This is a genomic window from Bradyrhizobium sp. AUGA SZCCT0222 (genome assembly GCF_018130205.1).
GTDB lineage: Bacteria > Pseudomonadota > Alphaproteobacteria > Rhizobiales > Xanthobacteraceae > Bradyrhizobium.
The window spans coordinates 57,503-112,310 of the sequence record NZ_JAFCLX010000024.1; the positions used below are offsets into that span (position 1 = coordinate 57,503).

Consider the following 54,808-nt stretch of genomic DNA (forward strand, 5'->3'; position numbering starts at 1 on the left):
CGCTGCAAACAAAGCGCCTCGCCTGGTCGCTGGCGCATGCCTACGACAACGTCTCACACTACAAGAAGGCCTTCGACAAGGCCGGCGTGCACCCCGGCGATTTCAAGCAGCTTTCCGATCTCGCCAAATTTCCGTTCACGGTCAAAACCGACCTGCGCGACAACTACCCGTTCAACATGTTCGCGGTGCCGCGCGAGAAAATGGTCCGCGTCCATGCGTCTTCCGGCACGACGGGAAAACCGATCGTGGTCGGCTACACCCAGGCCGATATCGACGTGTGGTCGGAGGTGATGGCGCGTTCGATCCGCGCCGCCGGCGGCCGCACCGGCATGATCATGCATAACGCCTATGGCTACGGCCTGTTCACCGGCGGGTTAGGCGCGCATTACGGCGCCGAGAAACTCGGCTGCACCGTGGTGCCGGTGTCCGGCGGCATGACCGAGCGGCAGGTGCAGCTGATCAATGACTTCAAGCCCGACATCATCACGGTGACGCCGAGCTACATGCTGGCGATCCTGGACGAGTTCAGGAAGCAGAAGCTCGACCCTCGCGCATCCTCGCTCAAGTTCGGCATCTTCGGCGCCGAGCCCTGGACCAACGCGATGCGCGTCGAGATCGAACAGGCCTTCGACATGGACGCGACCGATATTTACGGGCTCTCGGAAGTGATCGGCCCCGGCGTTGCGCAGGAATGCGTGGAAACCAAGGACGGCCTGCATATCTGGGAGGATCATTTCTACCCCGAAGTGATCGACCCCGAGACCGGCGCAGTGCTGCCGGACGGCGAAAAGGGCGAATTGGTGTTCACCTCGCTGACCAAGGAAGCCTTTCCGATCATCCGCTACCGCACCCGCGACCTGACGCGGCTGCTGCCGGGCACGGCGCGGCCGGGCATGCGGCGGATGGAGAAGGTCACGGGTCGTTCCGACGACATGATCATCCTGCGCGGGGTCAATGTGTTCCCGACCCAGATCGAGGAAGCTTTGCTCGCGACCGACTGGTGCGGCGGACATTTCATCATCGAACTGACGCGCGAAGGGCGCATGGACGAAATGACCGTGCTGGCGGAAGCCCGTCCCGAACATTGGGACGGCAGCGGTCTGCCCACGCACACGGAAAAAGTCGCCACCTTCATCAAGAACACCATCGGCATCACCGCCCGCATCAGGGCCGTCGCCCCCGAGACCCTGGAGCGATCGCTGGGAAAGGCCAAACGCGTGTTCGACAAGCGGCCGAAGGGGTGACATCAGATAGCTGAAAATGTGTTCATGCCCGATCCGTCGTGCCGTGATATCTGAAGTCGTCGGCCGGCATTGTGGCCGGCGCTTCCTTCTCCCGGAGATGTGAGTTCCGCCATGGCTGATTCCAACCCGACCACCGCCGCCGACATCGTCGCCGCTGTCAGGGACAAGAAGATCAGGGCTGTCGATGTGACCAAGGCCGCGATCGCGCGCGCCGAACAGGTCAAGGATCTGAACGCGCTGATTGTTCTGAACAAGGATCCGGCCATCGCAGCGGCGGCGGAAATCGACGAGGGCTCACGCGGCGCACTCCCGCTTGCCGGGCTTCCGATCGTCGTCAAGGACAACATCAACACGACAGACATGCCGACATCGGCTGGCACGCCGGCGCTGCGGAACGCGCGGACGAGCCGCAATGCGCCGTCGTGGGACCGTCTCTTGAAGGCCGGCGCCATCATGATCGGCAAGGCCAACATGCACGAGCTGGCGTTCGGCATCACCAGCACCAACCTCGCGTCTTTTGCAGGGCCGGTGAAGAATCCCTATGACAAGACGCGGATCCCGGGCGGCTCCTCAGGTGGAACAGCCGCGGCGATTGCCGCCGGTATCGTCAGCTGCGGATTGGGATCCGATACCGGTGGTTCGACCCGCGTGCCGGCAGCGCTTTGTGGCATTGTCGGACTGCGACCGTCGGTCGGCAATGGCGGCGCACAGCGCCGCTACGACGACGCCAATCTGGTGGTTCCGATCAGCCACACCCGCGACACCGTGGGCCCGATGGGCCGTACGGTCGCGGATGTGGCGCTGCTCGATTCCGTCATCACCGCCACGCCGATGGCAAAGATCGAGCCGTTGCGCGGCAAGCGGTTCGGCATCCCGGCGGCGTTCTGGAGCGGGCTCGACCGTGACCTCGAAACCGTGACCAGGGCTGCGCGTGCAAAACTTGCCGACGCCGGCGTCGTTCTGGTTGATGTCGATATGCCCGGCCTGTTCGAGCTGGATGCAAAGGTGTCGTTCCCGGTGGCGCTGCACGAACCGATCGCCGACATCCCCGCTTATCTCGAGGCGAGCGGCATCACGGACGTCACGCTGGCCGACATCGTGGCCGGGATCGCCAGTCCCGATGTCAAGGGCGTGTTTGGCGCCATCACCACCGACGCCTTCGGTGCCGCCTATCAGGATGCCATCACGGTGCATCGGCCCGCGCTGCAGAAAATGTACGAGGCGTACTTCCGCGACAATCATCTCGACTGCATTCTGTTTCCGACCACCATCGCACCGGCGCCTTTGATCGATGCCGCCAAGGGGTCCGGCGAGATGTCGATCAATGGCGGCGCGCCGGTGCCGACATTCGACACCATGATCCGCAATACCGATCCCGGCAGCAATGCCGGCCTTCCCGGCCTGTCGCTCTATGCCGGAATGACGCCGGGGGGACTGCCGGTCGGACTCGAGATCGATGGTCCCGTCGGCAGCGATACAAAATTGCTTGGGCTCGGTCTTGCGATCGAAGCCATTCTGGGTTCGGCGCCGCCGCCGAAGATCTAGCCGGCTTCCTTCACCAAGCCCCTTGAACTCAGCGGGCAGTCCGCTAGTCATGGGGCGAAGCCGCGACGGTGTAACGATCCCTGCGGGCGTCAAATCGCGCTGGAAGCCCACATCACAGGGAATATCGATGAAGCCGGTCTCCACACCACCTGGTCAGACAGTTGAAGCCCGCTGCGTCCGGCTGACGGCGAAGGCGGAGAACCCGGCTTCGCTTGCGCCCGTGGTCGAGACGCGGGCGCTGTCGCGTGCCGAAAACGAGCTGCTGATCGAGGTCAAGGCGGCGGCGGTCAATCCGTCGGACGTCAAGGCCGCGACCGGCCTGATGTCCTATGCGGTGTTTCCGCGCACGCCGGGCCGCGACTATGCGGGCGTCGTGATCGACGGCCCGGTGGGATCGATCGGGCGTGAAGTGTTCGGCTCGTCCGGCGATCTCGGCATTCGCCGCGACGGCACCCATGCCACCCATCTCGTGGTCGAAGCCGATGCGGTGGTGGAGAAACCCAAAAGCATTTCGTGGGAGGAGGCCGCCGGCATCGGCGTTCCCTTTGTGACCGCGATGGAAGGGCTGCGCCGCGCCGGCATTCCCAAGGCCGGCGAGACTGTGCTTGTGATGGGCGTCAACGGCAAGGTCGGTCAGGCGGCGGTGCAGATCGCGAGCTGGCACGGCGCGCGCGTGATCGGCGTGGTGCGCAAGGACGAACTTTATGAAGGCCACGCCAATTCGAAGGTCGAAATCATCAATGCTTCCGTGACTGATGTCGCGGCGCGTGTGCGCGAACTCACCGACGGCAAGGGTGCCGACATCGTCTTCAACACCGTCGGCGATCCCTATTTCCAGGCGGCGCACAAATCGCTGGCGTTGCGCGGGCGGCAGATCCTGATCGCCGCGGTCGACCGCATCGTGCAGTTCGACATTCTGGAGTTCTATCGCGGCCAGCACACCTATGTCGGCATCGATACGCTCGGCCTGTCGTCGGTCGCAACCGGCGCGGTGCTCAGGGAATTGGGCCCGGGCTTTGCGAGCGGCCACCTGAAGCCGTTCCCGATCAAGCCGGCCGCGATCTATCCGCTGGAACAGGCCAAGGCCGCCTTCATCGCTGTTGCGGGTTCGTCGCGCGACCGCGTGATCCTGCGGCCGGCGTAAATCCTCTCGGACAGAACTTTTTCCTCGTTGCAGCGGGAATGAAACCAGTCGTATTCCGGTTGGGATCGATTGTTTTATTCTCCCGTCGTCCCGCTGCGCGCAAGCTTCATTCTTTGTTCTCCCCTGCCGTGGACGCCCCCATGCATGCGCCGCTATAGCAGGGCGAAATCTGTAGCATATTTATGCTGTCGCGGCTGATATCGCCGAACGCGTGAGGAAAATGCCGTGGAAGGCCCTGCGAATATCATTGTGCTGAGCGGACTGCTGATCGGCCTCGTTTACGGCGCGGTCGGCCTGTTGAGCGGCTTCTGCATGCTCTCCAGCCTGCGCGGCTGGTGGGCGGAAGGTGACGGCCGTCTGGTCCGCACCTACGCGCTCGCGATCGGCGTCGCGGTGGCTTCGACGCAATTGCTGGCGGCGGCCGGCCTCGTCGATCTCGGCAAGTCGATTTACCTGCAACCATCATTTTCGGTGCCGCTGATGTTCTTCGGTGGCTTGCTGTTCGGCTATGGCATGGTGATGTCGAACGGCTGCGGCTCGCGCGCGCTGGTGCTGCTCGGGCGCGGCAATCTTCGCTCCTTTGTGGTGGTGATCGTTCTCGGCATTTTTGCGATGATGACGCTGAAGGGCCTGATCGCGCCGGCGCGCATCGCGATGGTGCAGGCCTCGCAGACCACGACGACGGTGAACTCGGTGCCGGCGCTGCTGTCGGCGTTCGGCCTTAGTGAAATCACGGCGCGCATGCTGGCGGCCTCCGCCGTCAGCGCTGCGCTGATCATCTTCGCCTTCGCGCATGCGCCGTTTCGGAAGTCACCGGGCCAGATCGCCGCCGGTCTTGTGGTCGGTCTTCTGGTGGCGGGGGGCTGGTTTGCCAGCGGCTATCTCGGTGCCGACGATTTCAACCCGACGCCGGTGGTGTCGCTGACCTTTATCGCGCCGATCGCGGATGCCTTGCAATACGTCATGCTGTCGACGGGATCGACGCTGAATTTCGGCATTGCCACCGTTGGCGGCGTGCTCGCCGGCAGCCTCATCACGGCGCTGGCGACCGGGCGTTTCCACCTGGAAGGTTATCAGTCGCCGCGCCACATGCTGCGCTCGGCCGGCGGTGCGGCGCTGATGGGCGCCGGCGGCGTGATGGCGTTCGGCTGCTCGATCGGGCAGGGCCTGTCAGGCTTTTCAACCCTGGCGCTCGCCTCGCTGATCGCGGTTGCCGGCATCATGGCCGGTACGGCCATCGGTCTGCGCGGCGCGCTTCGCGTTCGTCCGCTGGCAACGGCCTAGCTTCTTCTCCCTCGCCCCGCTCTTGCGGGGAGAGGGTTGGGGTGAGGGGCTCCTTCCGCACAATTGGTGTGAGTTGATAGACCTGTACCCCCTCACCCAGATTGCTTCGCAATCCGACCTCTCCCCGCAAGCGGGGCGAGGTTAAAGCAAGATCACTCCGCAGCCTTGGTCACGATCCGGATTTCCGACGTCAGCGTCCGGTGTACCGGGCACTTGTCGGCAATCTCCATCAAGCGCTGGCGCTGATCGGCGTCGAGCGAGCCCTCGATCGAGATCACGCGATCGATCTGGTCGAGCATGCCGACGCGGGTTTCGCATTCGGCGCAATCTTCCGCATGGATCTTCTTGTGCTGCAGCGTGACCGTGACGCGATCGAGCGGCAGCGATTTGCGGTCGGCATACATCCGCATCGTCATTGAGGTGCAGGCGCCAAGGCCCGCCAGCACGAAGTCATACGGCCCGGGCCCACTGTCTTGGCCGCCGGCGGCAACGGGTTCGTCGGCCAGCATCTGGTGCGGCCCTGACGTGACGGTCTGCTGGAATTTGCCGGCGCGGGTCTCGCGCACCACCACATTACGCGGTACCTCGCCGAGTTCGGCGGCTGGTTGAGCCGGAAGCGGTTCGACATAGCGTTCGGCCCAGGCGGCGATGACGTCGGCGACATAGACGGTGTCGCGCTTGTTGCTGAGCAGATGATCGGCGCCGGACAGCGACACGAAACTCTTCGGATGCTTTGCAGCGACAAAAAGATTGGTCGCGTTGTCGATCCCGACGGTGTCGTCGGTCGGCGAATGCATGATCAACAGCGCCTTGTGCAGTTTGGCGACATGCGCCATCAGGCCGTGTTCGGCGATATCGTCGAGGAATTCACGTTTGATGTGAAAGGGGCGTCCTGCGAGCTGAACCTCGACCTTGCCTTGGGTGCGAATGTCCTCGATGCGATCCCTGAACAAATGCGTGACATGGCCGGGATCGGAGGGGGCGGCGATGGTGACGACCGCCCTGGCATCGGGGACTTGCCCGGCCGCGGCGAGGATCGCGGCACCGCCGAGGCTGTGGCCAATCAGGATCGTGGGTGCCTGCCGAGTGTCGCGCAGATGATCCGCGGCGTGGACGAGGTCGGCGACATTCGACGTAAAGGTCGAGTTGGCGAAATCGCCTTCGCTGGAGCCTAAGCCCGTGAAGTCGAACCGCAGCACCGCGATGCCGCGAGCGGTTAGCGCGGTCGCGATGCGTTTGGCCGCCAGCACATCCTTGCCGCAGGTGAAACAATGGGCGAACAACGCATAGGCCTGGATTGCGCCGTCGGGCTTGTCCAGCGCCGCGGCAAGCTGATGGCCGCCCTCACCGGTGAATTGAAAGCGTTCGGTCGGCACGGGCGTTCTCCCTTGGCTCAGTAAGGCGTCAGTCGCTGTAACGCTGCTCCGCCCACGGGTCGCCGCGGTTATGATAGCCGCGGACTTCCCAATAGCCCGGCGCGTCCTTATCGAGGAATTCGATGCTCTGCAGCCATTTGGCGCTCTTCCAGAAATAGAGATGCGGCACCACCAGCCGCACCGGGCCGCCATGGTCCTGCTCCAGCGGCTGGCCGGACCAGCTGTGGGCGAGCAGGGCATCTTCGGCGGCAAAATCCTCCAGCGCAAGGTTGGTGGTGTAGCCGTCATGCGAATGCAGCACCACGAACGCTGCCTCGTCACGCGGCCGGCAGGCCGCCAACAGGTCGCGGGTCGAAAGACCCTCCCATTGATTGTCGTAGCGCGACCAGGTGGTGACGCAATGAATGTCGGACAGGAATTGCGTCTGCGGTTGCGCGCTGAACTCGGCAAAGTTCCAGAAGATCGGGTTTTCGACAGCGCCGTAGACGTCGAGCCGCCAGCGCTCGCGCGAAATGTTCGGCGTCAGGCCGAGGTCGAGCACCGGCCAGTCGCGCGTCAGATGCTGGCCCGGCGGCAAGCGCTGGTCATCGGGACGGGTAACTTTGCCGGTGAGGAATTTTCCCTCGCGCGCCCAGCGCTCCTTGCTGCGCGTCAGCTTGCTCTCCGGCGGCGGCTCCTGGTCTTCGGTCATATCGGAACCTCATTCGTGACGATGCATCGACGATTTGAGGAGAGGCGCGTTACTTCGGCGCGCGCGGCTCGATCGGTGTGGTGCCGCGTACGCCCAGAATGTCTTCCAGCAGCTTGGCGCCGGCGAGAAGTTTTGCCTCGCCGCGCGGCGGGGCCACCATCTGCAGTCCGACCGGCAGGCCCGAGGCCGTAAAACCGCACGGCAGCGACAACGCGGGGCAACACACCAGCGTGATCGCATAGACGATGCCGAGCCACTCGACATAATTGTCGAACTTCTTGCCATCGCATTCGGCGACGTAACGGTTCTCGACCGGAAACGGCGCCACGATGGTGGCGGGCGCCAGCAGCAGGTCGTATTTGTCGAAGAATTCCAGCGTGCGTGCGGTCATCGCGACGCGCTGTGCCTCGGCGCGCTCGAGCTGCTCGACGGTCAGCTTGAGGCCTTCCTCGATGTTCCAGATCACTTCGGGCTTGAGCTGGTCGCGCTTGGTGCGCAGCAGCTGCGCCTTGCTCAGTGCAAAGTCGAACGCGCGCAGCACGTGGAAACATTCATGGGCTTCGCGGAGGTCCGGATGGGCTTCCTCGACGATGACCCCGAGCTCGGCAAAACGCTGCGCCGCCTTGCGGGTGACGGCCGCAACCTCGGGATCGACAGGCGTGATACCGAGATCGGGCGAATAGGCGATGCGCTTCGGCTTGCCGCCGGCGCGCACGGCGGACAGGAACGAATTCGGCAGCACCGGCAGCGACAAGGGATCGCCGGGATGTTCGCCGCTCATCGCGTCGAGCAGCAAGGCGACGTCCTCGACATTGCGCGCCATCGGGCCCTGGACGCCGAGGTTGCGGTCGATCGCGGCCGCGAGCGTGTGCGCGACGCGGCCGATGCTCGGCCGCAGGCCGACGATGCCGCAGAAGCTTGCGGGGTTGCGCAAGCTACCGCCCATGTCGGAGCCGTGGGCGAGCCAGGCTGTTCCGGTGGCGAGCGCCACCGCCGCACCGCCCGAGGAGCCGGCGGCGGAGCGGGAGGTGTCCCAGGGATTGCGCGTCGCGCCGAACACTTCGTTGAAGGTATTGGCGCCGGCGCCGAATTCCGGCGTGTTCGACTTGGCGTAGATCACGCCGCCATTGTTTTCGAGATGCTCGACCAGAATGTCCGATTTCGCCGGGATGTTATCCTTGTAGATCGGCGAGCCCTGCGTGGTCAGCACACCCTCGACCGCTGTGAGGTCCTTGATCGGGATCGGCAGGCCTGCGAGCAGGCCGCGCTCGCCGACCGGCTTTTTCATCAGCGCCCTGGCGCGGTCGCGGGCGCGGTCGAAGCACAGCGTCGGCAGCGCGTTGACGGGGCCGTCGACTTCGGCGATCCGCTTTTCCAGCACGTCGAGCAGATCGAGTGGCGTGACTTCACCCGCTCTCAGTTTGCCAACGATGGCACACGCCGTCTCTCGCACCAGCCCCTGATCAGTCACTTTTCTCTCCGCGGTTTCTTGGTCGTGAATGGTGCTGTAGAACATTTTTTGGCAAAGTGGAAACGCGCCGACGTCGTGGCTGCACTGGAGATTTGGAATGCCGGCATTGTTTTCTGCGCTGGACTGGCGCGCGATGAGCCAGCAGGATCGCGACCTCGGCTTCAATAATGGCGTGGCCGTGCCCGGCGCCGTCGAGCTGGTCGCGGGCTGGGAGCAGCGCTCCGCCGACATGCGCAAGCGCTTCCCCGGCCAACTCGACCTCCGCTATGGCCCGCGCGAGCGCAACCGGATCGACTTCCTGAAAGCGGCCGACAAGGCGCCGACGCTGCTGTTCATCCATGGCGGCTATTGGCAGACGCGCGCCAAGGAGGCCTTTACGGTGTTCGCCGAAGGCTCGATGGCGCACGGCATCAACGTGGCGCTGATCGGCTACACGCTGGCGCCGGATGCGACGCTCGACGAGATCGTCGCCGAAATCCATTCCGGCATTGATTATCTCACCGGACAATTGCCGGCGCTCGGTGCGGCTGGTGACGACATCGTGGTGTCCGGCTGGTCCGCCGGTGGCCATCTCACATCGATGGCGTTGTCGCATCCCAGGGTGCGGGGCGGGATGGCGATATCAGGCATCTTTGACCTCGAGCCGATCAGGCACAGCTATCTCAATGAGAAACTGAAGGCTGATGAGGCGACGTCGCACCGCAACTCGCCGATGATGATGACAGGCGGTCCGCTCAAGCCGCTGTCGCTGGTGGCCGGCAGCGCCGAACTGCCGCTGCTGCGCAAGCAAATCGCCGACTTCGCCGGCCACCGCGCCAAATATGGATTGCCGGTGACCTATGAGGAAATTCCCGGCGCCGACCATTTTTCGATCATGCACGAGATGATGGCGCCGACGGGGAGGATCACGACGCTGATAAGGCAGTTGTTTGAAAGGACGGCGGGTTGATGTGCCCGTCATTCCGGGGCGATGCGAAGCATCGAACCCGGAATCTCGAGATTCCGGGTCTGGGGCTAGCGCTGCTATCCCGGAATGACGAACTTAACTTCACTCGCAATGACGGCGGTTGATCGCGCTACCCCCACCCCGCACTGATCCCGCCATCCACCGTGTAAATCACGCCCGACGTGTACCCCGAACGGTCCGACGCCAAAAACGCCATCAGGTCGCCGATCTCGCGCGCGTGGGCGGGGCGGCCGTGCGGCAGGCCCTTCTGGAATTCCTTGTAGCGGTTCTCGTCGCCGAACTGGTTCTTGGCGCGGGTCTTCAGCAGCGTGACGTGGCGGTCGGTGCCGACGGGGCCGGGATTTATGCCGACCACGCGGATATTGTCGGCGAGGCTCTTGCCGCCTAGTGCACGCGTGAACGCCATCAAAGCCGCATTGCCCGCGCTGCCGCAGATATAATTCGCGTCGAATTTTTCACCGGCCGCGCCGATGTCGTTGACGATGACGCCATGGCCGCGCGCCTTCATCTGCGCGTAGACCGCACGGGTGAGGTTGATGTAGCCGAACACTTTCAGTTCCCAGGCGTGACGCCATGTCGCCTCGTCGATCTTGTCGATCGAGCCGCCTGGGATATCGCCGGCATTGTTGACGAGGATGTCGATATCAGACGTATCCTTCACCAGTTTCTCGATGTCGGCCGGGTTGCGCAGATCGACGACATGCACCGAGGCGTCGATCTGGTGGGCCGAGCGCAACCGGTCGGCCAGCGCTTTCAATTGCTCGCCGTTGCGGGCGGCCAGCCTGATGTCGCAGCCTTCCTCGGCGAAAGCTTCGGCCGCGGCGGCGCCAATGCCCTTGGAGGCGCCGGTGATCAGGACGCGCTTGCCGCGCAAATGCAGATCCATGGGAATTCTCGCTTCATGAGGGGTATCGGGGGAGTGGTCGGCGAAATTGGTAGGCGGTCGGCCCGTCAGCGGTCAACATTGCACTGCAGCGTTGCACCCGCGCGCCGTTTGGTCCATTGCAAGGCCATCAACAGGCCGTGTCTGGTGCATGGCGCACGACCCAAAGAGCAAGCCACCCAAGGATTTCAAGGATGAGCAAAAAAACCTATCGGATCGCGGTTATTCCCGGCGACGGCATCGGCAAGGAAGTGGTGCCGGAGGGCTTGCGCGTTCTTGAGGCGGCCGCGAAAAAGCACGGCGTGGCCGTGCATTTCGATCATTTCGACTTCGCCTCCTGGGACTATTACGAAAAGCACGGTGAGATGATGCCGGAGGACTGGAAGGCCAAGATCGGCAAGCACGACGCGATCTACTTCGGCGCGGTGGGCTGGCCTGCCAAAATCCCCGATCACATTTCCTTGTGGGGCTCGCTGATCAAATTCCGCCGGGAGTTCGACCAGTACGTCAATCTGCGCCCGGTGCGGCTGATGCCCGGCGTGCCGTCGCCGCTCGCCAACCGCAAGCCCGGCGATATCGATTTCTGGGTGGTGCGCGAAAACACCGAAGGCGAGTATTCCTCCGTCGGCGGACGGATGTTCCCGGATACCGACCGCGAATTCGTCACCCAGCAGACCGTGATGACCCGCGTCGGCGTCGATCGCATTCTCAAATTCGCATTCGATCTTGCGGCGTCACGCCCGAAGCAGCATCTAACCTCGGCGACCAAGTCCAACGGCATCTCGATCACGATGCCCTATTGGGACGAGCGCGTGGAGGCGATGGCGAAGAACTATCCCAAGGTCAAGTGGGACAAGTACCACATCGATATTCTCACCGCGAATTTCGTGCTGCATCCGGACTGGTTCGACGTCGTGGTCGGCTCCAATCTGTTCGGCGATATTCTTTCCGATCTCGGCCCGGCCTGCACCGGCACCATCGGCATCGCGCCGTCGGGCAATATCAATCCGGAAGGCAATTTCCCCTCGGTGTTCGAGCCGGTGCACGGCTCGGCGCCCGACATTGCCGGGCAGGGCATCGCCAACCCGATCGGCATGATCTGGTCGGGCGCGATGATGCTGGAGCATCTCGGCGAGAAGGAAGCGGCGGCCTCGATCGTCGGCGCCATCGAGCGCACGCTCGGCGAACGCACGCTGCGCACCCGCGATCTCGGCGGCAACGCCGACACGACCGCCTGCGGCAAGGCGGTCGCGGATATGGTGGAGTAGGGAGCGATTACAGACTCGATCGTCGTCCCGGCGAACGCCGGGACCCATACGCCGCGGCGATCGTTATTGTAGCAGGTGTCGACCACCTTGCCTTAGCGGATAGCACAACGCGGTATGGGTCCCGGCGTTCGCCGGGACGACGGGGATAAATCCTATTTCCCCTTCGCGATCCGCCGGCAGTGCTCCAGCGCCGCCCCGATCAGATTCTCGCTTGCCTCCGGCGTGCGGAACGCAGAATGCGCCGACAGCGTGACGTTGGGCAGCTTGGTCAGTGGATGATCCGCCGGCAGCGGCTCGATGTTGAAGACGTCGAGGCCGGCATGGCGGATCTGGCCTGATTTCAGGGCCTCGATCATCGCTTCCTCGTCGACGATGGCGCCGCGCGCGGTGTTGACGAGGATGACGCCGAGCTTCATCGCCTCGATACAGGCACGCGAAACCATCCCGCGCGTCTCGTCGTTGAGCAGCAGGTGGATCGAGATGACGTCGCTCTCGCTCAGCAGCTCATCGAGTTCGACGAACTCGACCTTCGGGTGCTTCTTGGGTGACCGGTTCCAGGCGATCACGCGCATGCCGCTGCCGAGCGCGATCCGCGCGACTTCGGCGGCGATGCCGCCGTAGCCAATCAGCCCCAGCGTCTTGCCGGTCAGTTGCATGGCGTCATCGCGCAGCCAGTTGCCGGCGCGGATTCCGCGATCCATGCTGGCGAGGCCGCGCGCGCCTTCCCACATCAGCGCGATGGCGCATTCGGCCACGGCCGTGTCGCCATAGCCCTTGATCAGGTGCACCTCGATGCCGAGTTCGGCGAGCTCTTCCGGATTCATGTAGCTGCGCGCGCCGGTGCCGAGGAACACCACGTGCTTCAGCCCGGTGCACTTTTTCGCAATCTCGGTCGGCAGCGCGGTGTGATCGACGACGGCGATTTCAGCGCCGTCGAGCAAGGCCGGATACTGATCCGAGGTGATGTCGGGATCCCTGTTGATACGGACCTTGGGGTCACCGGGTTGTTCCAGCCGCTCGAAGATCACGGCCAGCGAATCATTGGCATCGACAAAAACACCGCGCACGGCAGTCCCTCCGGTTTTGATTATTTTATGACGCCACGCCGGCAAGCGCCAGCACGGTATGCATCAGGACGTTGGCGCCGGCGGTGCAATCGGCCTGCGTGGCGTCTTCCAGCTCGTTGTGGCTGATACCGTCCTTGCAGGGCACGAACACCATCGCCGCCGGCATTACCGTATTGAGGTTGCAGGCGTCGTGGCCGGCACCGGAGGTGATGCGGCGATGCGAATAGCCCAGCGCGGTGGCGGCGTTCTCGACGGCGTCGACGAGTTTCGGATCGAAATGGGTCGGCGGCTTGCGCCAGACCAAATCGAGCTTGACGTCGACCTTGCGCCGGACCGCGATCTCCGCAATCGCCGCGCGCAAATCCCTGTCCAGCGCGTCCATGATCGCGGCGTCCGCGCTGCGGCAATCCATCGTAAAGGCGATTTCGCCGGGAATGACGTTGCGCGAGGGATTGGCGATCACGGCCTCGCCGATGGTACCGACCGCCTTCGGGCCGTGCTTCCTGGCGGTTGCTTCCATCGCCAGCACGATTTCCGACAGCGTCGCCAGTGCGTCGCGCCGCAACGGCATCGGCGTCGAGCCGGCATGGCTTTCAAATCCGGTGATCTTGCCGTCGTACCACAGCACGCCCTGGCCGGAATCGACCACGCCGATGGTCTTGTTCTCGGCTTCGAGGATCGGGCCTTGCTCGATATGCAGTTCGACGAAGCTGGAGAATCTCTGCCGGCCGACCGGGCTCTCGCCGCGATAGCCGATGCTGTCGAGCGCCTCCGCCACCGTGACGCCTTCGGCATCCTTGCGCGACAGAATGTCGTCGGTGGTGAAATCGCCGACATAGGCTGCCGACGCCATCATCGCCGGCGCAAAACGCGAGCCTTCCTCATTGGTCCAGTTGCAGATGCAGATCGGCGTCTCGGTCTCGATACCGGCATCGTTGAGGGTGCGAACCACTTCAAGCGCGGCGAGCGTGCCGAGTATGCCGTCGAACTTGCCGCCGGTCGGCTGGGTGTCGAGGTGGGAACCGACCCCGATCGGCGCCTTCGACATGTCGCGCCCCTTGCGCAGGCCGAACATCGAGCCGAGCGCATCGACGTGACACTCGAGGCCGGCGGCTTCGCAGGCTTTCCGGAACCAGTCGCGGACCTGCTTGTCCTCAGGTCCGAGCGTCAGCCGCCGCACGCCGCCTTTCGGCGTTGCGCCGAATTTGGCGGTTTCATGAATGGTGTCCCACAGCCGGGCGGAATCGATTTGCAGGTTGGATGCGATCTTGGTCATTCAGCCATTCCGGTCTTGATTGATGCTCACCCGATCCGCTTCAATGACGCGCCTGCAGCGGCGCGTCAACAACGACGCCGCCTTGCGCGAGCGAGGCCGCCAATTCGGCCACCCGTTCGACCGCGATGGTGTCCGGAGAAGCCAGCCAGCTCGCCGAAAACGTCAACAGCGGCATCTGCAGGTTGGTCGACAGCAATTGCAGCCTGCCATCCGCGATTTCGCTTTCGACGATCGCCGTTGGAATCACCGCAATGCCGAGGCCTTCGATCGCCATGTGTTTGACCGTTCCGAGCGAGGCGCTGGCGTGCAGGCGCATCGGTGGCAGGTCGGGCCGGTTGAACAGCGAACGCACGATTTCGTAAGGCGGCGTCTTGCGCGGAAAGGTGATGATGGGAAATTTGGCGAGGTCATGCACCGACAGCCGTTCCTTGCCGAGCCCGAGCGAAGGACTGGCAAGGAATCCGACCGAATAGTCGCACAGCACCCGGTTGCTGATGGTCGGCCCCGTCACCGGTCCGAGCAGGAACGCCAGTTCGATCTCCTGCGCCAGCAGCCGGTTGCGCAAATTCGAGGTGATGTCGACTTCGATCTCGAGCGAGAGGTTGGGATAGGTGTGATTGACGCTCTTGATCAGCTGCGTCAGGAAGGTGTGGACGATGGTCTCGGCGACGCCGAGCCGTAGCACGCCGCGCATCGCCGAGTGGTCGCCGACCACGGCGAGCATTTCCGAGCGCAGCCCGATCAGTTTCTCGGCATAGACCAGCAATTGCCGGCCGCTCGGTGTCGGCATCACCATGCGGCGCTCGCGCTGTAGCAATCTCACGCCCACCTCGCGTTCGAGCTGGGCGATCCGCTGCGAGATGGCGGGCTGCGTGGTGTTGAGCTTCTGCGCAGCACCACGAAAGCTGCCGAGCGTCACCACCCACATGAAGGTCTCGATTGCCTTGAAATCAACCATGCACCCTCTGCCCGCATGTCGATAAATTTATTTTATCGATCTTGATTAAAAATCACGATTAGACATTATCATAGCCATATGCGGGAGTAGATGTCGACCTGATTGGAGCTGTTGCAACGATGACCAGCTTGGCAAAGACGGAACGACCCGGCCTCGATACGGCGAATTTATCGCCCAGCGTCGCCGCCCGGCACGCCTGCCGGACCGGCATGGCCACCACCACGGCCGGTGTCGCCAACGGCTTCGTGCAGGGCAATCTGGTGATCCTGCCGGAAAAGCTCGCGGCGTCGTTTCACCGGTTCTGCCAGCTCAATCCCAAACCGTGCCCGATCATCGGCATGTCCGATGTCGGTGATTTCAGAATTCCCTCGCTCGGCCTCGACCTCGACATCCGCACCGACCTGCCGCGCTATCGCGTCTGGCGCGACGGCGAAGTGGTGGAAGAGCCGACCGACATTACCGCGCACTGGCGCGACGACCTGGTGGCGTTCGTGATCGGATGCTCCTATTCATTCGAGGAAGCGTTGCTGGCAGACGGCCTGCCGATCCGCCACATCGAGCGCAAGCTGCGCGTGCCGATGTACCGCACCAGCATCGCCTGCGGCGCGGCGGGCCCGTTCGCAGGTCCCATGGTGGTGTCGATGCGGCCGTTCAAGCCGGCGGATGCGATCCGCTCGGTGCAGATCACCTCGCGCTTTCCTTCAGTGCACGGTGCGCCGGTTCATCTCGGTCATCCGCATTCGATCGGGATCGCCGATATCAACAAGCCCGACTACGGCGATGCGGTGCCGGTCGGGGACGACGAGATTCCGGTGTTCTGGGCCTGCGGTGTGACGCCGCAATCGGTCATTGCGGCGGCCAAACTGCCGTTTGCGATCACGCACGCGCCCGGACTGATGCTGGTGACCGATTTGCAGAACAAGGCGCTTGCCGTGCTTTGATGCAACTCGTGCCGATCATTGAGGCTTTACCGTAACCGCCAACCGCTTCATCGATGTCAGCCGTTCAAAAGGGGATTTGCAATGACGATCACGCGCCGCAATGTATTGCTTGGAGCCACCGCTGCCGCCGCTCTCGCGCCGATCGCGGCCCGCGCGCAGACTTCCGAAGTGGTGATCGGCGTCACCTATCCGATGTCCGGCGCCAATGCCCAGATCGGCGTCGACGCGCAGCACGCCTATGTCACCGCCACCGACATCATCAACAACAAGCATGATTTCGATCTGCCGCTAGCCAAGGATGTCGGGCTGCCCGGGCTCGGCGGCGCCAAGATTCGCCTCGTGTTCGCCGACCATCAGGGCGATCCCCAGAAGGGCCGTGCCGAAGCCGAGCGCCTGATCACGCAGGAGAAAGTCTGCGCCATCATCGGCAGCTACCAGAGCTCGGTGGCGGTCACCATCAGCCAGATCTGCGAGCGCTATCAGACCCCGTTTGTCTCGGCTGACAACTCGTCGCCGAGCCTGCATACCCGCGGCCTGAAATTCTTCTTCCGCGCCGCGCCCCACGACGAAATGTTCACCAAGGCGATGTTCGACTTCTACGACGCCTTGAAGAAGAAGGGCACCAAGATCGAGACGCTGGCCCTGTTCCACGAGGACACGATCTTCGGAACCGACTCCGCGAACGCGCAGATCAAGCTTGCGAATGAGCGCGGATACAAGATCGTTGCCGACATCAAGTACCGTTCCAATTCGCCGTCGCTGTCGGCAGAGGTCCAGCAGCTCAAGTCGGCGAATGCCGACGTGCTGATGCCCTCGAGCTACACCACCGACGGCATCATGCTGGTCAAGACCATGGCCGAACTCGGCTACAAGCCGAAGGCCATCGTGGCGCAGGCCGCGGGCTTCTCCGAGAAGGCGCTGTACGACGCGGTTGGCGACAAGCTCGAAGGCGTCATCACCCGCGGCAGCTTCTCGCTCGATCTCGCCGCCAAGCGGCCGATGGTCGGCAAGATCAACGAATTGTTCAAGGCGAAGTCGGGCAAGGACCTGAACGACAACACCTCGCGCGAGTTCATGGGCCTGATCGTGCTGGCGGACGCCATCAACCGCGCCAAGTCGACCGACGGTGAAAAGATCCGCGCGGCGCTGGCCGCGACCGAAATCCCGGGCGAGCAGACCATCATGCCGTGGAAGCGCGTGAAGTTCGACGAACTGGGCCAGAACAACGACGCCGATCCGGTGCTGCTGCAATATATCGGCGGCAAGTTCGTCACCATCTCCCCGCCGCAAGGCGCGGTCGCCGAGGCCGTCTGGCCGATGAAGTAACGGTCGGACACGGGGGCGGGGGACATGACAGCCGAGACGATTATCCAGAGCCTGGCATTCCTCGTCATTGCGAGGAGCGTAGCGACGAAGCAATCCATTCTTTCTTGTTGCGGCAAGATGGATTGCTTCGCTTCGCTCGCAATGACGGCCCCCGAGAATAATGCCTCAAGCCTGGGGGTACACCTGTGACAGCCGAGACGATTATCCAAAGCCTGGCGAGCGGCCTCCTGATGGGGCTGCTCTACGGGCTGATTGCGGTCGGCCTCGCGCTGATCTTCGGCCTGATGGACGTCGTGAATTTCGCCCATGGCGAATTCCTTATGATCGCGATGTACGCGTCGTTCTTCCTGTTCGCGTTCTTCGCGATCGATCCATTGTTGGCGGCGCCGCTGGTGGCTGCGGCGTTGTTCGTCTTTGGCGCCGTGGTCTATCTGTTGATCGTACGCTTCGCGGTCAGGGCAAAGGCCAATGCCGGCATGGTGCAGATCTTCTCCACCTTCGGGCTTGCGATCGTGATGCGCGGCGTGGCGCAGTTCTTCTTCACGCCGGATTACCGCAGCGTCACCCATTCCTGGTTCGGCGGCAAAACCGTCTCGATCGGCGGCATCTTCCTGCCGCAGCCGCAACTGATCGGCGCGGCGGTGGCGATGCTGGCCTTCGGTGGGCTCTATTACTTCATCAACCGCACCGATTTTGGCCGTGCGCTCGAAGCCACCCGCGAGGATGCCGGCGCGGTGGCGCTGGTTGGTATCGACAAGAATCGCGTCTTCGCGCTGGGCTGGGGCCTCGGTGCGGCGCTGGTCGGTCTCGCCGGCGCCATCATGTCGATCTTCTTCTACATCTATCCCGACGTCGGTGCGTCGTTTGCGCTGATTGCCTATGTCACGGTGGCGCTCGGTGGCTTCGGCAGCGTGTTCGGCGCCTTTGCCGGCGGCATCATCGTCGGCCTGGTCGAAGCCACCACCGCATTGATCCTGCCGCCTTCGCTGAAGTCGGTCGGCATCTATGCGGTTTATCTCCTGGTCGTGTTCGTGCGGCCGCGCGGTCTGTTCGGGTCGATGTGATGGATACGGATTTTGCAAAACGCCGTCGCCGCGACCTGATCGTCGCATTCTGCCTCGCCGCCATCGCTGCCGTGGTGCCGCTGTTCGTCAAGGACTCCTACGTCCAGAACATCATGGTGCTGACGCTGATGTGGGCGGCGCTGTCGCAGAGCTGGAACATCCTCTCCGGCTATTGCGGACAGATCTCGCTTGGTCACGCACTCTATTTCGGGCTTGGCGCCTATACCACGACGCTGCTGTTCACCAAGTTCGGCGTCTTGCCGTGGTTCGGTATGCTCGGCGGCGGCCTGATATCGGCTGTCATCGCGATGGGGCTGGGCTATCCCTGCTTCCGCTTGCGCGGGCATTATTTCGCGATCGCCACCATCGTCATTGCCGAGATCGGGCTCTTGCTGTTCCACAACTGGGATTGGGCGGGCGCGGCACTCGGCATCGAGATTCCCGTGCGCGGCGACAGCTGGCTCAAATTCCAGTTCGCGCGCAGCAAGCTGCCGTATTTCTACTTTGCGCTGGCGCTGGCCTGCATCGCCTGGTTCGTCACCTGGTGGCTGGAGGATTCCAAATGGGGCTATTGGTGGCGCGCGGTGAAGGACAATCCGGACGCCGCTGAAAGCCTTGGTGTCGTCGTGTTCAATTCCAAGATGGGCGCAGCCGCGGTATCAGCGTTTCTGGTCGCGGTCGGCGGCAGCTTCTATGCGCAGTTCGTTTCCTATATCGATCCCGAGAGCATCATGGGCTTTCACATCTCGCTGCTGATGGCGCTGCCCGCGGTGCTCGGAGGCATCGGCACGCTGTGGGGGCCGATGCTGGGGGCCGTCATCCTGATTCCGGTCACGGAATTGACGCGGTCCTACGCCGGCGGTTCCGGCCGCGGCGTCGACCTGATCGTCTATGGCAGCCTGATCATCGCGATCTCGCTGGCGCGGCCGCAAGGCCTGGTCTCGCTGTTCACGCCCAGGCGCAAGGAGGCGACGCGATGAGCACGCCCTTGCTGGAAACCCGCGGCGTCTGGCAACGCTTCGGCGGGCTCGTCGCCAACAGCGACGTCTCGATCTCGGTCGGGCGCGGCGAGATCGTCGGCCTGATCGGGCCGAACGGCGCCGGCAAATCGACGCTGTTCAATCTGATCGCGGGCGTACTGCCGCCGACGCAAGGGACGATCTGGTTCGACGGCGAAGACGTCACCGCGCTGCCGGCAGCCGAGCGGTGCGTGCGCGGCGTGGCCCGGACCTTTCAGGTCGTGAAAAGCTTCGAGACCATGAGCGTGATCGACAATGTCATCGTCGGCGCGCTGATGCGAAACACCGTGATGCGCGTAGCGCGGCAGAAGGCCCATGAAGTGCTGGAGTTCTGCGGCCTGGCCGCGCGCGCCAATGTGCTCGCCAGCGATCTGGTCCCGTCGGAAAAACGCCGCCTCGAAGTGGCGCGCGCGCTGGCGACCGAACCGAAACTGCTGCTGCTCGACGAATGCCTGACCGGTCTTACGCCGCTCGAGGCCCAGACCGGTGTAGAACTGGTACGCAAGGTGCGCGACACCGGCGTTACCATTCTGATGGTCGAGCACGTCATGGAAATCGTGATGCCGCTGGTCGATCGCGCCATCGTGCTCGATCTCGGCAAGGTGCTGGTCGAGGGCAAGCCCGCCGACGTGGTTCGCGATCCGAAAGTCATCACCGCCTATTTGGGGGATCGTCATGCTGTCGGTGCATGAAGTCACCACCGCCTATCAGGGGCTGGTCGCGATCTCGGCTGTCACGATCGAGGTCGCCAAGGGCGAGGTCGTCTGCGTCGCCGGCGCCAACGGGGCCGGCAAGTCAACGCTGCTGAAATCGATCGCCGGCGCCGAGCGTCCGCGTTTCGGCACCGTCACCTTCGACGGCGAGCGGATCGACGGCCTGGCGCAGCATGTCATCACCTCGCGCGGCATCGCCTATGTGCCGGAAAACCGCCGGCTGTTTCCGCGGCTCTCGGTGCGCGACAATTTGCGGCTCGGCAGTTACCTCTACCGCGGCGAAGCCGACCGCGAAGCGCCACTGGATCTGGTGTTCAAGCTTTTCCCGCGGCTATCGGAGCGGCTGGATCAGCGCGCCGAAACGCTGTCCGGCGGCGAGCAGCAGATGCTGGCGATCGGCCGCGCACTGATGACGCGGCCGCGTCTCCTGATGCTGGACGAGCCCTCGCAGGGCATCATGCCGAAACTGGTCGATGAAATCTTCCAGGCGGTGAAACGCATTCGCGACACCGGTATGACCGTGCTGATTGTCGAGCAGCGGATGGCCGAGTGCCTCGAGATCGCCGACCGCGCCTACATCCTGCAAACCGGCCGCGTGCTGATGCAGGGCAGCGCGGCCGACATCAGGACCAATCCGGATGTAAGGAAGGCGTATCTGGGATTGTAGCGGTTACGCTACCTCCGCATACGCCACCGTCATCCTGAGGTGCGCGCCCCTGCGCGCCTCGAAGGATGAGCCGCAAGCACTCCTCCAAACATCCTTCGAGGCTCGCCGAAGACGGCGAGCACCTACGGGCGAACGCAATTGCGTTCGTCCCGGGGATGACGTCGGTGGCTGTAGTGGCGTGGCTTACTTCAAGCCGGTAGCCCGCATGAGCGTAGCGATATGCGGGACGAACCCCGGATGTCGCTTCGCTCATCCGGGCTACGGCAGCTACCTGATGACCTCGACCTTCGCCGCCATGTCCGGCGCGCGGCCTACGCGGTAGTTCGCGTTGCTACACCTGAGAACCCATACCTCGCGGTCCGCCTTCGAGCGCTTGGCGTCCTTTTTTGCGCCGAGCGTCTTGTCGCAGGTAAAGCCCTGCGTGCGGATCTGTGCAGCCAGCATGCTCTGCACCGTCTCTTGCGCCAGCGCTGTCGAATCCGACAGGCCAATCACGAACAGAACTCCGAAGGCGAAACCAGTGAACTTGAACATGTGCGTCCTCCACGAATATCAGTGATTGTGGTCCGGCAGCGTGAATCCAAACGTTCAGTGTTGTAGCCCGGATGAGCGAAGCGATATCCGGGACAGGTGATCCCGCATATCGCGTCGCTCATGCGGGCTACAATTGCTGGGACTGTAGCGGCTTAAGTTGTCCCTCTCTTTCGTTTCGCCATGGATGCCGCCATTAGCATTCGTTCAACCGTTCCACCGAACTCGCTCTTACCGATGGGATCAAGTTCGTCATACGACTTACCGGCAGCCGGCCACCAACGGTAAAATCTGGCGTCGGCCTCGAGGGTACGTGCGGCTGCGTCGATTTCATCGTCCGAGGGCCTTGCCGGTTCTGGGATGTCGTCGTGCTCATGCCCATGCTCAGGCAACACCAGCCCAAACGTCTTGGTCAAATCCTTGATCTGTTCCGGCGACAAATAACGCGGGTTCAGCCCGCGCAGCAGCAGATACAGTTTCGCCGTCTCTTCCAGTTCCTCGATCGCGAACACCGCCGCTTCCAGCGTGTCGCCGGATACCACCGGGCCGTGATTGGCGAGCAGCACGGATGAATACTTTCCCGCCAGTCCCTTGATCGCGTCCGCCACCGCCGGATCGCCCGGCCGGAAATACGGCACCAATGCGGTCTGGCCGCATTTCATCAGGTAATAGGGCGTCATCGGCGGCAATGCGGCGCGGGGATCGATCTCCGGCAGCATCGAGAGCGCCACCGAATGGGTCGAGTGCAGATGCACCACCGCGCGCGCGGCGTCGCGGGTTTGATAGAGGGCGGTGTGCAGCGGCACTTCCTTGGTCGGGGCGTCGCCGGAGACCAGTTTGCCGTCGGGCCCTAACCGCGACAGCCTGTCAGGATCGAGCGAGCCGAGCGAGGCGTTGGTCGGGGTCACCAGCCAGCCGCCATCGTCGAGCTTGACGCTGATATTGCCCGAGGAGCCCGGCGTCAGCCCGCGCTCGAACAGCGAGCGGCCGAGGCGGCAGATTTCCTCGCGAATCCTGGTTTCGCTCATGGATTAAACCCTGTTCCTCTGGCCTTTTCTCACGCTTTGGCAGCGCGGCCAAGCCGTGATACCCAGAGACAAAGCCGCTGGGGACTGCGGCCCAAAAGCGTAAGGGAACGCCACAATGCCAGAATCCGTAAAACCGCGCGTCGCCGTCATCGGGCTGGGCTCGATGGGCTTTGGCATGGCCACCTCGCTGCGCCGCGCCGGGTTCGAGGTCACCGGGTGCGATGTCTCGGCCGAGTCCGTCGCGCGCTTCGTGGCCGACGGCGGTAACGGCGCCAAGACCCCGGCGGAAGCGGCCAAGGCGGCCGATATCGTCGTCAGCGTCGTCGTCAATGCCGCGCAAACCGAAACCATCCTGTTTGGCGCCAATGGCGTTGCGGAAACCCTGGCCAAGGGGGCGGTGTTCATCTCCTCCGCCACCATGGATCCCGATGTAGCGCGGCGGCTGGCGAAACAGCTCGAGGAAACCGGCCGGCTCTATCTGGACGCGCCGATCTCCGGCGGCGCGCAGCGCGCGGCGCAGGGCGAACTCACCATTCTGGCCTCGGGCAGCGCCGCCGCGTTCGCCAAGGCGCGCCCGGCGCTCGATGCGATGGCGGCCAAACTCTATGAGCTTGGTGATGCCGCGGGGCAGGGCGCCGCGTTCAAGATGATCAACCAGCTATTGGCCGGCGTGCACATCGCCGCAGCTTCCGAAGCGATTACGTTTGCCGCCAAGCAGGGCCTCGACATCAAAAAAGTCTATGAAGTGATCACGGCCTCCGCCGGCAATTCCTGGATGTTCGAGAACCGCATGCCGCACGTGCTCGATGGCGACTACGCGCCGCGCAGTGCGGTGGAGATTTTCGTGAAAGACCTCGGCATCATCCAGGACATGGCTCGATCAGCGAAATTCCCGGTGCCGGTCGCCGCCGCCGCGCTGCAGATGTTCCTGATGACGGCGGCCTCCGGCATGGGCCGCGACGACGACGCCTCGGTGGCGCGGATGTATGCCCGCGTCACCGGCACGCATTTGCCGGGCGAGCCAACATAGCGTTTTCAAGCGAAGTGGATACCGGTTCGCATGTAGAAAACGCGTCAAGACAAAGAGTAATCGCGACACACAAGAGGACAGAACATGCCCCGCTTTGCCGCCAATCTCTCGATGATGTTCAACGAGGTCCCGTTCCTCGACCGCTTCGACGCCGCCGCGAAATCGGGCTTCACTGCCGTCGAATTCCTGTTTCCCTATGAGCATCCGGCCGACGAAGTAGGCTCGCGGCTCAAGGGCGCCGGGTTGACGCAGGCGCTGTTCAACCTGCCGCCGGGCGACTGGAATGCCGGCGAAAAGGGTTTTGCGGCGCTGCCGGAACGTTTCGACGATCTCAAGAACAGCCTGCAGACCGCGCTGCCCTATGCGCAGGCGACCGGCGTCAAGCGGCTGCACCTGATGGCCGGGATTGCCGACCGGGGCGATCGCAAGGCGGTAGAGGCCTTCTACAAGTCGGTGGCCTGGACGGCCGAGTTCTTCGCGCCCCATGGCCTCGACGTGGTGATCGAGCCGATCAACTCGCGCAACGTGCCCGGCTATTTCCTCAACGATTTTGGCTTCGCCCGCGACCTGATCGTGGAGCTGAAGATTCCGAACTTAAAACTGCAGTTCGACATCTATCACTGCCAGATCATCCATGGCGACGTCACCATGCGGCTGCGCGAGATGATGCCGATCATAGGCCACATCCAGATCGCCAGCATCCCCTCGCGCAACGAACCTGACGGCGAGGAGTTGAACTATCCGTTCCTGTTCGCTGAGCTCGACCGGCTCGGCTATGGCGGCTTTGTCGGCTGCGAATATAACCCGCGCGGCAACACCACCGACGGCCTCGGCTGGTTCAAGCCCTACGCCGGAGCAAAATCGTGAAATTGTCTTTGGGCTGCATCGCCGACGACTACACCGGCGCCTCCGATCTCGCCAACACGCTGACGCGCTGCGGCCTGCGCACGGTGCAGACCATCGGCGTGCCCGCAGGCGACCTCGCGCTGCCGGAAGTCGACGCGGTGGTGGTGTCGCTCAAAAGCCGCTCGATCGAGGCGGGCCTTGCCGTCACCAGGTCGCGGTCGGCGGAAAAATGGCTGCGCGGCCGCGGCGCTGACCATGTGCTGTTCAAGATCTGCTCGACCTTCGATTCCACCGACGCGGGCAATATCGGCCCTGTGATGGATGCGCTGCGCGGCGATTCCGGCGATGCCATCGTGCTGGTGACGCCGGCCTTTCCGGAAACCGGCCGCACCGTCTATCAGGGCAATCTGTTCGTTGGCGCCGTACCGCTGAACGAAAGTCCGCTGAAGGATCATCCGCTCAACCCGATGCATGATTCCAATCTGGTGCGGGTGCTGGCGCGCCAGAGCCAGACCAAAGTCGGGCTGGTCGACCTTGCAACGCTCGCGCGCGGGGAAGCTTCTGTGCGCGCGCGTCTCACCGATCTCGCCGGCAGAGGCATTGGCGCGGCCATCATCGATGCTGTGTTCGACCGCGATCTGGAAACCATCGGCAACGTCGCGCTCGATCATCGATTGTCGGTCGGCGCCTCCGGCATCGGGCTCGGCCTCGCGCGGGCGATGGTCGCGTCCGGCAAGGTCAAATCCAACGTTGCAAAGGCTGACGCCGATGCGCCGGTCGGCGGACCGGCCGCGTGCCTGGCCGGCAGTTGTTCGCAGGCGACGCTGCAGCAGATTGCCAATGCCGAAAAGGCTATGCCGGTCTTGCATCTCGATCCCGACCGCGTTGTCGCGGGTCCCGATGAGGCGCGGCGTGCGCTGGCATGGGCGAAGGAACGGATCGGTGACGGCCCGCTTCTGATCGCGAGCAGCTCGACGCCGGATCAGGTCGCAGCTCTGCAATCCCGGCATGGCCGCGATGCAGCTGGACATGCCATCGAGCAGGCGATGGCCGATATCGCGGACGGATTGGTGCAGTCCGGCGTGCGCCGGCTGGTTGTCGCAGGTGGTGAAACTTCAGGCGCCGTGGTCGATCGCTTAGGGATTCCCGGCTTCCTCGTTGGCGCAGAAATCGCTGCAGGCGTGCCGGTTCTGCGCGCGGTGGGCGCGAAAAACGGCGAGATGCTGCTTGCACTGAAATCGGGCAATTTCGGCGGCGCCGAATTCTTTTCCGACGCGCTCAAGCTGATGCGCTGAGCGTCCTACGCCGTTCATTTCTCAGAGACTTCTGTCGCGTACCGTATTTTTACGGTGCGCCAAATTAACACAACCTGAGAACGAATAAGATTCTGCTGCGTGCAAGGGCGCCGACTCAACCCGCCCGTCGCAACTGGCGCGTCGTCCGCGCGTCCAAAACCAAGAGATTCCAACCCATGCTTGCCAAGTACTCGATCCGCGCCAAAATCATTACTGTCGTTGCCTTCCTGCTGGTCGCGATGACGGGCATGGGCCTGCTGGCGGTCCGCAACATGCGGGCGATGAACGCCGACACCGTGGATATCACGACCAACTGGATGCCGAGCGTTCGCGTGCTCGGCGACCTGCGCGCCGGCGTCATCACCTACCGCAACGTGATCCGCGAGCACATGCTGGTCGGGACGCTGGAAGGAAAGCAGGCCCAGGAGAAAACCTTGGCGAGCGTGGTCGAGAACAACAACAAGATCCGCGCGCTCTACGAGCCGATGATCGCCTCCCCGGAGGAGCGTGCGCTCTACAAGGAATGGTCCGACCTCTGGGAGCGATACAAGAAGGGTACCGAGGAAGTAATGGCGCTGTCGCGCAGCGCCGTCGGCAAGGTTCCGCTCGAGGCGCATGAAATGAACTCGAAGACGGTCAACAAGATCGGGCTCGAGGCCGACGCCGTCCTGAAGAAGAGCATCGACCTCAACAACACCGGAGCCGACAAGGCGGCTCAGAGCGCGGCTGACAGCTACGCGTCCGCTCTCTTGATGCTGGCCGTGATTCTCGGCGTCTCCGTCATCACCGGCATTGCCGTCGGCATCTATCTGGTTCGCGACGTCTCAAGCGGCATCGCTTCCATCGTCACCCCGATGCAGGCACTGGGCAAAGGCGACCTCAGCGCGGAAGTTCCGCATCAGGGCGAGAAGACCGAAATCGGCGCCATGGCAGACACCTTGCAGGTATTCAAGCAGGCGCTGATCGCGAAGAAGGCCGCTGATGAGGCCGCCGCCCTTGACGCCGAAGCGAAGATCGAGCGCGGCCGCCGGGTCGACGGCATCACCCGCAATTTCGAATCTGTCATCGGCGAGATCGTCCAGACCGTGTCATCAGCTTCGACGCAGCTCGAAGCCTCGGCCGGCACGCTGTCGGCGACCGCCGAGCGTTCGCAGTCGCTGACGACCGCGGTGGCGGCGGCTTCCGAGGAAGCTTCCACCAACGTGCAGTCGGTGGCGTCGGCGACCGAAGAACTGTCGTCGTCGGTCAACGAGATCAGCCGCCAGGTGCAGGAATCGGCGCGCATGGCGACCGACGCCGTCGGCCAGGCCCGCGTCACCAACGACCGGGTCAGCGAATTGTCGAAGGCGGCGAGCCGGATCGGCGACGTCGTCGAACTCATCAGCACCATCGCAGGCCAGACCAATTTGCTGGCGCTCAATGCGACCATCGAGGCGGCGCGCGCCGGCGAAGCCGGCCGCGGCTTCGCCGTCGTGGCGTCGGAGGTGAAGGCGCTGGCCGAGCAGACCGCGAAAGCCACCGGCGAGATCGGCCAGCAGATATCGGGCATCCAGGCCGCGACCCAGGAGTCGGTCAACGCAATCCAGGAAATCAGCGGCACCATCGAGCGGCTGTCGGAGATCTCCTCGACCATCGCCGCCGCGGTGGAAGAGCAGGGTGCCGCGACGCAGGAAATCTCCCGCAACGTGCAGCAGGCTGCGCAAGGCACCCAGCAGGTCTCCGCCAACATCACCGACGTCCAGCGCGGCGCGAGCGAGACCGGCTCGGCCTCCTCGCAGGTGCTGTCGGCGGCGCAGTCGCTGTCCGGCGACAGCAACCGCCTCAAGCTCGAAGTCGGCAAGTTCCTGGATTCGGTCCGGGCGGCCTGACCCCCGGCCGATCACCGGCGAAGAGCCCGGCTCCCAAGGGGGCCGGGCTTTTGCGTTCTGCAACCTTGCAGCGAAATCCGGTTGGGCTACTCGGTAGCCTCTACTGAGCTAAAATTAACCAGTCTTGTTTACAAGAGCACCATCTTTACGGCGCGCGCACTGTTCGGTGGTTCCCGCTTTGCCATCGCCGACTGCGCGTTTTGGGGAAATTTGGGGTTCGCTGACAATGATCAAGCTCAATCGCATCGGATACAAGCTGGGCCTGGCTGGCGCGGTCGGCATATTGCTGGCGGGTGGCATGGTGGCCAACCAGATGATGTCGGAACAGGCGATTGAGGCGGCAAACAGCCGCGCCGATCGCTCGCAGCGGGTCATCGATGCCGCGATATCAGCTAACCTGAACGGACGGCAGATCGAACTTGCCGCGCGCAACGTCAGGCTGGCGACAAAGGCCGCCGACGTCGAAAGGAACGCAGCGGACCTCAATCGATTCAAGGCCGCCGAAACCAAGGCGCTGGATGACGCGCAGGCGATTGCGGCGATACCGGATATCAAGCAGCGCCTTGAGAAAATCAAGTCGCTGATGACTTCCTACACGACCGGCGTCGATGAACTGGCGAAGACGCAGCTCAATCTCCTCGCGGTGATCGACAAGCGCTCGGCAGTTTCGGCTGAATGGACCAAGGCGATCGAGACCCAATTGGCGTCACCCGCAATGGCCAAACTCGACAACAAGCTCGAAATCGAAAAGCTGCTGCATATGGCCGACGCCAAGGTCAACTCGCTGCGGGCCATGGTGTGGCGGCTGGGCGCCACCGGCGATGTCAGCCTGATCGCCCAGATCGCGAAGACCCAGGCCGCGCTCAAGAACAATTTCAACCTGTTGCGGGGCGAGGCCGACGACCGCGATTTGCTGGTGGTGGTCAGCTCGCTGGATTCGATCGTCAAACGTTTTCTGGCCGCCAATGACGAAGCGGTCAAGATCGAGGAATTGAAGGCGGACATTGTCGCCAACCGCACCGTCAAGTTTGCGCAGGAGGCGGGCACGCAGATGGATAGCCTGGTCGACATAGCGCGAAAGAACTACGCCGTATCGAAGGAAGAAGCTGCCGCCGAGACCGAGCGGGCCAGCACGGTCAGCCTCGCCATGGGTATCGTGGTGATTATCGCGCTGTTCGCATCGATGGTGTTTTCCTTCCTTGGGATCTCCCGTCCGATGATGCGCCTGAACGGTGCGCTGGGTGAGATGGCCGGCGGCAACCTCGACGTCGTGATCCCCGGCGCCGGGCGCGGCGACGAAATCGGCGACCTTGCCAAGACGGTCACGATCATCAGAGAGAATGCCGAGCAGAAGGCCCGCGACGAAGCCGAGACCAAGATCAAGCAGGACCAGATCGCCGCCCGGCAGCGCAAGGACGACATGATCAAGCTCGCCGATAACTTCGAGACGGCGGTCGGCGAGATCGTCGAGACCGTGTCGTCGGCCTCGAGCGAACTGGAAGCCTCCGCCGGCACGCTGACGTCGAACGCCGAGCGCGCCCAAGAACTGACCACGATGGTGGCCGCAGCCTCCGAGGAAGCTTCCACCAACGTGCAGTCGGTGGCGTCCGCGACCGAAGAGTTGTCCTCCTCGGTGAACGAGATCAGCCGTCAGGTTCAGGAATCGGCGCGGATGGCCACTGCGGCCGTCGACCAGGCCCGCACCACCAACGACCGCGTCAGCCAATTGTCGAAGGCGGCGAGCCGGATCGGCGACGTCGTCGAGCTGATCAACACCATCGCCGAGCAGACCAATCTCTTGGCGCTCAACGCCACCATCGAAGCGGCGCGCGCCGGCGATGCCGGCCGTGGTTTCGCGGTCGTGGCGTCGGAAGTGAAGGCGCTGGCCGAGCAGACCTCCAAGGCCACCGGCGAGATCGGCCAGCAGATATCAGGCATCCAGGCGGCGACCCAGGACTCCGTGAACGCGATCAAGGAAATCAGCGGCACCATCGAAAAGCTGTCGGAGATCTCCTCGACCATTGCCGCGGCCGTGGAAGAGCAGGGTGCTGCGACGCAGGAAATCTCCCGCAACGTGCAGCAGGCCGCCCACGGCACCCAGCAGGTGTCCTCCAACATCACCGACGTGCAGCGCGGCGCCTCCGAGACCGGCTCGGCCTCCACGCAGGTTCTCTCCGCCGCGCAATCGCTGTCGGGCGACAGCAACCGTCTCAAGCAAGAGGTCGGCAAGTTCCTCGACTCGGTGCGCGCGGCCTGACCATAACGGGATGACGATACGAAAGCCCGGCCTCCGGAAGGGGCCGGGCTTTTTGCATTTGGTTGCCTGCGTTTGCGGAACGGTGGGCTCCGTACTTCTACCGTACCTCAACCCCGCCATCCGGCTGGTCGGCGTGCTGCCCGGCCCGAGCCGGGGCCAGCAGCTATGCCAAGGAAGTGAAGGACGGCTGCGCTGCCCGCGTTGGCTATTTGGCCCCGGTTCGGCTAAATCAGCGCGGTTGAACTGGCCTTTTTTGGATGCCGGTTCTCAGCCCTTCACAGGCCTCGGGATTGCCTCCTAGATGATCGCACTGGTCCGTATTGCGCTGAGCCGGCCCTATACTTTCGTCGTGCTCGCGCTGCTGCTGCTGATCATCGGACCCTTGGCCGCGCTGCGCACGCCGACCGACATCTTCCCGGATATCCGCATCCCCGTCATCGGGGTGGTCTGGAACTATACCGGCCTGCCGCCGGACCAGATGTCCGGGCGTATCATCACGCCGTTCCAGCGGGCGCTGACGACCACCGTCAACGACATCGAGCACATCGTCGCCAATTCCTACACCGGCATCGGGATCGTCAAGATCTTCTTCCAGCCGGGCGTCGATATCCGTACCGCCAACGCCCAGGTGACGGCGATCTCGCAGACGATGATCAGGCAGTTGCCGCCCGGGGCGACCCCGCCGCTGATCCTCAATTACAGCGCCTCCACCGTTCCGATCATCCAGGTGGCGCTGTCCGGCGAGGGGCTGACCGAACAAAACCTCGCCGATATCGGCATCAACCAGTTGCGTACCCCGCTCGTCACCGTGCCGGGCGCGGCCATTCCCTATCCGTTCGGCGGCAAGCAGCGTCAGGTCCAGATCGACCTCAATCCGGCCGCGCTGCAGGCCCGCGGCCTGTCCGGGCAGGACGTTGCCAACGCGCTCGCCGCGCAGAACCTGATCACGCCGGTCGGCACCCAGAAGATCGGCCAGTTCGAATACACCATCCAGCTCAACAACTCGCCGCTTCGAATGGAAGAGCTCGGCGACCTGCCGATCAAGGCGGTGAACGGCGCGATGGTCTATGTCCGCGACGTCGCCTCCGTGCGCGACGGCAATCCGCCGCAGACCAACATCGTGCACGTCGACGGCAACCGCTCGGTCCTGATGATGGTGCTGAAGGCGGGTGCGACCTCGACGCTCGATATCATCGCGGGCATCAAGCAGAAGGTGATCGAGGTCAAGGATTCGCTGCCCGACACGCTGAAGATCGGCTTCATCGGCGACCAGTCGGTGTTCGTGCGCGGCGCCATCGAGGGCGTTGCCGTCGAAGGCGTCATCGCCGCGCTCCTGACCAGCGTGATGATCCTGCTGTTTTTGGGAAGCTGGCGTTCGACCATCATCATCGCCGTCTCGATCCCGCTGTCGGTGCTGGGCGCCATCATCATGCTGTCGGCGATCGGCGAGACGCTCAACATCATGACGCTCGGCGGGCTGGCGCTGGCGGTCGGCATCCTCGTCGACGATGCCACCGTGACCATCGAGAACATCAACTACCATCTGGAGCAGGGCAAGCCGGTCGAGCAATCGATCCTGGATGGCGCCAACCAGATCGTGACGCCGGCCTTCGTGTCGCTATTGTGCATCTGCATCGTGTTCGTGCCGATGTTCTTCCTGCAGGGCGTGGCGCGCTTCCTGTTCGTGCCGATGGCCGAAGCCGTGATGTTCGCGATGATCTGGTCGTTCCTGCTGTCGCGCACGCTGGTGCCGACGATGGCGAAGTATCTGCTCCAGCCGCATGTCCATCATGAGGGCGGGCCGCCGCCGACGCGCAATCCGCTGGTGCGCTTCCAGCGCGCCTTCGAGGCGCGGTTCGAGCGGATTCGCGCCGGCTACCACGATCTGTTGTCGATGGCGCTGGGACGGCGGCCGCTGTTCGTCACCGGCTTTCTTGCCGTGGTCGCGCTGTCCTTCCTGCTGGTGCCGTATCTCGGCCGCAACTTCTTTCCGGCGGTCGATGCCGGCAACATCCTGATGCATGTCCGTACCCAGGTCGGCACCCGCGTCGAGGAGACCGCCAACCAGCTCGCCGACGTGCAGAAGGCGATCCGCAAGATCATTCCGCCCGGCGAGATCGAAACGCTGACCGACAATATCGGCATGCCGATCTCTGGCATCAACATGACCTACAACAACACCGGCGTGATCGGACCGGCGGACGGCGACATCCAGATCAAGCTCAGGGAAGGCCACCGGCCGACGGACGAATACGTCCAGATCTTGCGCGAGCAGTTGCCGCGGCTGTTCCCCGGCATGAACTTCTCGTTCCTGCCGGCCGACATCGTCAGCCAGATCCTGAACTTCGGCGCGCCGGCGCCGATCGACCTGCAGATCCGCGGCGCGGACATGAAGGCGAACTTCGACTATGCCAACAAGCTGCTGAGCAAGATTCGCCGCATTCCCGGCATCGCCGACGCGCGCATCCAGCAATCGCCCAACGCGCCGACCTTCAACATCGATGTCGACCGCACCCGCGCGCAATATGTCGGTCTGACCGAGCGCGACGTCACCAACAGCCTCGTGGTCAATCTCGCCGGCAGTTCGCAGGTCGCGCCGACCTTCTACCTCAACCCCGACAATGGCGTGTCCTATTCGATCGTGATGCAGACGCCGCAATACAAGATGGACTCGCTCAGCGCCCTGCAGGCGCTGCCGATCACCGCGACAGGCAATACCCAGGCGCCGATCCTGGGCGGCATCGCGGACGTGAGGCGCTCGACGTCGAGTGCCGTCGTCTCGCAATACGACATCCAGTCGATGGTGCAGATCTATGCGACGCCGCAGGGCCGCGACCTCGGCGCGGTCGCCGCCGACGTCCGGACCGCGATGGCGGAGACGGCGAAGGATGTGCCAAAAGGAAGTTCGGTGGTGCTGCTCGGCCAGGTGCAGACCATGAACAGCGCGTTTTCGGGCTTGCTGTTCGGGCTGCTCGCCGCCGTGGTGCTGATCTATTTCCTGATCGTGGTGAACTTCCAGTCCTGGTCCGATCCGTTCGTGATCATCACGGCGCTGCCCGCGGCCCTTGCCGGCATCGTCTGGATGCTGTTCACGACGCAGACCACGCTGTCGGTGCCGGCGCTGACCGGCGCCATCATGTGCATGGGCGTTGCCACCGCCAACAGCGTGCTGGTGATCAGCTTTGCGCGCGAGCGTTACGAGGAACTCGGCGATCCCATCGCGGCGGCGCTGGAAGCCGGCTTCGTCCGTTTCCGTCCCGTCCTGATGACGGCGCTCGCGATGATCATCGGCATGACCCCGATGGCGCTCGGGCTCGGCGAGGGCGGTGAGCAGAATGCGCCGCTCGGGCGGGCGGTGATCGGCGGCTTGATCTTCGCCACCATCGCCACCCTGATGTTTGTTCCCGTGGTGTTCAGTATGGTACACAAGAAACAGGGCGTCATTGCCGACGCTGCACCGGAGAGCCCGCATGACCACTGAACAACGCCCGCCGGTATCGCGCCGGAAATTGGGCCTATTCGGGGTCGTGGCGCTGATCGGGGCGGGACTGATCGTCGCCACCGGCATCCGGGCGCGCGAGGAATCCGGCGCGAAGCTGCGTGAATGGACCGACAACCAGGCGGTTCCCTCCGTCGCCGTCGCGTTCCCCAATGCCCGCGCGCTCAACCCCACCATCGATCTTCCGGGCCGGCTCGAAGCCTATTCGCGCGCTCCAATATTCGCGCGCGTCAGCGGCTATCTGAAAAGCTGGAGCGCCGATATCGGCGCCAAGGTCAAGGCAGGCCAGGTGATCGCGGAGATCGAGGCGCCCGACCTCGACCAGCAATTGCTGCAGGCTAGAGCCGATCTCGTCAGCCAGCAGTCGAGCGCGCGGCTGTCGGAGGCCACGCTGAACCGGCGCAGGACGCTGCTCGCCTCGAACTTCGTCTCGATGCAGGAAATCGACGAGCGCACCGCCGACCTCGCCAACAAGAAAGCCGCCGTCAATTCCGGCACCGCCAATGTCGAGCGGCTGGAGGCGCTGGCGGGCTACAAGAAGATCACCGTGCCGTTCGATGGCGTGGTCACCGCGCGCGAGACCGACGTTGGCGCGCTGATCAATGCCGGCGGCGGTTCGGGCCCTGCGATGTTCGTGGTGTCCGACATCACCAAGCTGCGCGTCTATGTCAACGTGCCCCAGAGCTACGTTCCCGCCGTCAGGATCGGCGCGAAAGCCGTGCTGACGATGCCGGAATATCCGAACCGGACTTTTGCCGCGACGGTGGAAGCATCCTCGCAGTCGGTCGATGTCTCCTCGGGGACGACGCGCATGCAGCTGGCGCTCGACAATGCCGGCGGCGAACTGATGCCCGGCGCCTATGCCAATGTACGCCTGCCGCTGGAACGCGACGCCGTGCCGCTGCACATTCCCTCCAGCGCGCTCATTTTCAACAAGGACGGTTTGCGGGTCGCGACCGTCGGCCCGGACGACAAGGTGCTGTTCAAGACCGTCACCATCGCCCGCGATCTCGGCAAGGAGATCGAACTCGCCTCCGGCGTCACCCCCGACGACCGCATCATCACCGCGCCGCCCGATGGTATCGCCGACGGCGATCCGGTCCGCGTCGTCGGCGCTGCCGCCAAGGGCAAGCCCACGACGGCCTCGGAAAAGCAGGACGTGAAGGGGTAGGGCTCTTCCTTAACCTCGCCCCGCTTGCGGGGAGAGGTCGGCGCGTAGCGCCGGGTGAGGGGGTACAGGTCTCACTTCAAGCTGCACTCGCGGAGAGAGCCCCTCACCCCAGCCCTCTCCCCGCGAAGAGCGGGGCGAGGGAGTAGGGTCACCCCACCCGCCACTCCAGCACACCATCAGCGGCCGTGACGATCTCGCCGAGCGAACCCACCGGCGTGCGGTCCATGTTGCGCAGGTGCGCCAGCGTGGCGCTGTCGCTCGCCGGCACCCGCGCCAGCGCCCGTGCATCGCCGGCCGTGCGCATCATCACCACGCCGTGCTCGACATCGCCTTTGCCGCCATAGATCACGGTAAAGCTCTCGACCTTGCCTTTGCCGCTGGCTTCCGTGACGAACTCCGGCACGGCGCCCTTGCGACGGTCGGCTTCGGCCTGAACGCTGGTGTCCTGCGCCAGCGCCTCCTTTGGCGCCTGCCGCGACAGCACCAGCCCATGATGCTTGGTGACAAAACCGCCCTGGCCGTAGAGCAGGCCAAGCGTGCCGCCATCGCGCAGCTTGCGCACCATCGCGCAGGCGGCATGCGTCATATAGGTGTTGAGCGGAGCGCCGAAGAACGTGAGGCCGCCGGTGACGGTGGGCCTGACGTCGGGGCCGAGCCCCAGCGTTCGCCGCGCCATCTTCGGCACGCAGGGAAAGCAGCTATACAATTCGATCGCGTCGAATTTTTTGCCGTCGCCCTCGACGAGGTCCATCACGGCGTTGAGCACGGCATTCTGCGGATGGCTTTCAAAGAACTGGTCGCGCAGCAGATAATCGCGCGGTTCTTCAGCAGATGCGCCGCCGAGAGGATAGATCAGGCGATCCTCGGGCACGCCGGCGGCGCGCGCCTTTGCCAGCGACGTCATCAGGATCGCGCCGCCCATGTTGACGGTCGGGTTGGCCACCATCAGCTTGGTGTAGGGCCAGGCGATCAGCCGGTTTTCCGGCGTCGGCGTCGTGATCTCGTCCGGCGTGAAGTTCTTCTTCAGCCATGAACTGGGATTCTCCGACGCCACGCGCGCATAGGTCGACCACAGCTGTCCGGATTCGGCCAGCGCCTCGCGCGGGGTCTGGCCCCAATGCGCTGATGTGGCGGACTCATACAGCGGATAGACCGTGATGGGGCGGAACACGCCGAGCGTCACCGCCATCGGCTTCTGGAACGCCGCGCCGCGCTTCGGTTCCTCGACGTCATGGGCGAACGGCGTCCAAGGCAGGTCGATGCCGGCCCGCTGCGCTTTTGTTGCGGTCGATTGCGCCTCGGCGCCGCACACCGCGGCCACGCTGCATTCGCCGCGCGCGATGCGCTTGGCCGCCTCATGCAGATAGCGGATCGGGCTCTCGCCGCCGACCGGGCCGTAATAGCAATGCGCGGGCGTGGCGCCGAGCCGCATCGCGAGCAGCTTTTCGGGATCGCGGTAGCGCCAACTCAGGAAATTGACCACATCGAGCGAGCCGAGTTCGCCGAGCAGTTTTGCACCGCTGTCCGCCTCCGCGCGCTTCAGCGCCTGTTCCAGCAGCGCCAGCGGTTCGAGTCCGGCAGCGATGTCCTTTGGCCGGTCGACGATTTCGCCGACGCCGACGATGACGGGAATGCGGTCTTCGGGGAGGGATGTTGGCATTTTTTTGTGGCTTTGCTTTTGGGTTATCAATTGTTACGCGAGACTTTTTCTTCCGTCATTGCGAGCGAAGCGAAGCAATCCATCTCACCGCGCGAAGAAAGAATGGATTGCTTCGTCGCTTCGCTCCTCGCAATGACGGGGAGAGGTCGTCATTCCTCCATCAATGCGTTCATATGTTCGACCGCATCGACAAAGTCTTCCTTGAATTCCTGCACCACCGCGCCGGCGGATTTGACGCTGTCGATCAGGCCGACGCCCTGGCCGACGAAATAACTGACGAGGTCGCGCGCCTGGACGTTGCCGGCAGCCGCGGCGCGGTCGATCGAGTTGAAGGCGTCGCGGCTGATAATGCTTTGCAGCGGCATCGGAAGCGCGCCGGGGCTGTCGGGCCCGCGGTCCCAGGCATCGGTCCATACCGAGCGCAATTGCCGCGCGGGCTTGCCGGTACGGCCCTTGGAGCGGATGGCATCGCGCGAGGACGCCGCAATCATCTTCTCGCGAAAAATTTCGGTGGTCTCGGATTCGACCGTCGCGAGCCACACCGAGCCGGTCCATGCCCCGGCCGCGCCCATCGCCATGCAGGCTGCCATCTGGTGTCCGGTCATGATGCCGCCCGCCGCCAGCACCGGCACGTTGCGGATCGGCTTGATCGCCTTGATCACCTCGGGCACCAGCACCATGGTGGAGACTTCGCCGCAATGCCCGCCGGCTTCGGTACCCTGCGCCACCAGAATATCGACGCCGGCCGCGACCTGGCGCAGCGCGTGCTCCTTGGAGCCGATCAGCGCAGCAACCGGCACGTCATGCTTGCGGCCCATCTCGATCATCGCCTTCGGCGGAACGCCGAGCGCGTTGGCGATCAGCCTGATCGGATGACGGAAGGAAACGTCGAGCAACTCCAGCGCGATCTCGGCGTCAAACGGCTGCGGCTGGTTGTCGGCGACACTCTCGGTCGTGAGTTCGATGTTGTATTTCTTGAGGAGATTGCGGGTGAAATCACGGTGCTCTTGCGAAACCCGCTTCTCCAGGCTTTTCCAGGAAACGTTCTTCTCGCCTGATGTCGAAATGTTTTCCGGGATCAGCACATCGATGCCGTAGGGCTTGCCGTCAACGTGGTCGTCGATCCATTTCAGTTCCTGCTCCAGCGTCTCCGGCAGGAAACGGGTCGCGCCCAGCACGCCAAAGCCGCCGGCACGGCTGACGGCCGCCACCACGTCGCGGCAATGGCTGAAGGCCAGCAGCGGAAACTCTATTCCCAGCATGTCGCAGATCGGGGATTTCATGGTCGTATCCGTTCCCTGGGCGGCTTTCGTGCCGCTCGTTGTTGGTTTTTGTTTGCCGTGTTGACCCGACGCTAGCCCATCAGGGGCTGGGATGCCAAGCGGCATTCCCGACGCGTAGTCTTGCGCATTCCACGTCGCAAAATATGCAACCCGGCGCGGCCGATTTGTCTCTTGCGCTTTCGTACCCAGCGGAGAATGCTGTTTGCCAAATCGACAATAAATCGAGGGAGCCCGCATTCATGTCCGCATCGCCATCCGTTTCCGGGAAAGTTTCCGAGAGCTACGACGTCGTCGTGGTCGGCGCGGGCTTTGCCGGCATGTACATGCTGCATAAACTGCGCGGGCAGGGCTTTTCAGCGCGGGTCTATGAGCAGGGCGATGGCGTCGGCGGCACCTGGTACTGGAACCGCTATCCCGGCGCGCGCTGCGATGTCGAGAGCATGCAGTATTCCTATTCGTTCTCCGAAGAGCTGCAGCAGGAATGGGACTGGAGCGAGCGCTACGCGCCGCAGCCGGAGATTTTGAAATACGCCAACCACGTCGCCGACCGTTTTGGTCTGCGTCCCGACATTCAGTTCAACACAACAGTCGAACGCGCGGAGTTCGATGAGCGCACCAATCTGTGGTCGGTCACGTTATCCGGCGGCAAGACCGTCATTGCAAAATTCGTGGTGCTTGCCACCGGCTGCCTGTCGAACGCGCGGATGCCCGAGATCAGGGGTCTCGATGGTTTTAAGGGCAAGGTCTATCACACCGGTCACTGGCCTCATGAAACGGTCGACTTCACCGGCCAGCGCGTCGGCGTGATCGGCACGGGATCGTCGGGCATCCAGTCGGTGCCTGTGATCGCCGAGCAGGCCAGCCACCTCACGGTGTTTCAGCGCACCGCGAATTTCTCGATTCCCGCCCGCAACGCCATGCTGACCGAGGAAGAGCGGCAGGCGTTCCGCGCCAAATATCCGGAAGTCAGGCAGTTCGCGCGCACGGAATCGCGCAACGGCATCTATACCGAGATGCCCGATCGCGGCGCGCTCGATGATGGCGACAACGAGCGCCGTTCCAAGTACGAGGCGCGCTGGACTCGCGGCGGCCTCACCTTCATGTCTGTCTACAACAATCTCGCGCTGGACCAGGCCGCCAACGACACCGCCGCCGATTTCGTCCGCGAGAAGATCACCGAAATCGTCAAGGATCCCGAGAAGGCAAGATTGCTGCAGCCGAACAATCATCCGATCGGCTCAAAGCGCATCTGCATCGACACCGAATATTTTTCGACCTTCAACCGTCCGAACGTGACGCTGGTCGACATCAAGGCCAATCCGATCGAGGAGATCACGGCCAATGCCGTCCGCACCGGCGGCAAGGACTACGAAGTCGATGCATTGGTGCTGGCGACCGGTTTCGACGCGATGACCGGATCGGTCGCCAAGATCGACATCCGCGGCCGCAATGGACAGACGCTGAACCAGAAATGGGCCGAGGGTCCGCGCACCTATCTCGGCCTGATGAGCGCCGGCTTTCCCAATCTCTTCGTCATCACCGGCCCCGGCAGCCCGTCGGTGTTGTCGAACATGATCGTCTCGATCGAGCAGCATGTCGACTGGATCGCCGACTGCGTGACCTATATGCGCGACCGCGGCTTTGAAGCCATGGAAGCCAAAAAGGACGCCGAGGATAATTGGGTCGCCCACGTCAACGAGGTCGCCTACACCACGCTCTATCCGCAGGCCAATTCCTGGTACATGGGCGCCAACGTCCCCGGCAAGCCACGCATCTTCATGCCCTATATCGGCGGCGTCGGGCCTTATCGGCAGATCTGCGACGACGTCGCGGCCAAGGGCTATGAGGGCTTTGCGATGACGGGGGCGGAGCCGGCGCGGAAGGTGGCGGTATCGTAGTCACTACCGTCATTGCGAGCGAAGCGAAGCAATCCATCTCTCCGCGAAAAGAAAGAATGGATTGCTTCGTCGCTACGCTCCTCGCAATGACGTGTTTAACCACCTTCCCAACACCTCCACAAACCGATCCGCATCGGCCTCATCATTGTAAACATGTGGCGACACCCGCAGCCGTCCCAGACGCGGCGCGACGTAGACGCCGTCGCTCGCCAGCCCCTCGACGAGTCCCGCCGGCATTCCGCCCTTGAACGCCAGGCTCAAAATATGCGGCGCGCGCAGCCGCGCATCCGGTACGCTGACGCCGGTGGCGCGCACGCCCTCGGCAATCCGCTCCGTCAGCATCGCGAGCCGCTGCACCACGGCCGCTGCGCCCCATTCGGCCATCATCTCCATGCCAATGGACGCCATCTCCAGCGAAATAAAATAATCGCGCTCGCCCATGTCGAAGCGGCGCGCATCGGGCACGTAACTGAGATCGGTGAAATAGACCGAATTCTCGGCACGTACGTCGCGGCGGCCGGCTGAGGTCTGCTCCAGCGGAATGCCGTTCTGATGGCGTTTTGCAACATAGAGAAAGGCGCGGCCATAGGGCCCGAGTACCCATTTGTAGGTCGGAAACAGCACAAAATCCGGATCAAGGCGCGTCACGTCCATCGCCAGCACACCGGCGCCCTGCGTGGCGTCAACCAGGAAGGCCGCGCCTTGCCGCCGCAGCGCCGCGGCAATCTTGTCGACATCGATCAATCCGCCATCCGACCAATGCACCGAGGAGATCGAGGCGAGGCTGACCGGTGGCGCGCCGGACCGTTCGATCGCCGCCAGAACCGCCGACGTCCAGTCACCGTCATCGGGCTGTCGAACCGTATCGACGACAAAACCTTGCGCCTCGGCGCGCGCGTGCCATTCCAGCACCGGGGAGGAGTGATCGCTTTCCAGCACGATCACGCGCGTTCCGCGGGGAATGGTCAAAAGCTTCGCCGCCGTCGCGACGCCGTAACTGATCGAGGGGGTCAGCGCGATATCGGACGCCTCGGCGTTGATCAGCCGGGCGGCGGCAGTCCGCGCGCGTTCGTTCTGCTCGTTGGCAAAGGAAGCCGGAAGCGTCCATGGCGTGCCCTTGCGCCCGACCGCGGCGCGGCCGGCTTCCAGGGTCCGGATCGGCAAGGGGCTGCAGGAGGCGGCATTGAGGTAGCAAATCTCGCGCGGGATATCGAACAGGGCGCGCTGCGAGGCAAGCATCCGGAAGATCTCTCTTGTGGTGACCCGTCCATTATGGCCGATCGTGACCAAGCCAGCCACAAAAGCATTGCTCCGAGTACAACTCTGCCGCGCCTCATGACTTTATTTGCTGAACCTGGGCCATGGCAGGCGCGACCAACGGGCGTTCGCAGAGCTCCACGATATCAGTGGCAACAGAGGCGGCCATGTCACTTTCCTACGAAACCCAGCGACCCATCGCCTCGGACAATATCGTCGCCGGAGCCGTCTACGTGCTTTACGGCGTAGGATATTTCACCGGGATTACAGCGCTGATGGGCGTCATCATCGCGTATGTGAAAGTCGACGATACCGACCCGGTGATGCAGTCGCATTTCCGGTTTCAGATCAGGACCTTCTGGATCGGACTGCTGTACCTTGCGATTGGCATTCCGTTGTCCCTGGTGCTGATCGGCCTCCCGCTTCTTGCCTGGTGGTTCATCTGGTCACTCATCCGCATCGTCAAGGGCGGCCTGTTGAGCATCGAGCACAAACCGATCGCTAATCCGAGCTCCTGGCTGTTCGGATAATACAGCCGGCGGGAAGCTGCCCCCTAAACCTCCAGCCACTCCTTGCGTACGCGGGCATTGGCGGCAAGCTCGGCCGGCGTTCCCTCGAACACGATGCGGGTGGCCCATCACATAGAGGCGGCGGGAAAATCTTCAGCGCGATGGTGAGCTTCTGCTCCACCAGAAGAATAGCGGTACCGCGGCGTGCGATTTCATCGAGCAGGGTGCCGACCTGTTCGACCAGCTTTGGCGCGAGCCCCTCCGTCGGCTCGTCGAAATCGCGACATGGACCCGACGCAAACCGCCACGGGAATTGTTGGGCTGCCATGCAGTATCTTGCGGTTGGCGGCGACAGCCCCAAGGTATACCAGACAGACGCATTGTAATTCCGCCGCGCGGCAGATCGCCCCTCATGTGACTCGGCCGACAAGAAGCCTGGAGCCAACACGAATGAACGAAATTGTTACCGACCCCACCGCCTATGTGCCGCCCCAAGTCTGGACCTGGAATAAGGAAAGCGGCGGCCGCTTCGCCAGCATCAACCGCCCGATCGCCGGCCCCACGCATGACAAGGAGCTGCCGGTCGGCCGTCATCCGTTTCAGCTCTATTCGCTGGCGACGCCGAACGGCGTGAAAGTCACTGTCATGTTCGAGGAGCTGCTGGCCGCCGGTCACAGCGGCGCCGAGTATGACGCGTGGCTCATCAAGATCGACGGCAACCAGTTCGGCAGCGGCTTTGTCGCGGTCAATCCGAACTCCAAGATTCCCGCGCTGATGGACCGCAGCGGACCGAAGCCGATCCGGCTGTTCGAGTCCGGTGCGATCCTGATGCACCTGGCTGAAAAGTTCGGGGCCTTTCTGCCGGCCGGCGGCGAGGCGCGGGCGGAATGCCTGTCATGGCTGTTCTGGCAGATGGGCAGCGCGCCGTTTCTTGGTGGCGGCTTCGGCCATTTCTATGCCTACGCGCCGACCAAGATCGAATACGCCATCGACCGCTACGCCATGGAGGTGAAGCGTCAACTCGACGTGCTCGACCGGCGTCTGGCCGACAATGAGTATCTCGCAGGCAGCGAATACACGATTGCCGACATGGCCACCTGGCCATGGTACGGCGCGCTGGCGAAGGGTCTCGTCTACGGCGCCGGCGAATTCCTGTCGGTGCACGAATACAAGAACGTGCAGCGCTGGACCGATCAAATCGCAAAGCGCCCGGCGGTGAAGCGCGGGCGCATGGTCAACCGGATCTCGGGCGATCCGGCGAGCCAGCTGCACGAGCGGCATGAGGCCAGCGATTTCGACACCAACACGCAGGACAAGATCGGCGTGCCGACCGACGCTTCGCCGTAGTCCGTAGGGTGGGCAAAGGCGCGCTAGCGCCGTGCCCACCATCTATCCGAGACCGCTGACGGGAATGGTGGGCACGCTTCGCTTTGCCCACCCTACAATCCAAAAAATCCCAACCGAGGAAACCGCATGCCGACTTTCGAAAAAGGCGCCGTTCGTATCCACTACGAGGAGGCCGGCTCCGGCTTTCCGCTACTGATGATCGCCGGCGGCGGATTGAACTCGACGATCGCGGGCCTGTCCGGCAGTTACCCGCCGTTCGATTCGTTCGAGGAGTTCAAGGGCGAGTACCGCTGCATCGCGGCCGATTTGCGCAACGCCAATAGCGGGCAGTCTTCCGGCCCGCTCGAAATCGACCGGCCCTGGGATTCCCACACCGACGACCATCTCGGCCTGATGGATCATCTTCGCATCGACAAGTTCATGGTGCTCGGCTTTTGCATCGGCGGCCCCCTGATCTGGAATCTCCTGAAGCGCGCGCCGGACCGCATCGTTGCCGCCGTGCTGGCGCAACCGTCAGGCTCGCGTCCCGAGATGCGCGATTTGTTCTACGACAACAACACCAAAGGCTGGGCGCCGGAGCTCTTGAAGCAGCGGCCTGATATCTCCGCGGAGACAACAGATAAATTCCTGACCAAAATGTACCGCACCAATCCCGACTTCGTCTTCACGGTAACGCGCGACTTTGTGCGCCAGTGCCGGACACCGGTGCTGATCCTGCCCGACGATATTCCGGCGCACCCTTATACGGTCGCCATGGAGTCGGCGATGCTGGCGCCGAACGCGGAAGTCAGCATGTTCCCGTGGAAGGAGCCCAAGGAGCGGATTCCGCTCGCCGTGCGCCAGATCCGCTCGTTCCTCCGCGCGCACCGGCCGGTGGCGGCGTAGGCATTGGCATCGGTCCACCGAACTTGGAAGCGTGTCACCGGAAAGCTCTTCCCGTGCCGCAACTGGTGACGGCTACCTTTCCGCTTACCCGCGAAGTCTTCTGCACATTGTCGTCGAGGTACCTCTTGTCATAGGACACCTCGACGGTGCGAACGCCGTTAATCCTGTCGAGGAGGCTTATCTCCGCACCGCCATCACCTGAATTCGCCGGAACAAACCGGCAGCAATTCGGATTCTCGCCGAGGAAATCGTCCGGATTGGCATAGCGCTGAGACCGGACCAGTTTGGAGATGCTCCCTCCCGGAACATCCTCGGTGACGCCGTCAACAGGATCGTGAATGACCTCATGGATCGCGCCCTTGAAGTAATCCCTGTCGCTCAGAATCCTGCCTTCCAGGACGCACAGCCCGTTGCTGGACGCAACAGAAAGCACAATCCCGAGGCAAGCAAATGCAATGAGCAGGCGACGTAAGGACATCCTTGGATGGCCTACGCCGCAGCCAGCAGATCGTTGTATTCCGGATGCTTGCCCATAAAACCCTGGATGAACTCGCATTCGACCGTGAGCTTGCGTCCCTGCGCCCGAACTGCATCGAGCGTCGCGCGCGCCAGCTTCGAGCCGACGCCTTTGCCGCCGAGCTCCGGCGGCACTTCGGTATGCACCAGGGTGATCGCGCCGGGCGATTTGCGATAGGCGACGAACGCGATCGCGCCTTCGATTTCGAGTTCAAACCGGTTGCCGGCGTCATTGTCGCGGAAAGTGTCGGTCATGCGAACTCCGGTATCGGTGCGTAGGGTGGGTTAGGCGAAGCCGTAACCCGCCATCTTCGTTCTGCATCGGCGGTGGATTACGCGGAGTTTATCATCGGGCGCGCATTCGCGCGACCCGGTGGCTAACCCACTCTACGAAATTACGCATTACGTCGCCGAAAGTTCCGGCGCCGGCGGGAACACGACGCGGTCGTCGGTGCGGCAATAGCGGTCGGCGAACATGCGGCCGATCGGGTGGTAGCGCTCCATGTGCACGCGCATGGTCTGCGTATCCCACAATTCGTCGCGGATGTAGAAATTGATGCCTTCGCCCATGATCAGCGTGCGGTCGCCATTGACGTCGATGGTCTTCCAGATCTTGCACTCCATCGCCCAGGGCGCATCGGCCAGCCGCGGCGCCGCGACCCGGGTCGAGGGCGCAAGTTTCAGGCCGAGATAGCCGGGCTCGCCGATATCGGGCGGAAAGTCGCCGCTGGAATCGTGCATCGCACGGGCCAGCGGCTCGTCGGTGAGGTTGACGACGAATTCGCCGGTGCGCTGGATGTTGACCAGCGTGTCCTTGACGCGCCCGTCGGGCCGCAGATTGACCGCGAACATGCACAGCGGCGGGTCTTCGCAGAACACATTGAAGAAGCTGAACGGCGCCGCGTTGACCACGCCGGTCGGGCCCACCGACGTCACCCATGCGATCGGCCGCGGCAGCACGAATCCGGCGAGCAGCTTGTAGCGCTCGCGCGGTAGCAGGTTTTCAGGCGCGTATTCCATGGCGGGATTCCTGTTTCACGCGTGGGGCGGGTGAGCGACTCACTGCGAGCGCGCCCGCGGAGGCACCCCACCCCAACCCTCCCCCGCAAGTGCGGGAGAGGGAGCGCACCGGTGCTTGTAGTCTGATCGAGACCAACACTGATTCATTTTGAGCACGCTGCGTGTCGCAGAGCACGCTCGTCTCCCTCTCCCGCGCTTGCGGGGGAGGGCGGGGTGGGGGAGCGGCTCGGGGATTACCAATACGCGCCCCCAACCAAGCCTACGGCATGCTCAGTTCGTGCCTTCCGACCACCATCCAGTGCACCTCATCCGGACCGTCGGCGAAGCGCAGATGCCGGACGTCCTGGTACATCTCGCCGAGCTGGCTCCATTGCGAAATACCTGTGGCGCCGTGCATCTGGATCGCCTGGTCGATGATCTTGCAGGTGCGCTCGGGCACCATGGCTTTCACCATGCTGACCCAGATCCGCGCTTCCTTGTTGCCGAGCACGTCCATCGCCTTGGCTGCCTTGAGCACCATCAGCCGCATCGCCTCGATTTCGCAGCGCGCCTGCGCGATGATCTGCAGATTGCCGCCGAGATGGGCGATCTTCTTGCCGAAGGCTTCGCGGGTAAGGCCGCGCGACACCATCAGGTCGAGCGCCTTTTCCGCCTTGCCGATGGTGCGCATGCAGTGATGGATACGGCCTGGTCCCAAGCGGACCTGCGAGATTTCAAAGCCGCGGCCTTCGCCGAGCAGCATGTTTTCCTTCGGCACCCGGCAATTGTTGAAGCGCAGATGCATGTGGCCGCGCGGCGCGTGGTCGTGGCCGAACACGTGCATCGGGCCCAGGATCTCGACGCCGGGGGTGTCGATCGGCACCAGGATCTGCGACTGCTGCTTGCTCGGCGGTGCGTCCGGATTGGTCTTCACCATCACGATCATGATCTTGCAGCGCGGATCGCCGGCGCCGGAGATGTAGTACTTCTCGCCGTTGATCACCCATTCGTCGCCGACGAGTTTTGCCGAGGTCGAGATGTTCTTGGCATCGGAGGAGGCGACATTCGGCTCGGTCATCGCATAGGCCGAGCGGATTTCACCGGCCAGCAGCGGCTTCAGCCACTTCTCCTTCTGCGCCTTGGTGCCGACGCGCTCCAGCACTTCCATGTTGCCGGTGTCGGGCGCCGAACAGTTCATGGTCTCCGACGCCATCGGATTTTTCGCCAGCTCAACCGCGATATAGGCGTAGTCGAGGTTCTTGAGGCCCTGGCCGGTCTCGTCGTCGGGCAGGAAGAAGTTCCACAAACCTACTTCCTTGGCCTTGTCCTTGGCCTTCTGCAGGCACGCAAGCTGTTCCGGCGTAAAGCTCCAGCGGTCGGTCTTCTTCTCGCCAAGCTTTGCGAATTCGACCGACATCGGGTCGACGGTTTCGCGGATGAACTTCTTGACGTGCTCGTAGAGCGGACGGACCTCGTCCGACATCCGGAGATCATTGAGCTCTTCGCCCGGATTGAGGTTGTAGGTCGTCGTTCGCGGGATGTAGGCGTGTTTCATTAGGATCCTCCCATGCGGCGTTTTCCATTCTGCGGATAATCTTTGGAACGCGCCTGTTGGGCCGCAATCTAGACGCCTGCGCGGTCCCTGCACAAGCGGGGAGAGGCACCGCGCGCAGCGCCCTGCCGCTAATGCATGCGGTGATGCCGCGCCGGGGAATCGGATGCGTATCCCCTTAATTGGGCATATTGCTTCATCTGATCGGGGAGCAGGATTTGCGCCGTTTCGAGGTGATATTTCAGATGCGCGTTGCGCAGTTCCGCCTGCGTCTGGCCGATCTTCGTCGTCGCTTCCCTCAGCGCGTCTGATGTGATCGAACGGTTGGCGAATTGCCGGTCGAGCGCGCTTTCCTGCTCGATCAGGTTGAGTCCGATCGGTGTCGCTTCCGCTTTCATTGTTTCAAACAGTGTTTGAATCCGTTGCTTCTGCGCCGCCGACAGCGCCAGCCTGTCGGACAATTCCAGCACGTGCATCGGGCCGGGGTAGCCGTTCAGTTCGGCCGCCAGCGCCAGGCCCATGCCCCTGCCGGCCTTGAGATCATCGATCTGCTGCGCGGACAGCGCCTTGATCGAGCGGCCCTGCATCCCCGCATAGGGCGACTGCGCCATTGCGGTGGTCGAAACGAGGGCGAGGATGGTGATGGCGGTGGCAATGGCTTTCATGAAATTCTCCTGTGAAGTTTCGCTCTTATCGATCCGGATGACGCGTGCACATCAAGGTTCCGTCAGAGCGACGTCATTGCGAGGAGCGAAGCGACGAAGCAATCCATTCTTTGATGCGCGATGGATTGCTTCGCTTCGCTCGCAATGACGAAAGGGATCACCCCACCCGCTGAAAGACGCTGAACTGGAAGTGCTGTTGCGAGCCCCAGGGCGTGGCATGGTCGTTGCGCTGGCTTTGCAGCAACCTGAACCCCGGTCCCAGCGTCTGTGCGAGCCGCGCCGCATCGTAACGCATCACCGGCAGGCCGCTGCATTTCTCCGGTCCGTCCAGCGCGAAGGTCGCGATGATGGCGTGGCCGCCGACCTTCAAACCCTGCTTGAACCGCGCGATGTAGCCCGCACGGTCACTCTCCTCGGTCAGGAAGTGAAACGCCGCCCGGTCATGCCAGATGTCATACGCCCGCGACGGCTTCCATGTGGTGGCGTCGGCCACAAGCCAGTGCGCACGTGAGGCGCGTTCGCCGAGACGGGCCTTGGCGGCCTCCAATGCCGCCGCGGACAGATCAAGCACGGTGACATCAGAAAATCCCTGATCGACGAGGTGATCGACCAGCCGTGACGCGCCGCCGCCGATGTCGATGATCGCCTGACGGGGCGCAGCCCCGATCCCGGCGATCAGCGCCAGCGAAGGGGCAGGGCTTTCCTGAAACCAGCTGACCTCGTTCTCGCGTTTGCTGGTGTAGACGTTCTCCCAGTGCGCCTGGCGGCTTTCGCTTTCCATCGCGTCCTCCGTCCGTCCAGCGGGGGCCAACATCATATTCCGGCCTCGCCTGGCTTGCCATTGAGATTCATCGCTGGGTGGAGAATCCGCTGCAGCCGCGCGCCTTTGACCAGCGCATAGATCGCGGGAATCACGATCAGGGTCAGCAGCGTCGATGAAATCATGCCGCCGATCATCGGCACCGCGATCCGCTGCATGATTTCAGAACCCGCGCCGGTGCTCCACATGATCGGCAATAGCCCGGCCATGATGGCAACGACTGTCATCATTTTCGGCCGCACCCGCTCGACGGCGCCCTCCATGATCGCATCGTAAAGGTCCTGCTTCGTCAGCGCGCGGCCCTCGGCCGCCCGGCGCGCCCGGATCTCGTCGAGCGCCTGGTTGAGATAGATCAGCATCACGACGCCGGTCTCGGCGGCGACGCCGGCAAGCGCGATGAAGCCGACGACGACGGCGACCGACAGGTTGAAGCCCAGCCACCACATCAGCCAGAGCCCGCCGACAAGCGCGAACGGCAGCGACAGCATCACGATCATGGTTTCGGTCAGCGAGCGGAAGTTGAGATAGAGCAGCAGGAAGATGATCATGAGCGTCACCGGCACCACGATCTTCAGCCGCGCGGTGGCGCGTTCGAGGTATTCGTAGCTCCCGCTCCACATCACGTAAGCGCCCGGCGGGAACTGGATGCTGGCCTTCACCGCGGCCTGCGCGTCGGCGACGTAGCCGCCGATGTCGCGGTCGCGGATATCGACATAGATGTAGACCGCGAGCTGCCCGTTCTCGGTACGGATCGAGGTCGGCCCACGCGATGGTGCGACCTTGGCGACTTCGCCGAGCGGCACCGCGCCGCCGCCCGGCATCGGCACCAGCACGTCACGGATGATGGATTGCGTATCGCTGCGCAAATCGCGGGGATAGCGCATGCTGACGCCGAAGCGCTGACGCCCCTCGACCGTCGTGGTGACGGTCTGGCCGCCAAGCGCGGTCGCGATCACGTCGTTGACGTCCTGCACCATGATGCCGTAGCGCGCCAGTGCCGCGCGGTCGGGGACGATGTCGAGGTAATAGCCGCCGATGCCGCGTTCGGCATAGGCCGACGACGTGCCGGGCACCGCCTTGAGCACCTGCTCGATCTGTTTTGCGAGCCGGTCGATTTCGACTAGGTCCGTGCCGATCACCTTGACGCCAACAGGCGTCCGGATGCCGGTCGACAGCATGTCGATGCGCGCCTTGATCGGCTGGGTCCAGGCGTTGGAAACGCCGGGAAACTGCAGCGCCCGGTCCATCTCGGCGGTCAGGCTCTCCACGGTGACACCGGCCCGCCATTCCGCCTTTGGTTTGAGATTGATCACGGTCTCGAACATTTCGGAGGGGGCGGGATCGGTCGCCGTCAGGGCGCGTCCGGCCTTGCCATACACGGAAGCCACCTCCGGAAAACTTCGGATGATCCGGTCCTGGATCTGCAGCAATTCACCGGCCTTGGTGACGGATATGCCGGGCAGTGTCGTCGGCATGTAGAGCAAAGTGCCTTCGTTGAGGTTAGGCATGAACTCGGTGCCGAGCTGCCGCGCCGGCCAGATCGTCACGGCGAGCACCGCCACCGCCAGAAGGATCACCAGCACCTTGGCGCGCATCACGGCCTTGATGACGGGACGATAGACCCAGATCAGGAAGCGGTTGATCGGGTTCCTGTGCTCGGGAATGATCTTGCCGCGCACGAAGATCACCATCAACGCCGGCACCAGCGTCACCGACAACAACGCCGCCGCCGCCATCGCAAAGGTCTTGGTGAAGGCGAGCGGGCTGAACAGCCGGCCTTCCTGCGATTCCAGCGTAAATATCGGCATGAACGACACGGTGATGATCATGAGGCTGAAGAACAGCGCGGGCCCCACCTGTGACGCTGCCTCGATCAGCACGTCGATGCGCGATCGCCCAGGCTCGGCGCGCTCCAGATGCTTGTGCGCGTTTTCGATCATCACGATCGCCGCATCGACCATGGCGCCGATCGCGATCGCGATGCCGCCGAGACTCATGATGTTGGAGCCGAGGCCGAGCAGCTTCATGGCGCCGAACGCCATCAGCACGCCGACCGGCAGCATCAGGATCGCGACCAGCGCGCTGCGGACATGCAGCAGGAACACGATGCATACCAGAGCGACGATCACGCTCTCTTCGAACAGGGTGCGCTTGAGCGTATCGATCGCGGCGTTGATCAGGTCCGAACGGTCATAGACCGCGACGATCTCGACCGATTTCGGCAGGCTGCTGGCGATCTCGGCAATCCGCTTCTTGACGTTCTGAATCACGTCCAGCGCATTGACGCCGAAACGCTGCAGCACGATTCCGCTGGCGACTTCGCCTTCGCCGTTGAGTTCGGTGATGCCGCGCCGCTCGTCGGGACCGAGTTCGACGCGGGCAACGTCTTTCAGCAGCACCGGCGTGCCGCCGCTGGACTTGAGCACGATATTGCCGAGGTCGTTGATGCCCTTGATGTAGCCCTTGCCGCGAATGACGTATTCGAACTCGGACAGTTCGACGGTGCGGCCGCCGACGTCGGCATTGCTGGCGCGGATCGCGTCGCGCATCTTTTGCATGGTGATGCCGAGGTCGCGCATGCGCTGCGGATCGAGGATGACGTTGTATTGCCGGACGAAACCGCCGACGCTGGCGACCTCGGCGACGCCTTCCGCCTTGGCCAGCGCGAACTTCAAATTCCAGTCCTGGATCGCGCGGGTGTCGGCGAGGTTCAGCTCTTTCGACATGACGGCGTATTGGTAGACCCAGCCGACGCCGGTGGCGTCCGGTCCCATCGTCGGCGTCACGCCCGCGGGCAGGCGCGCCGAAGCGCTGTTGAGGAATTCCAGCACGCGTGACCGCGCCCAGTAGATATCGGTGCCGTCCTCGAAGATCACATAGACAAACGACACGCCGAAGAACGAGAAGCCGCGTACCACCTTTGAACGCGGCACGGTCAGCATCGCCGTGGTCAAGGGGTAGGTGACCTGGTCCTCGATCACCTGCGGCGCCTGGCCGGGATACTCGGTATAGACGATCACCTGGGTGTCGGAGAGGTCGGGAATGGCATCCAGCGGCAGATGCGCCAGCGCATAGAGGCCGGCGGCGGTGGCAAAACCGGCGCCGAACAGCACCAGCAGCAGATTGCGCGCCGACCACGCGATCAGGCGGGCGATCATTGTTGCGCCCCCTCGGCAAAACCCTTCAGCGCGGCCTTCAGATTGCTTTCCGCATCGATCAGGAAGTTCGCCGAAACCACCACCGGCTCACCATCGCTGACGCCGTCGCGGACCTCCACATAACCGTCGCCGCGATGGCCGAGCTTGACCTCGCGCGGCTCGAAGCGGCCTTCGCCTCTGTCGACGAACACCGCCCGGCGCCGGCCGGTGTCCATCACGGCGCTCTCCGGGATTGTCAGCACCGGCGCGGAACTGCCGATGTCGATTTCGGCATCGACATACATGTCGTGGACCAGCACCAGATCGGGATTGGCAAGCTCGATCCGCAAGCGCCCGGTGCGCGTCTCCTTGTTGATCTGCGGATAGATGACGTTGATCTTCCCGGTGAATGTGCGGCCGGGAAAACCGCGCGCCTTTACCGTCGCCGGTTGCCCGAGCGCGACCATCCCCATTTCGCGTTCGGCGACGTCGATGATGGCCCAGAGCTGGCTATGGTCGGCGATCCGGAACAGCACGTCGCCCGGCTGGGCGCGCGCGCCTTCGATGGCGTTGCGTTCGAGCACGATGCCGTCACGCGGCGATGTCCATTCGACGGCAATGGGAACCGTCCGGCTTTTCTCCATCGCTGTTATGGCCGCATCGGGCACGTCGAGATTCATCAGCCGCTGCCGCGAACCCCTGCCATAGGCCGCGTCGCTGCCGATCGTCCGGGAATTGATGGTTGAAATGTATTCGGCCGCAGCCGACGAGATCGCCGGACTGTAGACTTCCATCAAGGGCTGGCCCTTGGCGACATGGCTGCCGGTGGTGACGTTCGCAACCTTCTGGATATAGCTTTCGGACCTCATCGAGATCACGGAGACGCGGCGTTCGTCGAGCTGGATGGTGCCCGGCGCGTGGATCGTGCTGCGGATGGTGCGCGGCGCCGCAGGCTCCGACCTGACCCCGGTGCGCTGGATTTTCCCCGGCGACAGTTTTACCGAACCGTCATCGCTGTCCTCGCCCTCATAGACCGGGATGTAATCCATCCCCATCGAATCCTGCTTGGGGGTGGGGGAGGTGTCCGGCAGTCCCATCGGGTTGCGGTAGTATTTGATCTTGCGCTCGGCCGGCGCCGCTGATGGCGCGGCCGTGCCGTGCGCGCTGTGGTCCTTCATGTCAGCGGTTGCGAAACCGGCTATGCCGGTCGCGGCAACGCCGATCAGCGCACCCCAAAGGGCGCGCGAAAGCTGCATCGTCTTCATTGTCGAAATCCTCGAACTCGCTTGGTCAGCCGCGGTAGCGGCATGCTTGGCGGACGCGCGAACGCGCCGCCGGGACGTCAGGCGTTAAGCCGAACGGACCAGGGAGCGGGGAGGTCTTGGCGGGGGATGTTGGCCGAGGCTGTCGGCCTCGGGGTCGCTACCGGGCGCCAGCAACCGGATCGTGACGGGCCGGACTTCAATCATCCCGGCCGGCGATGGCGCGTGAAAATTGGTGACCATGCAGAGCGCCATCAGCGGGCACTGGTCGCAATCCATGGGCACGGATTTGTCCGGGCAGCATGGCATGTCGGCGGCCATTTCCGCCATCTCCGCCGCCACCGGCGCAGCCATGGCCATGCCGTTGCCCGCGTTCGCAGGCCGGGAAAGCGGCGCCAACACGAGCCCGGCGATCACGAAGATCGCCAGCAGCCGGCCGAGATGGAACCATATTTTCACCCGTGCATTTTCTCACGTTCCGGCCACCAGGGGAACCTCGGCTGGATCACTAATTCGCCAGAATACCTTCGTCATTCCGGGGCGCGAAGCGAACCCGGAATCTCGAGATTCCGGGTCTGGTGCTTGCGCACCACCCCGGAATGAGGGTTGAATTTGAGGCGCCAGGTCGATCCGCCAGATTACATCCGGGTAATCCGCGGCGCCTCGACGCACCATGGCTTCTTGAAGGGGGGCCAGTAGGCTCCATACATCCTGACATGTCTGCCACGGCATGCGGCCGCGGCGGCAGGGAGACAACAATGAGCTATTTCAAGACTGCCATTCTCTTGGCCGGTCTTACCGGCCTCTTCATGGGCGTCGGCTATCTGATCGGCGGCGCCGGCGGCGCCATGATCGCGCTTGTGATCGCCGCCGCGACCAATCTGTTCGCCTACTGGAACTCGGACCGCATGGTGCTGTCGATGTACGGCGCCCATGAGGTCGATCGGCAAACCGCGCCCGACCTTTACAACCTCGTGGCCGAGCTTGCCGGGCGCGCCGGCCTGCCGATGCCGCGCGTCTTCGTGATGGACGAGGCGCAGCCCAACGCGTTCGCCACCGGCCGCAATCCGCAGAACGCGGCGGTTGCCGTGACCACCGGATTGATGCACTCGCTCAGCCGCGAGGAGCTGGCCGGCGTGATTGCGCACGAACTCGCGCACATCAAGAACCACGACACCTTGCTGATGACGATCACCGCGACCATTGCCGGCGCCATCTCGATGGTGGCGCAGTTCGGCGCGTTCTTCGGCGGCAACCGCGACAACAATCATGGCCCCGGCATCGTCGGTTCGATCGCGATGATGATTTTGGCGCCGTTCGGCGCGATGCTGGTGCAGATGGCGATCAGCCGGACGCGCGAATACGCCGCCGACGATCTCGGCGCGCGCATCGTGGGTCAGCCGATGTGGCTCGCTTCCGCGCTGGCCAAGATCGCCAATGCGGCGCCTCAGGTGCCGAACATGGAAGCCGAGCGCAATCCGGCGACGGCGCACATGTTCATCATCAACCCGCTGTCGGGACACGGCGTCGACAATCTGTTCACGACGCACCCCTCGACCGAGAACCGCATCGCCGCCCTGCAGCAGCTCGCGGCGGAGTTGGGCGCGGGCGGCACGGCTTCCGCTGGTGCCGGTCGCAACACGCCGCGCCGCGGTCCGTGGGGCCGCCCCTCAGCCTCGCGCGGCCCGTGGGGATGAGCGCGTAACGTCTCTCACTTCGTCATTCCGGGGCACGCGAAGCGTGAACCCGGAATCTCGAGATTCCGGGTTCGATGCTGTCGCATCGCCCCGGAATGACGACGGAGAGATCTGCGACAAATTAACCCGACGGGCAAAATTCCGCTTCCCTCGTCGGGCAAATCAGCGGTTTGAATCGTCGCGTCCCGCCCGACAAGAGGGGCGTGCGCACGTCACGAACGCGCGGCGGGATGCGGTGGACGCTGGTTCACGTCTGACGACGGCGTGGATTAACGTACGGCAAAACCGTGTGGTCCTGGCGCCCGTTGCCGGCGTCAAGCTGTCGGAGAAGCGCAAGCGGAAACGACAGCGACGGAGTCAACCCAGAACTCGTCTCCGGGGAGATCACGGCATAAGCCGTAAAGCCATTGCGCAGGGAAGGCCGGGTGTTCACCGCTGCCCTGTATGCTCGTGTGCAGCCACTTAGTGCAATCCGCACACGGGACCGCGGGTGCAGCGCGCACCCGGTCTTCCCTGCGCCCTCTAATTGGAGAGGGCGGGAAGTGTCCAGCAAAGCTCGGGCGCAATGCGTCGCGAGAATGCAAAGTTGTGTTTTGTATGATGGTGGCACAACAAACACCGCCGTCGTCCCGGCCTTGAGCCGGGACCCATACGCCGCGGCCCATCGGTGAGAACGCTGGCGTCAGATGCTTTCCAAAACAACGAACATCACGCGGTATGGGTCCCGGCGAACGCCCTAGGGCATGCACACATCTCTAAGGCACCATCCAGCGGCGGCGGCGTGGAAGTATTCGAGGCCGTGCTTCATGGTGATGGGACCTGGCGGCTTGGACGAGGGGTAACCGTCCCAGCCGCCGAGCCGGCCGACGATCCAGGCGGCCCACGCGAGGCT

The 54,808-nt window shown here is 63.5% G+C and carries 44 protein-coding genes and 2 pseudogenes (1 of these 46 only partly in view); 24 read left to right on the plus strand and 22 right to left on the minus strand.

Going from position 1 to position 54,808, the window contains the following annotated elements; translation table 11 throughout:
• The 4 genes from paaK to JQ629_RS21265 form a co-directional block, all read left to right on the plus strand.
• Window positions 1–1,244, plus strand: the 3' portion of a protein-coding gene (gene paaK / locus JQ629_RS21250) for a phenylacetate--CoA ligase PaaK (protein ID WP_212414323.1). The gene continues 88 nt to the left of window position 1, outside the view; the window shows 1,244 of its 1,332 coding nt (coding positions 89–1,332); the start codon falls outside the window, past its left edge; it ends in the stop codon at window positions 1,242–1,244.
• Window positions 1,245–1,355: 111 nt separating this feature from the next.
• Window positions 1,356–2,789: an indoleacetamide hydrolase gene (iaaH, locus tag JQ629_RS21255; RefSeq protein WP_212414324.1), complete on the plus strand. Its 1,434-nt coding sequence runs from the start codon at window positions 1,356–1,358 to the stop codon at window positions 2,787–2,789.
• 127 nt (window positions 2,790–2,916) lie between these two features.
• Entirely contained in the window at window positions 2,917–3,933 is a 1,017-nt protein-coding gene (locus JQ629_RS21260) for a quinone oxidoreductase family protein (RefSeq protein ID WP_212414325.1), read from the plus strand.
• Window positions 3,934–4,245: 312 nt separating this feature from the next.
• The gene (locus JQ629_RS21265; RefSeq protein ID WP_502753224.1) at window positions 4,246–5,217 is read left to right on the plus strand and encodes a YeeE/YedE family protein; all 972 of its coding nucleotides are present in this window, start codon (window positions 4,246–4,248) and stop codon (window positions 5,215–5,217) included.
• A 152-nt stretch (window positions 5,218–5,369) separates the two neighbouring features.
• Here the strand turns inward: JQ629_RS21265 and JQ629_RS21270 are convergent, their stop codons facing one another.
• From JQ629_RS21270 to JQ629_RS21280, 3 genes are read right to left on the minus strand one after another with little or no spacing between them, the layout of a single operon-like run.
• Window positions 5,370–6,593: a bifunctional alpha/beta hydrolase/OsmC family protein gene (locus JQ629_RS21270; protein WP_212414326.1), complete on the minus strand. Its 1,224-nt coding sequence runs from the start codon at window positions 6,591–6,593 to the stop codon at window positions 5,370–5,372.
• A 28-nt stretch (window positions 6,594–6,621) separates the two neighbouring features.
• Entirely contained in the window at window positions 6,622–7,284 is a 663-nt protein-coding gene (locus JQ629_RS21275; protein ID WP_212414327.1) for a sulfite oxidase-like oxidoreductase, read from the minus strand.
• Window positions 7,285–7,333: 49 nt separating this feature from the next.
• A complete protein-coding gene (locus JQ629_RS21280; RefSeq protein WP_212414328.1) occupies window positions 7,334–8,800 on the minus strand; it encodes an amidase in 1,467 nt (488 codons plus the stop codon).
• A 52-nt stretch (window positions 8,801–8,852) separates the two neighbouring features.
• Between JQ629_RS21280 and JQ629_RS21285 the strand changes: the two genes are divergently transcribed.
• Window positions 8,853–9,704 (plus strand): alpha/beta hydrolase, encoded by an 852-nt coding sequence (locus JQ629_RS21285; protein ID WP_212414329.1) that lies wholly within the window; start codon window positions 8,853–8,855, stop codon window positions 9,702–9,704.
• 127 nt (window positions 9,705–9,831) lie between these two features.
• On the opposite strand, the gene JQ629_RS21290 is transcribed toward JQ629_RS21285, so the two are convergent.
• The gene (locus tag JQ629_RS21290; protein WP_212414330.1) at window positions 9,832–10,608 is read right to left on the minus strand and encodes an SDR family oxidoreductase; all 777 of its coding nucleotides are present in this window, start codon (window positions 10,606–10,608) and stop codon (window positions 9,832–9,834) included.
• Window positions 10,609–10,799: 191 nt separating this feature from the next.
• Between JQ629_RS21290 and JQ629_RS21295 the strand changes: the two genes are divergently transcribed.
• Window positions 10,800–11,873: a tartrate dehydrogenase gene (locus tag JQ629_RS21295; RefSeq protein WP_212414331.1), complete on the plus strand. Its 1,074-nt coding sequence runs from the start codon at window positions 10,800–10,802 to the stop codon at window positions 11,871–11,873.
• Between the two features lie 152 nt (window positions 11,874–12,025).
• Here JQ629_RS21295 and JQ629_RS21300 read toward each other — a convergent pair whose 3' ends face one another.
• Genes JQ629_RS21300 through JQ629_RS21310 form a run of 3 tightly spaced genes read right to left on the minus strand, consistent with a single transcriptional unit; the run spans window position 12,026 to window position 15,174 of the window.
• Window positions 12,026–12,940: an NAD(P)-dependent oxidoreductase gene (locus JQ629_RS21300; protein ID WP_212268386.1), complete on the minus strand. Its 915-nt coding sequence runs from the start codon at window positions 12,938–12,940 to the stop codon at window positions 12,026–12,028.
• A 25-nt stretch (window positions 12,941–12,965) separates the two neighbouring features.
• On the minus strand, window positions 12,966–14,216 hold the full coding sequence (locus tag JQ629_RS21305; protein ID WP_212414332.1) for a Zn-dependent hydrolase: 1,251 nt from the start codon (window positions 14,214–14,216) through the stop codon (window positions 12,966–12,968).
• Between the two features lie 40 nt (window positions 14,217–14,256).
• Window positions 14,257–15,174, minus strand: coding sequence for a LysR family transcriptional regulator (locus JQ629_RS21310; RefSeq protein ID WP_212268383.1), 918 nt, complete (start codon window positions 15,172–15,174; stop codon window positions 14,257–14,259).
• A gap of 119 nt (window positions 15,175–15,293) precedes the next feature.
• Here JQ629_RS21310 and JQ629_RS21315 point away from each other — a divergent pair, with 119 nt between their 5' ends.
• The 6 genes from JQ629_RS21315 to JQ629_RS21340 all read left to right on the plus strand — a co-directional run bounded on the left by JQ629_RS21315 (window position 15,294) and on the right by JQ629_RS21340 (window position 20,904).
• Window positions 15,294–16,115 carry a putative hydro-lyase gene (locus JQ629_RS21315; RefSeq protein ID WP_212414333.1) on the plus strand — a complete coding sequence of 274 codons (822 nt, stop codon included), beginning with the start codon at window positions 15,294–15,296 and terminating at the stop codon, window positions 16,113–16,115.
• An 81-nt stretch (window positions 16,116–16,196) separates the two neighbouring features.
• The gene (locus JQ629_RS21320; RefSeq protein WP_212414334.1) at window positions 16,197–17,441 is read left to right on the plus strand and encodes an ABC transporter substrate-binding protein; all 1,245 of its coding nucleotides are present in this window, start codon (window positions 16,197–16,199) and stop codon (window positions 17,439–17,441) included.
• A 185-nt stretch (window positions 17,442–17,626) separates the two neighbouring features.
• Window positions 17,627–18,505, plus strand: coding sequence for a branched-chain amino acid ABC transporter permease (locus JQ629_RS21325; protein WP_212414335.1), 879 nt, complete (start codon window positions 17,627–17,629; stop codon window positions 18,503–18,505).
• Window positions 18,505–19,485, plus strand: coding sequence for a branched-chain amino acid ABC transporter permease (locus JQ629_RS21330; RefSeq protein WP_212414336.1), 981 nt, complete (start codon window positions 18,505–18,507; stop codon window positions 19,483–19,485). The genes JQ629_RS21325 and JQ629_RS21330 overlap by 1 nt, the downstream gene beginning before the upstream one ends.
• A complete protein-coding gene (locus tag JQ629_RS21335; RefSeq protein ID WP_212268373.1) occupies window positions 19,482–20,216 on the plus strand; it encodes an ABC transporter ATP-binding protein in 735 nt (244 codons plus the stop codon). Before JQ629_RS21330 ends, JQ629_RS21335 begins: the two co-directional genes overlap by 4 nt.
• A complete protein-coding gene (locus JQ629_RS21340) occupies window positions 20,200–20,904 on the plus strand; it encodes an ABC transporter ATP-binding protein (RefSeq protein WP_212414337.1) in 705 nt (234 codons plus the stop codon). Before JQ629_RS21335 ends, JQ629_RS21340 begins: the two co-directional genes overlap by 17 nt.
• Before the next feature lie 267 nt (window positions 20,905–21,171).
• On the opposite strand, the gene JQ629_RS21345 is transcribed toward JQ629_RS21340, so the two are convergent.
• Both JQ629_RS21345 and otnC read right to left on the minus strand, forming a co-directional pair.
• Complete coding sequence (locus JQ629_RS21345; RefSeq protein WP_212414338.1) at window positions 21,172–21,438, minus strand: hypothetical protein; 267 nt, start codon at window positions 21,436–21,438, stop codon at window positions 21,172–21,174.
• 365 nt (window positions 21,439–21,803) lie between these two features.
• A pseudogene (otnC, locus tag JQ629_RS21350) lies at window positions 21,804–22,463 on the minus strand (3-oxo-tetronate 4-phosphate decarboxylase); the annotation flags it as partial.
• Between the two features lie 115 nt (window positions 22,464–22,578).
• Here otnC and ltnD point away from each other — a divergent pair.
• From ltnD to JQ629_RS21385, 7 genes are all read left to right on the plus strand, one after another.
• Window positions 22,579–23,493 carry an L-threonate dehydrogenase gene (gene ltnD, locus JQ629_RS21355; protein ID WP_212414339.1) on the plus strand — a complete coding sequence of 305 codons (915 nt, stop codon included), beginning with the start codon at window positions 22,579–22,581 and terminating at the stop codon, window positions 23,491–23,493.
• Between the two features lie 84 nt (window positions 23,494–23,577).
• On the plus strand, window positions 23,578–24,360 hold the full coding sequence (otnI, locus tag JQ629_RS21360) for a 2-oxo-tetronate isomerase (RefSeq protein WP_212414340.1): 783 nt from the start codon (window positions 23,578–23,580) through the stop codon (window positions 24,358–24,360).
• Window positions 24,357–25,634 carry a 3-oxo-tetronate kinase gene (gene otnK, locus JQ629_RS21365; RefSeq protein ID WP_212414341.1) on the plus strand — a complete coding sequence of 426 codons (1,278 nt, stop codon included), beginning with the start codon at window positions 24,357–24,359 and terminating at the stop codon, window positions 25,632–25,634. Before otnI ends, otnK begins: the two co-directional genes overlap by 4 nt.
• A gap of 176 nt (window positions 25,635–25,810) precedes the next feature.
• Window positions 25,811–27,502, plus strand: coding sequence for a methyl-accepting chemotaxis protein (locus JQ629_RS21370; protein WP_212414342.1), 1,692 nt, complete (start codon window positions 25,811–25,813; stop codon window positions 27,500–27,502).
• Between the two features lie 229 nt (window positions 27,503–27,731).
• Complete coding sequence (locus JQ629_RS21375; RefSeq protein ID WP_212414364.1) at window positions 27,732–29,759, plus strand: methyl-accepting chemotaxis protein; 2,028 nt, start codon at window positions 27,732–27,734, stop codon at window positions 29,757–29,759.
• A 301-nt stretch (window positions 29,760–30,060) separates the two neighbouring features.
• Window positions 30,061–33,240 carry an efflux RND transporter permease subunit gene (locus tag JQ629_RS21380; protein WP_212414343.1) on the plus strand — a complete coding sequence of 1,060 codons (3,180 nt, stop codon included), beginning with the start codon at window positions 30,061–30,063 and terminating at the stop codon, window positions 33,238–33,240.
• Window positions 33,230–34,429, plus strand: coding sequence for an efflux RND transporter periplasmic adaptor subunit (locus tag JQ629_RS21385; RefSeq protein ID WP_212032316.1), 1,200 nt, complete (start codon window positions 33,230–33,232; stop codon window positions 34,427–34,429). Before JQ629_RS21380 ends, JQ629_RS21385 begins: the two co-directional genes overlap by 11 nt.
• Before the next feature lie 148 nt (window positions 34,430–34,577).
• Here the strand turns inward: JQ629_RS21385 and JQ629_RS21390 are convergent, their stop codons facing one another.
• Together JQ629_RS21390 and JQ629_RS21395 are read right to left on the minus strand one after the other, a co-directional pair.
• A complete protein-coding gene (locus JQ629_RS21390; RefSeq protein WP_212414344.1) occupies window positions 34,578–36,089 on the minus strand; it encodes an acetyl-CoA acetyltransferase in 1,512 nt (503 codons plus the stop codon).
• Window positions 36,090–36,238: 149 nt separating this feature from the next.
• Window positions 36,239–37,372, minus strand: a complete 1,134-nt coding sequence (locus JQ629_RS21395) for a nitronate monooxygenase (protein ID WP_212414345.1) — start codon at window positions 37,370–37,372, stop codon at window positions 36,239–36,241.
• Between the two features lie 239 nt (window positions 37,373–37,611).
• Here JQ629_RS21395 and JQ629_RS21400 point away from each other — a divergent pair, with 239 nt between their 5' ends.
• Window positions 37,612–39,270 (plus strand): flavin-containing monooxygenase, encoded by a 1,659-nt coding sequence (locus JQ629_RS21400; protein ID WP_212414346.1) that lies wholly within the window; start codon window positions 37,612–37,614, stop codon window positions 39,268–39,270.
• Window positions 39,271–39,342: 72 nt separating this feature from the next.
• Here JQ629_RS21400 and JQ629_RS21405 read toward each other — a convergent pair whose 3' ends face one another.
• Window positions 39,343–40,569: an aminotransferase class V-fold PLP-dependent enzyme gene (locus JQ629_RS21405; protein WP_212414347.1), complete on the minus strand. Its 1,227-nt coding sequence runs from the start codon at window positions 40,567–40,569 to the stop codon at window positions 39,343–39,345.
• Window positions 40,570–40,631: 62 nt separating this feature from the next.
• Between JQ629_RS21405 and JQ629_RS21410 the strand changes: the two genes are divergently transcribed.
• Complete coding sequence (locus JQ629_RS21410) at window positions 40,632–41,057, plus strand: DUF4870 family protein (RefSeq protein WP_212414348.1); 426 nt, start codon at window positions 40,632–40,634, stop codon at window positions 41,055–41,057.
• Between the two features lie 23 nt (window positions 41,058–41,080).
• Here the strand turns inward: JQ629_RS21410 and JQ629_RS21415 are convergent.
• Window positions 41,081–41,310, minus strand: a pseudogene (locus JQ629_RS21415) (ABC transporter ATP-binding protein); the annotation flags it as partial.
• A gap of 176 nt (window positions 41,311–41,486) precedes the next feature.
• Between JQ629_RS21415 and yghU the strand changes: the two are divergent.
• On the plus strand, window positions 41,487–42,383 hold the full coding sequence (yghU, locus tag JQ629_RS21420; protein WP_212414349.1) for a glutathione-dependent disulfide-bond oxidoreductase: 897 nt from the start codon (window positions 41,487–41,489) through the stop codon (window positions 42,381–42,383).
• A 126-nt stretch (window positions 42,384–42,509) separates the two neighbouring features.
• Window positions 42,510–43,268 carry an alpha/beta fold hydrolase gene (locus tag JQ629_RS21425; protein ID WP_212414350.1) on the plus strand — a complete coding sequence of 253 codons (759 nt, stop codon included), beginning with the start codon at window positions 42,510–42,512 and terminating at the stop codon, window positions 43,266–43,268.
• A 34-nt stretch (window positions 43,269–43,302) separates the two neighbouring features.
• On the opposite strand, the gene JQ629_RS21430 is transcribed toward JQ629_RS21425, so the two are convergent.
• The 9 genes from JQ629_RS21430 to JQ629_RS21470 all read right to left on the minus strand — a co-directional run bounded on the left by JQ629_RS21430 (window position 43,303) and on the right by JQ629_RS21470 (window position 52,678).
• Window positions 43,303–43,746: a hypothetical protein gene (locus JQ629_RS21430; protein WP_212414351.1), complete on the minus strand. Its 444-nt coding sequence runs from the start codon at window positions 43,744–43,746 to the stop codon at window positions 43,303–43,305.
• Window positions 43,747–43,757: 11 nt separating this feature from the next.
• Entirely contained in the window at window positions 43,758–44,039 is a 282-nt protein-coding gene (locus tag JQ629_RS21435) for a GNAT family N-acetyltransferase (RefSeq protein WP_212414352.1), read from the minus strand.
• A 147-nt stretch (window positions 44,040–44,186) separates the two neighbouring features.
• Window positions 44,187–44,804, minus strand: coding sequence for a flavin reductase family protein (locus JQ629_RS21440; RefSeq protein ID WP_212414353.1), 618 nt, complete (start codon window positions 44,802–44,804; stop codon window positions 44,187–44,189).
• A gap of 259 nt (window positions 44,805–45,063) precedes the next feature.
• The gene (locus tag JQ629_RS21445) at window positions 45,064–46,338 is read right to left on the minus strand and encodes an acyl-CoA dehydrogenase family protein (protein ID WP_212414354.1); all 1,275 of its coding nucleotides are present in this window, start codon (window positions 46,336–46,338) and stop codon (window positions 45,064–45,066) included.
• 128 nt (window positions 46,339–46,466) lie between these two features.
• Window positions 46,467–47,000 (minus strand): Spy/CpxP family protein refolding chaperone, encoded by a 534-nt coding sequence (locus JQ629_RS21450; RefSeq protein WP_212414355.1) that lies wholly within the window; start codon window positions 46,998–47,000, stop codon window positions 46,467–46,469.
• Between the two features lie 157 nt (window positions 47,001–47,157).
• Window positions 47,158–47,781, minus strand: a complete 624-nt coding sequence (locus tag JQ629_RS21455) for a class I SAM-dependent methyltransferase (protein WP_212414356.1) — start codon at window positions 47,779–47,781, stop codon at window positions 47,158–47,160.
• Window positions 47,782–47,813: 32 nt separating this feature from the next.
• Window positions 47,814–50,978, minus strand: a complete 3,165-nt coding sequence (locus tag JQ629_RS21460) for an efflux RND transporter permease subunit (RefSeq protein ID WP_212414357.1) — start codon at window positions 50,976–50,978, stop codon at window positions 47,814–47,816.
• A complete protein-coding gene (locus tag JQ629_RS21465) occupies window positions 50,975–52,222 on the minus strand; it encodes an efflux RND transporter periplasmic adaptor subunit (RefSeq protein WP_249135188.1) in 1,248 nt (415 codons plus the stop codon). The genes JQ629_RS21460 and JQ629_RS21465 overlap by 4 nt, the downstream gene beginning before the upstream one ends.
• 84 nt (window positions 52,223–52,306) lie before the next feature.
• Complete coding sequence (locus JQ629_RS21470) at window positions 52,307–52,678, minus strand: hypothetical protein (RefSeq protein WP_212414358.1); 372 nt, start codon at window positions 52,676–52,678, stop codon at window positions 52,307–52,309.
• 299 nt (window positions 52,679–52,977) lie between these two features.
• Between JQ629_RS21470 and htpX the strand changes: the two genes are divergently transcribed.
• On the plus strand, window positions 52,978–53,916 hold the full coding sequence (htpX, locus tag JQ629_RS21475; RefSeq protein ID WP_212414359.1) for a zinc metalloprotease HtpX: 939 nt from the start codon (window positions 52,978–52,980) through the stop codon (window positions 53,914–53,916).
• Window positions 53,917–54,808 lie beyond the last annotated feature (892 nt).

Bases quoted from the DNA above. Each gene is read 5' to 3' on its own strand.
- JQ629_RS21345 (WP_212414338.1), bottom strand. From the start codon at position 21,438: ATGTTCAAGTTCACTGGTTTCGCCTTCGGAGTTCTGTTCGTGATTGGC.
- JQ629_RS21330 (WP_212414336.1), top strand. From the start codon at position 18,505: ATGGATACGGATTTTGCAAAACGCCGTCGCCGCGACCTGATCGTCGCA.
- JQ629_RS21285 (WP_212414329.1), top strand. From the start codon at position 8,853: ATGCCGGCATTGTTTTCTGCGCTGGACTGGCGCGCGATGAGCCAGCAG.
- JQ629_RS21400 (WP_212414346.1), top strand. From the start codon at position 37,612: ATGTCCGCATCGCCATCCGTTTCCGGGAAAGTTTCCGAGAGCTACGAC.
- JQ629_RS21385 (WP_212032316.1), top strand. From the start codon at position 33,230: ATGACCACTGAACAACGCCCGCCGGTATCGCGCCGGAAATTGGGCCTA.
- JQ629_RS21315 (WP_212414333.1), top strand. From the start codon at position 15,294: ATGACCAGCTTGGCAAAGACGGAACGACCCGGCCTCGATACGGCGAAT.
- JQ629_RS21380 (WP_212414343.1), top strand. From the start codon at position 30,061: ATGATCGCACTGGTCCGTATTGCGCTGAGCCGGCCCTATACTTTCGTC.
- JQ629_RS21335 (WP_212268373.1), top strand. From the start codon at position 19,482: ATGAGCACGCCCTTGCTGGAAACCCGCGGCGTCTGGCAACGCTTCGGC.
- JQ629_RS21370 (WP_212414342.1), top strand. From the start codon at position 25,811: ATGCTTGCCAAGTACTCGATCCGCGCCAAAATCATTACTGTCGTTGCC.
- JQ629_RS21290 (WP_212414330.1), bottom strand. From the start codon at position 10,608: ATGGATCTGCATTTGCGCGGCAAGCGCGTCCTGATCACCGGCGCCTCC.
- JQ629_RS21265 (WP_502753224.1), top strand. From the start codon at position 4,246: ATGCTCTCCAGCCTGCGCGGCTGGTGGGCGGAAGGTGACGGCCGTCTG.
- JQ629_RS21390 (WP_212414344.1), bottom strand. From the start codon at position 36,089: ATGCCAACATCCCTCCCCGAAGACCGCATTCCCGTCATCGTCGGCGTC.
- JQ629_RS21280 (WP_212414328.1), bottom strand. From the start codon at position 8,800: ATGTTCTACAGCACCATTCACGACCAAGAAACCGCGGAGAGAAAAGTG.
- ltnD (WP_212414339.1), top strand. From the start codon at position 22,579: ATGCCAGAATCCGTAAAACCGCGCGTCGCCGTCATCGGGCTGGGCTCG.
- JQ629_RS21435 (WP_212414352.1), bottom strand. From the start codon at position 44,039: ATGACCGACACTTTCCGCGACAATGACGCCGGCAACCGGTTTGAACTC.
- JQ629_RS21410 (WP_212414348.1), top strand. From the start codon at position 40,632: ATGGCAGGCGCGACCAACGGGCGTTCGCAGAGCTCCACGATATCAGTG.
- JQ629_RS21295 (WP_212414331.1), top strand. From the start codon at position 10,800: ATGAGCAAAAAAACCTATCGGATCGCGGTTATTCCCGGCGACGGCATC.
- JQ629_RS21445 (WP_212414354.1), bottom strand. From the start codon at position 46,338: ATGAAACACGCCTACATCCCGCGAACGACGACCTACAACCTCAATCCG.
- JQ629_RS21340 (WP_212414337.1), top strand. From the start codon at position 20,200: ATGCTGTCGGTGCATGAAGTCACCACCGCCTATCAGGGGCTGGTCGCG.
- JQ629_RS21310 (WP_212268383.1), bottom strand. From the start codon at position 15,174: ATGGTTGATTTCAAGGCAATCGAGACCTTCATGTGGGTGGTGACGCTC.
- iaaH (WP_212414324.1), top strand. From the start codon at position 1,356: ATGGCTGATTCCAACCCGACCACCGCCGCCGACATCGTCGCCGCTGTC.
- JQ629_RS21450 (WP_212414355.1), bottom strand. From the start codon at position 47,000: ATGAAAGCCATTGCCACCGCCATCACCATCCTCGCCCTCGTTTCGACC.
- JQ629_RS21275 (WP_212414327.1), bottom strand. From the start codon at position 7,284: ATGACCGAAGACCAGGAGCCGCCGCCGGAGAGCAAGCTGACGCGCAGC.
- JQ629_RS21460 (WP_212414357.1), bottom strand. From the start codon at position 50,978: ATGATCGCCCGCCTGATCGCGTGGTCGGCGCGCAATCTGCTGCTGGTG.
- JQ629_RS21465 (WP_249135188.1), bottom strand. From the start codon at position 52,222: ATGAAGACGATGCAGCTTTCGCGCGCCCTTTGGGGTGCGCTGATCGGC.
- JQ629_RS21320 (WP_212414334.1), top strand. From the start codon at position 16,197: ATGACGATCACGCGCCGCAATGTATTGCTTGGAGCCACCGCTGCCGCC.
- JQ629_RS21455 (WP_212414356.1), bottom strand. From the start codon at position 47,781: ATGGAAAGCGAAAGCCGCCAGGCGCACTGGGAGAACGTCTACACCAGC.
- JQ629_RS21440 (WP_212414353.1), bottom strand. From the start codon at position 44,804: ATGGAATACGCGCCTGAAAACCTGCTACCGCGCGAGCGCTACAAGCTG.
- JQ629_RS21395 (WP_212414345.1), bottom strand. From the start codon at position 37,372: ATGAAATCCCCGATCTGCGACATGCTGGGAATAGAGTTTCCGCTGCTG.
- otnI (WP_212414340.1), top strand. From the start codon at position 23,578: ATGCCCCGCTTTGCCGCCAATCTCTCGATGATGTTCAACGAGGTCCCG.
- htpX (WP_212414359.1), top strand. From the start codon at position 52,978: ATGAGCTATTTCAAGACTGCCATTCTCTTGGCCGGTCTTACCGGCCTC.
- yghU (WP_212414349.1), top strand. From the start codon at position 41,487: ATGAACGAAATTGTTACCGACCCCACCGCCTATGTGCCGCCCCAAGTC.
- JQ629_RS21425 (WP_212414350.1), top strand. From the start codon at position 42,510: ATGCCGACTTTCGAAAAAGGCGCCGTTCGTATCCACTACGAGGAGGCC.
- JQ629_RS21260 (WP_212414325.1), top strand. From the start codon at position 2,917: ATGAAGCCGGTCTCCACACCACCTGGTCAGACAGTTGAAGCCCGCTGC.
- JQ629_RS21305 (WP_212414332.1), bottom strand. From the start codon at position 14,216: ATGACCAAGATCGCATCCAACCTGCAAATCGATTCCGCCCGGCTGTGG.
- JQ629_RS21430 (WP_212414351.1), bottom strand. From the start codon at position 43,746: ATGTCCTTACGTCGCCTGCTCATTGCATTTGCTTGCCTCGGGATTGTG.